The following is a 57,671-nucleotide window of genomic DNA, read 5'->3' as shown; positions in this document are numbered from 1 at the left end:
CATTCGACGACTAAGTTCAGGTTGGGTCAAATTTGCACTTTCTCTAAGGTTTTTCAAGGTTATGGTTTCTTGATCTTTAGCTTCCATCAATTATAGCAGTTAATTGCTAGCAAAATAGTGCTTGACAAAATTGAAATCTGGCACTAAACTGCTAGTAGATAGGCAAAACAAAGGCAACCGGGCGAGCCTCCAAGGTCAAAATGCAGGTTTGAAGAACTGCCTTATTTGTAGCGTCTATCAATTGTGCTTGCATACCCAAGCGTATTTTCGGGGGTTGGGCGCATACCTCAAGCCCCTTTTTTCTCAACGCCGAGGAGGTGGTGCTATGTAAAAGGTCGATCGACCTCACAAGACAGCCCAACTCAAAATTGTATCAGCAGTAATAATTTTTTAACTGTTGGTTTAATTTAATTGCTAATTCGGCCCAAAGCTCTCTGGAAGTTCATCGATTTTTTCTATTTTTAGTTCTCGGCAAATAGCTTTCAACTGAAAGAGAGAAAATTTTGGTTCTGTGGCTCCAGATATCCATCTATGATACGTGGCCCGGGGAATCCCGCATCTAAAAGCAAACTCATCTTGTGATAAGTCTGTTTTGTTGATTCTTAGGGCTTCCAATGGTGAATTGCCCTCCTGTCTTCGTTCTTTTCTTGATGACATTGTAACATAAATCTCAAATTGAGATGTCATACTTGACAAATCTAAATCGACATCTCATAATGAGACACAAGTGACAGAACAAAAGCTGGTCGGTCAGGCCGAACAGCCAAAACCTGCAGTTTTGAATAACCGCCTTGAGGTGATGCCATGTAAAAGGTCGATCGACCTCACAAGACAGCCCAACTCAAAATTGTATCAAAGATATAGACCAAAACTTCTCCTTTGCGATCGCACAACTTCCGTGCTATCGTGCCCTTTCTCGAACCATTCCAGATCATGTCCACATCAATTGACAACTTCTACCTAGGCGATGTCGCCTCCAACTTTCACTTTGCAGGCCCGCTGCTAGACTTTGAAGAAGAAATCCAGAATCAATCTCCCTTTCACGATTTAGACTATCTGACAGGCGAAATTAAAAGGGGATTTCTCGACTACGTGCGTCAAGGAATCATGCTGGACGCGATCCGAAAGCTGCGATTGTACAAAGACAAGTTCAAAACTTTTAAAAGTTACTGCGAACAAGCATTAGGTCGGCAATATTTTTACTGCACACAAATTATCAAAGCTGCGAGTATTTGCCTGCGCTTAATTAAAGCAGGATTTGAGATTTTGCCTAGCTGCGTTGCTCAAGTTGTCCCTTTGTTCAAACACGCAATTACCGACCAATATGGCGACTGTCGTTTACAGGAAAAGTGGCAAGAAGTTGTCGATGTCATACCAAAAGAAAGGATTACCGCAGTAACTATTGCCGAAACCGTTGACAACAATCCCAACCTCCGGCTCAAACAAATTCGCATAAAAACCGACACCTACGCCCTTTTAACGAAAAAAGCAGCCGCAGCCGGACTGTCAATTTCGGAATTTTTGGCAAGGTTGGTTGGCGAATACAATCCCAGCAATTTAGAGCAGCCAGCGGAACATACTCCCGAACAAGAGGAGATTTTAGACCAATTAGACGCGGAGTTTAAGAAGCCGGCCACGGAACAGACTTCAACTTCTGCCCCAGGAAAAGTTAAGTCTAAAGGTTTTGGAGTCAAAGTTGAGCCTAAAGGTGGTAAAAGGGAAGTGAAGGCGAAAACTTCGGAAAGGGAAGTTAAGGCAAAAACTTCGGAAGGTGAAGTTAAGTTCAAAAATCGGCAAACTGAAATCCAAGCCGAGAAACAGTCGAATTCATTTAATGAGAAAAATCATGAAGTCATCTGCCCAAAATCCAATCATGCGTCAACTGAAATTAATGGAGGCTCAACTGAACGAAATTCAGTGCCACCTTATTAAAGCCAGTGTGTTGAATTGGTGGCAAATAGTTTTGCCTGACGGACAGAAAATTGCGATCGAGCACGCGGGCGGCGGACACTGGGTTTTTCGGGCGAACGGGCTTGAGAAATCTCATCCAGAAGTGCGGCTAGCGGTGTTGAAGGCGATCGCCCAAGGCTGTCACAGGTAAGTTACGGCTAAGGACACGGCGCAGTGCCGTGTCCTTAGATCGACTGGCGATCGGATTTGATATGATTTGGAGATGTAGGAGCAGATAAACACAGATTAATGCAGATGAATTATATTAATCACGGATGGTGCAAGCGAAATTAATATTACTCGATGTGATGAAGCAATAGCTCAATTGTCTCCACTAACGTTTCAGGATCGACAGGCTTGGGAAGATGCCTTTGAAATCCGGCTGCTAGTGCTTGCTGTTGATTTGTCTCACCTGCATACGCTGTCAGGGCGATCGCGGGAATCTCTCCTCCCTCCTGTGTGGATAGTTGTCTGACTTGACTAATCAACATATAGCCATCAATTTGTGGCATCCCAATATCAGCAATCAAAACATCTGGCTTCAATTCATTGAGCTTTTGTAGCGCATCTTTTGCTGAAGATACAGAGATCACTGTGGCTCCCGCTTGCTCCAAAATACATTGAACTAACTCTAAATTGTCTACTTCGTCATCGACGGCCAGGATACATAATCTAGCCAAGGGTGAAGTGTGAGCTTTGAGTGATAGATTATCGTTGTGGTCACTGTTTACGTCATTGCTTCTGGCTAATAAGGGAAGTGTGACAGTAAATGTTGCTCCCTGTCCTTCTCCAAAACTTTCGGCTTTGACAATTCCACCATGTAGCTCAACGACGTGACGCACGATCGCTAATCCCAGCCCTAACCCACCAAAGGTTCTCGTAATACTGCTATCAGCTTGTCGAAATGTGTCAAAGACATAGGGAATAAATTCTGGCTTAATCCCTTTTCCTGTATCCCTGACTTGAATTTGAGCATAGGAATCAATCGTTTTTAGCTCAACTTCAACTCTACCTCCAGTTGGGGTGAACTTAATGGCATTCGTGAGCAAATTCCAGACAACCTGTTGCAATCGGGTAGCATCTCCTAACACATCGCCGACATTGGGTTCTAGCTGAGTTTGAATTTGAAGGTTTTTCGCTTCGGCGGCTAAACTAACTGTTTCGATCGCGGCTTTAAGAGTTGTTTTCAAATTAATAGGAGAAGAGTTCAAACTCAGCTTCCCTTGCAGAATCCGAGAAATATCCAGCAAATCCTCAATCAGTTGAACTTGCAACTGGGTATTGCGTTCAATGGTTTCGAGAGCTACCGCCGTCTTGCCAGAATCCAGGGTTCCCCTTCGCAGCAGTCGAGTCCAACCCAAAATTGGATTCAACGGAGTTCGCAATTCGTGCGACAAGACAGCTAAGAACTCATCTTTAATTCGGTTAGCTGCTTCTGCTTGTGTCCGTGCTTGCGATTCTGACTCGTAGAGCCGTGCTCGGTCGATCGACTGCGCCGACTGCTGTGCCAATGCCAAAACGAAAGCCCGATCGCTCTCGGAGAGCTGGGGAACGGTCGAAAAACCGAGCGAGAGCCCACCAACGGCTTGTCCTTCAATCAACAATGGCACGGAAATCCAGGCTTCTGAACCAGCCTTGGCATAAGCTTCAGCTAAATGAGGATAACGGGCAATTCGGTTTTCAATAGTTTCTACCCAAACAGGTTGCCCACTTCGCACAGCTTCTGCCAGAGGATAGGGTGCATGAATTGAAAAACTGCGCTGAAATTCTCCTATATGCTCATACCCGATCGCTTGAATAATCTCCAGTTCGCTCGCATCCTGGTTTAATACGGCAACCAAACCAGAACTTGCTCCGAGTGCGGACATTCCCTGTTCAATAATCACCTGAGCCACTTGAGCCGAGGTTAGCGATTCAGACAAAGCTGTCATCACCGCCAGCAGTCGAGCCGTCCGGTTAGCAGCGAGTTCGGCGGCTAATTTCGCTTGTTGTGTTTCATTATAGAGACGAGCATTATCAATGGCGATCGCTGCTCGCTGAGCCAAATCTTCAGCCAAAGGAATGTCTTCCAGGCGATAGCGGCGATCGGATTCCGTAAACACAAAGGTAATGCTACCCAACACGCGCCCGCGTGCCTGTAGCGGTGCAATGATGCAGGACTTTAACCCAACTCCACGTAAGATTTCCAGGTATTCAGCATTCGGCACTGTGGCAACTAACTGTTCATCTGTAATCTCAATCCCAATTTCAATCTGTCCTGTTTGCATGACTTTAGCAATGCCATACGCATCATCGAGATGTCTGGGAAAGCGTTGAGCCAACTCCCAGCCAAACTTCACTTTTTCGGGATCTGAATGAGCAACTGCAACCCGACCAATTGTGCGATCGTCATTCAGCAGATCGACACTACACCAATCTGCAAAATAAGGAACTGCCAGCTTTGCAACGCTTTGGAGAGTTTGTTCATACTCTAGCGAAGAGGAAAGGACAGCACTCACTTGGGCTAAAAATGCTGATTGTTGTTGAGAAACCTCTGCTAAAGCACGGGCTGCCTGTTCTTGAACAAGCTGTACTCGTTCGTCTTCGGTTTGCTTGCGTTCAGTAATGTCGCTGAAAGCAGCAATGATATTGATAATTTGTCCCTCTGCGTCAAACAAAGGGGAAGCATTGATCGAGAGAATCCTGCGAGTTCCATCGGCATGGCTAATCGCATGTTCAATACCATAAACAGGCTTGCCTGTTTGCATAACCCTCGCAAACGGCAGTTCATCTTCTGGGAAAGGATGACCCTCCACTGTTGTAATGAACCAGGATGGATCTTTATAGCCTCGCTCCACAATGTCGCTGCGAGTCAATCTTAAAATCCTCTCTGCTGCCCTATTTGCGGCAATAATCTTTCCGGTAGAATCTAAAATAGTGATGCCATCAGGAATAGTTTGGAAGATGCTGGATAATTGCGCTTCACCCTCACGCAGAGCAGTTTCTGCCTGCTTGCGTTGTGTAATGTCGTGCATCACAACAACTGCACCCTGTTTTTCGCCGTTTGGAGCTATAATCGCCTGTCCAGTTACTAACAGCATTCGCGCCGTTCCCTGCTGCGGAATAATCATCATTTCCACATCACGAACGTTCTGTCCTTGCAATGCCTGGAACAGGGGAATATCCTCTGTATTCATGGGTGTTTTGCCGTCGGGCAAATACAAGTTATAATACTCTGCCCATTGAGCCGGTGGAACTGGCTGCTGAGGTAATCCATGAAAATCTTTAGCTGCTTGGTTAAATACCGTCAATATGCCATCGGCATCGCAAGCCACAATGCCAGCTTGAACGTTGTTTAGGATGGCCTTCAAAAACTCCTGTTCTTTCTGAAGATTGGCTTCCACCTGCTGCGAATTGGCGATTTCGGCTTTCAATTGTCGATCGAGTTGAGATGTTTCAGTAGTGTCTTGGAAGTAAATAAGTAACCCATCTTCACTCTTGATGAGGCGAATTCTCAACCATTTGTTGAGTGAGGGGTAATGTTCTTCAAACTCGATCGCCGTTGGCGTTGCGATCGCTCGATGACAATACTTATATAGCTCAGAGGTAAGATCGACCGAAAATATAGTCCATATATTTTTGCCGATCAGGAGTTGCCGCTTCCTGTTTAAAAGCTGCTCTGCTTTATGGTTGACATAGGTGCAGTGCCACTCTGAATTAATAGAAATAAAGGCCTCAGCCATGTGATCGACTATCACCGCAAATCGTCTTGCTTCGAGTGCTTGGCAGTCCGTACATAGCTCTTGAGGAAAATTTACAGTAAGCTCTTCTCGATCGTTCAAGGAGTGTGTACGTTCTACATTCATTGCGGTTAGTCCTGCCTATTTACCTATTATGCCAGCTATTGTTAGGGAATCAAGATATAACCCACATTCCGCAGATGTGGGTCGGATTTTTTTATCAGTTGTGAAAACTTGGAAGCGAAACGCTTTTGGGATGAAATTATGCAGTTTTAGCATTACAGAAGCTTGTCAAATTTACCTAAACTAAGTTAGTTAAAATAATTGATTTTTTCTCATATATTCATGTTGCTATTTTATCCTGGTCACTCATATTTTGAAGCAAAAAAACTTATGCCCAGAGCAAATTGTCTTGACTAATTAATGAAAATTATTCACAAATATCTACACCTCGATCTCAATCGTTATTCACTTGAAAATATTAAATAGTATTGACAGCAATACTCTCCTAAATGCCGCAAGATATCTTGACGCTCTTGGGTTAAATTACTGACTTGCTTCGCTCCATTTATCGTCACTAAATGTACCGCCTGAAACATCTGAAATATCCAGCGCATTGTCGGCTTATTGGTCAACTTCTTTACCTGATTTTTCACTCGTTCGTTGGTAGCTGATAATTGTTGTCTCAATTTCCTTTGCGCCAGGTTATATACTAACAAACACAGTCCCATTATCATTCCGATTGCTTCAACTCGCTCCGGCTTTTTCACGAATACGCTGGAAGTAAAAAATAACGGATCTTTGATAAATCTAAATCCTCTCTCATTACTTTGCTGCGCTTTATATTCCGATAATACCTGTGGATTAGTTACTGCTTCAGCATCTAAGATATTTGTGGCTAATATGAATCTCCCGGCTTTGACTTTTTCCGCTTCAATCGCTGAATTTCTGGGTTCTATTTCACCCGTAATTTGATAAACTTTTGTCTGTGTCCGAGCGAGTTTTTTCAGATTGGTTTTTGTTCCTTTAACTGTTTTTTCTTGGGATTTAATTTCTGTTATTTGGTGATATTTCCATAATTGTGACAACTTTTTTATGGCAGCTTCCGCATCGGAAATACAAGCAAATTTTTGCCTGGACAGCTTACGCAGTTTGGCTTTGGCTGATTCTAATTGTTTCTCTACTTGCTTTACTATTTTTTTGAGATCTGCTTGCTTTCTGATTTCACTTTCTATTACTAGCCATCTTTGCTTGATGCCAGCATACTCACTCGTTTGGGCTGCTATTTTATAGCCTTTTATTTGAGAGTCTTCCCAGTCACTATCTTCAATGTTGCAGATTTTATTTTGAGCTGATTTGATGCTTAATGGTACTCTTGTTATCCATTTCATTCCTGCCATTGCTGACAAATTTTCTGCTGTGTACAAGGCACTGTCTGCTACACAGATTCCGTCAAATGTCCACTGGTTTTTAAATTCTTTTAATCTCTCTACAAAGACACTTTTATCATCGGCATTTCCGTCATCTATTTTGAGATATAATGGTACGTCTCCATCTCCACTTACGATCGTATCAATGATAAATTGTTTGAGGTCCGGTCTTCGATCTCTTGAATAGCCATGAACGATTTTTATGGTTTTCATGGAAGATTCTGTATCTTCAGATTCTGCCTCAACTTCCTGGCTTTTTTCCTGACAGTTTTTGTATGCTCCTTCTACTGATATTGAACTGCTATCTAGGTGAACGCTTTTCATTGATACTTGAAATTTCATCGCTGCTTTCAGGGCAATTGCCGTGAATAATTTTGTGGTTCCAGCTTGATGATATTTGTCTAAAGCTCTCCCGATTCTGTCATCATTTAATTGTTCGGGTGTCACTCCTTCTCCAATTAGATGTTCTGTTGCTTTTCCCACAAAAAATGTGTCAAATAGGTAGGGTTTGCTGAATAATCGATCGCCACCCAAGAGCAGGAGCTCACGATATCTGAAAGCTCAGTTAAAGATAAGTTTTTTCTGGAGCGAGTCCCCCCAATTATAATTGGGGATTATCTTCAACCTAAAAACAGGTGTTCTGTTTCCAAATAGACAGAAAAACACACAAAAAACCCGGCGCCACCAGGTAGCAAGGTTCATTACCAAAAAAGTAATTGCAATAACTGTACCAGAGGTATTATCAAGTTTAGCCATAACTCTATTGAGACCGAATCTTCTTTTCCCTTGCCCAAACTTTCCCTCGATTGCATTTCTAATTCTTTCATCTTCTAAAGCTTGCTTCTTTTTTGCTTTACTCACATTTGCTGGGGGTCTTCCTAGAGGTGGCCCACTAATTCTAATGCCTCTTTCTTTACACCATGCTCGGTTTTCTCTTGTACGGTAAATGCGATCTGCATGAACTGATTCTGGATAATATCCTGTGAACCTATGATATGCTTCTACTTGGGCTTTTAAGTCTCCTGATTCGTTAAAATTATCCCAGCTCATCCTGTTTAAAAATATATATCCTTCAAAGCAACTGGCTGATAGTTTGGCTCCAAACTCTACGCTTTTTCCGGCTTTTCCTCTGACTATCGGACGGATGTGGGGTTGGCTTAAACTTACTATTCTATCCTCAATACTCTGTTTATTGTTGTCAAATAACCATTGCTGTTGGCGAGCTACTTCTGTGAGGACTAGCAAGGTTTTATATTGCTTTTTATTCAGACACCCTAGGCTCGCACCTGAATCGATTAACTGTTCAATATGAGCTAGGTTTCTTTGTGATGTATTGAAGTTGTTTTTTAATTGCCTGTCTTCTTTTGTTGCGAGTGGGTCGTCTTTGTTTCGCTACTGCTAAGTAGTCTTTTATTGCTAAATTACGGTAGGTTCTTGGTTTTTTATGGATTTTTTCTTTGATTTGTTTATACAGGATGTCTAGGATTTTTTCTGTATGAACTCTGGCTCTGTTTAATAGTCCTAAGTCGGTCGGATAACTAATATCGGCTGGGGCACAGGTTGCATCTATGATTAATTTTCCGCGATGGGCTGACTCATTTTTTTCGTCCGAATCCTTTTTTTTTTCGGGTGGGACTGGCGTGATTTCTCGCATTTTTTCTACCATGCGTTCGTTCACTTTATTAATTAGGTTGGGACTAATTCTTTGGCGAAAGTGTACTAATAAAGATGGGTCAAATGGTAGTTCATTGCTGTAGCTTGATTGACCGATGAAGTATTGGAGATAGGGGTTTTCCCGGATCTGTTCTACTGTTTCGCGATCACTGATTCCCAGTTTTTCTTTGATAATTAATGCCCCCAATGCCATCCGAAAGGATTTGGCAGGTGCACCATGCGCTGCGGGGAAGTTGGCCGCATATTCTGATTCAAATTCAGACCACGGGACTATTTGGGCCATTTTTACCCAACGGTTGAGGGCTGACAATTTAGACCCGTTGGCTAGTTCAAAGTCTAAGGGTTGGAGGGGAGCAAGCTCAGCTTTTCTGTACACGTTCGCAGGTGGTGATGCACGGCTTTTGACCTATTTTACCTGTTTTTCACGGCGATGACTCTCGATCGCACGCTCTCTTAACCCAGCCCACGTAATATGCGATCGATATATTCAGCAAGCCCTAGGTAGATTGGGGCGCTCAAAAATCCCAATCCGTTCAAAATCATTGCTTTCATTACTTGTCCTGGACTGAGGGTTTCTTTAATTTTTATTCCCACTTTTTTGTTGACTTCTTCTACCAATTCCATTTCATCTATGATCCCCGCTACTATTCCCAAATGGTCTAAATTTACGATATTTATAGCTTCAGAGGGCTTTTTCATAGTTTTGAAGGTTGCTATACTGGCACAAATTATTATACCTTAAAAAAACCTCAAATGATTGCATAGCAATCATTTGAGGTTTTGGCAATTCTGAATTTCTTTGAAATTAAATCTGCGTGAATATCTGCGGAATGTGGGATATAATATGCCCAAAACCTAAGTCATTCAGTATTTAAGCACAGGGGCGATCGCCACTCATGGGACAGCACCGCTAAAAATTCGTCTTGAATCCGGTTAGCGGCTTCTGCTTGTTACCGTGCAAGGCGATCGCGTTCTCACAGTGGTTCTCTTTCTTGTTCTGCTTGCTTGCGCTTTGTTCACGGATGGGGATGGTGCCGACGAGAATCGGGCTAGCGTTTCTTTAACACCTAACTCCTGCAAACTACGCAACTACTCAGCAACAGCCTCGACAAAACGTGGCAACTATACTAAATCTCTGGCCTAGACATATTCTGTCATTCCTAATTGAGAATGCCAAATCTATCAGTTTGGTTGTAGAAACAACAAAACCCGCTTTGTGGGCGGGTTTTAGGTATGGAAAGAAATGCACTCGAACCGCTGACCCCTACAATGGCATTGTAGTGCTCTAACCAACTGAGCTATGCGATCGCCTCAGCACTTATCCACCGTTAAAAATTTGCTTAGCGGTCAACTTTAACTCTGGAAACACCGCTGATTCAATTCTTTCATCTCCCCGAAACAGCTTAATTTGATACTCACCATCTACTAACTGATAAACCGATAAAGTCGGCTGTTTGGGATAACCAATATAACGGCTACCCCCTAAGCCCAAATAATCTACAATCCAATATTCAGGAATGCTTAATGCTTCATAATCAATCATTTTATGTGCATAATCATCACGCCAATTTGTGCTGACTACTTCAATAACTAATTGAACCGAATTTCCCTGAGTAATAACTGATTCTCTTTCCCATCAAGACTCATTGGCTTCAACGGCTTGTTTATCTAATACAATCACATCGAGATCGTAGCCAGAGTTATCGTTAAATTTAATTGTACATTTCTTGGGAATAAAGGAAGTTGTAATCGCCTGATTTCTAAACCCAATTCTATCGATTGAAAACCCGCGCTGGATGAATGCTTACCAGTTGGATTTGGCATTTAAACCATAAATCCGTTATGTAATTCATAACGTCCGTTTTCTGGTTTTCCTTCCAGAAATTCATCAAAACTCCTGAACTTAGATATCGCTTCAGTCATGGTAAAGTCTCCCATCCTCTAATATCATTTGATTGTGATTCAGTAGGGTGCGTCAGATTTTTAAATTCATGATCTAACTAATAGGTTAATTGTCGAGCGAAAGACAAAACTCTCGGTAGGAGGGCAAACCTAAAACCCTTGATTTATAAATGAATGAAATTTATGGACACAACTGGACTCGAACCAGTGACCCCTACGATGTCAACGTAGTGCTCTAACCAACTGAGCTATGCGTCCTCACGAATTCCTAATGTAGCAGAACATTCGATCGCCTGTCAAGCATAAATATAAGATTTTTTAGACGGACACTCTTGACATCGCCCCTAATGCCCAATCCCCCGCCAAATCTTCACAGTTCGATCGCCCGCACCACTAGCCAAACTTCCCCCATCAGCACTAAACGCCACCGACAAAACCTCCCCCCCGTGGCCCGTCAGAATTTCCAACAAACCCCCCGTACCCGCATCCCACAAATAAATCGTGCCATCCCGACTCCCAGTCGCCAAAACCCGACCATCGGGACTCAACGCCAGACACAAAACATCCCCAGAATTGTCCCTCATACTTCGCAACAGCGTCCCTCGCCCCTGTGCATCCACGCGCCACAGCTTCGCCGTACCGTCCCGACTCCCCGTCGCCAAAATCAATCCTTCTCCTACTCCCCCCCTTACCAAGGGGGGGCTCGCAAAAACGATCGCCCGCACCCAATCCCCGTGCTCCGCCAGAGTACAAATCGATCGACCATTTTGCCAATCCCACAACTGCACAGTCTTGTCCCGGCTGCCGCTAGCCAAAAACTCCCCGCCAGAACTAAAAGCCACCGCCTCCACCCCGCCAGCGTGACCAGTCAAAGCCGACATCCGCCTTCCCTTATTCAAATTCCACAACTGCACAGTTTTGTCCCGACTACCGCTAGCCAAAACCTGACCATCCCGACTAAACGCCACAGCATAAACCCTGTCAGAATGACCCGTGAGAGTGTACCACCACTTACCCTTATTCAAATCCCAAATTTGAATTGTTTTATCACGGCCGCCACTAGCCAAAGTAGCGCCATCAGGACTAAACGCCACACAAGTCACCCAGTCAGAATGACCCGTGAGAGTGTACCACCGCTTACCCGCATCCAACTTCCACATCTCAATGGTCTTGTCCTCACTGCCGCTAGCTAAAGTCGCGCCATCAGGACTGAAAGCTACCGACGTGACAGCATTAGAATGCCCTACCAGAGTATGAACACACCTCCAAGTAGGGCCGCGTGCGGGTACAACCCGCTGCATCGGCGGCACAGGTAAAATGGTGCCTGCAACCGTTGGCGGCACTGTATTCTGCACCACAGGCGTTCTCTGCGGCATGGGAATTTTAGGCGCTGCTAGGGGCGGGGGCATCGTGCCCGCCCCCGCCGACTGCTGTGGCTGCAAATCTTTCAATACCTCAGCTACAGATTTGTAGCGCCGACTGAGACTCGATTCGATCATTTTGTCGAGGATGCGACTTAATTTCGGATCAATTGGAACCTTCAAAAAGTCTCGCCAAACCCAAGCATCTTGATTGATATCGAACAAATCAAAAGGAGATATTTGAGTCAGCAAATAAATGCAAGTTACCCCCAAACTGTACAAATCACTGGCATAAACCGCTTGACCTCTAATTTGTTCCGGTGCCACGAATTCGGGAGAACCGATGACTGTACCGGTTTGTCTCAAACCCTCCACAACTTTTGCAGCGCCAAAATCAACTAAAACTAATTCCCCGGTTAATGTGGGGTAAGTATAAATGATGGGAGTTTGAGAAATGCGACGGCGGATAATATTGGGAGGTTTAATATCTCGGTGAATTACACTGCGATCGTGCACGAACTGCAATACTGGCAATAAATCCTTCAGCAGACTGAGAATTTTACTTTCGCTGAAAGGCCCAGTCCGCGCCAACTCTTCCTGTAAATTCTGACCTTCTATAAATTCCTGTACCAAATACTGATAGCGTTCCTGCTGAAAGTGCGCCAGCAGTTCGGGAATTTGCGGGTGTTTCCCCAACTCGTCCAGCCGCACCGCTTCTCGGTTGAATAATTCTGCTGCTTTTTCGCTGCTGCTGGTACCTTGGGATAGCGGGAAAAACTGTTTAATTGCACAGCGCGGTTTTGAGGGTTTGTCTTGGTCTATTGCTAAAAAAGTGCGGCCGAAACCGCCGCGCCCAAGGGGTTTGATGGCGCGGTAACGCTCTCTGAGCAACAGTTTGGAGCCGCAATTCAGGCAGAATTGGGTACGATCGGCATTTTGCGGGTTTTGACAGGCGGGGTTTAGGCAATAACTCATAACTGAACCGAGAAGGAATCAGCAGCACATTTCTATGATACTGAGGCCGGGGGGCGATCGACTCTCGCGTTACAATTAAAAACCACAGGACTTTAGTCCTCAGAATTTAAGATGTGGCTTTTACTTTCAGAGCATACTCTTTAAACCTTTCCAAATCAGCCTGAATTGTCGATTCAACCACGCGGCCCAGAAATAGGTTATCCATCAATTTTCCCAGCCAGCCGGGAATTCCGTAAGCCACTGTCAGCTTGACGATACTGCTGTCTTTGCGATCGTAAAATCTTACCGCACCTCGATTTGGCAAACCGTCTACCGATTCCCACTGAATTATCTGATTCGGCACTAATTTGAGAATCCGAGAAAGCCAGCTAAATTCTAACCCGCCAGTTGCGAGTTTCCAGCGAGACAATTCTGGATCTTCTTCGAGAACATGAACAGATTCTATCCACTTCATCCAGCGCGGCATTTGCTCTAAATCTGACCAGAGTTGCCACGCTAATTCGATGGGAATTGCTACTTCTACTTGAACACTGTGTTCTAACCAATCAGTCATGGGATTTTAGATTTTAGATTGAAGAATTGTTTGTTTCTTGTTACCAGGCTATGCCTGGTAACGCAGATCCAGAGGCTCCGCCTCGCTTTTCCTCTCGAATACTGGAGGCATAGCCTCCTGATCGGCATTCCCAGGCCGAGCCTGGGAACGAGAGAAAACGAGAGAGGACCAATGACTAATGACTGTAAGCTTCGAGAATTGCCTTAGCGGCTTGATGGCCTGAAAGTGTCGCTCCTTCCATGCTATCAATGTAGTCTTGCTGAGTGTAACTTCCTGCTAGAAAGAAATTGGCGATCGGAGTTTTTTGAGCAGGGCGGAAAACATCCATTCCTGGTGCTTCGCGATACAAAGATTGAGCGAGCTTAACTACACTGTACCAAGTCATGTTTAATTCCCGCGCAGACGGGAATAAATCCTGAACTTGCTTAAGTACGTGTTGGGCGATCGCCTCATTGCTTTGTTTAATAAACGGATCTCCCGGTGTCAGCACCAATTGCAACAGCGAACCTTTTCCTTCTTGATAATAATCCTTGGGACTTGTCAGCGCCAAATCTGCAAAACAAGAAAAATCTGCATCTGCTGAATATAGCAAATTATCGATCCCTACAGCGTGGCTCAACTGTTTGCGCTTGGCTTCGTCTTCGAGTTCCGTTACCCAACCGTCGAACCGCAATTGTACTGTAGCCACCGGCACAGCATCTAATTTATAAATGTTGTCAAATTCCGACCATTTGCGCCAAGCTGGGGGCAATATTTTCTGAATTCCGGGCACGTCACAGGCGAAAACGTAAGCGTCTGCGGTAATATTTTCTTCGGTTTCGCCGTTAGCTACTACCAAGCCTGTTACGCGGGTTTCTTCGCCTTCTTCAAACTGAATTTCTCTTACTCTGCGCCGCGTGTAAATTTTTGCTCCTTTCTTTTCCAAATATTCCACAATTGGTTTGTGCAAATATTCGTTGGGAGAACCAGCTAGCATCCGCATGACAGAGGCTTCGGTTTTTGATGCAAAGAATTGAAATATTGTCAACATACACCGGGCTGAAATATTTTCAGTGTCGATAAAACCCAGTGCGTAGGCGATCGGATTCCACATTCTTTTGAGCGAGTTTTGGTTGCCACCTTGACTGCGGAACCAGTCAGCGAAGCTAATTTTATCCAAATCGCGGATAGTTTTCATTGCTCCTTCAAAGTCTATCAAACCCCGGACGATCGGGCTAGTTCCCAGGGCGATCGCATTTTGAATTTTGTCTTGTACGGATAGCTGAGATGTCGTGAAAAATGCCTTCAATCCGTGCAAAGGAGCACCCACCGGAAAGCGAAAATCTAAAGAACCGGTTTCGCCGCCTCGATTGATAAAAGTGTGGACGTGTTCTTTGAGGAGCAAATCGTCAAAAGCTCCCACTTTTTTCATCAGAGCAAATAAGTTATAATAGCAGCCGAAGAAGACGTGCAAACCCATTTCAACGTGATTGCCGTCGGGATCTACCCAACTTCCGACTTTGCCGCCGACAAAGGGGCGGGATTCAAAAATTTCTACTTCGTGGCCGGCCTCCACTAAATCGACTGCTGTGGTCATTCCAGCCAGTCCCGCACCTGCGATCGCAACCCGCATTTTACCTATCCTTTACAGTATTTTTACAAATTGTAACAAAATTTAGAATATCAGAAATATTATTAAAGTTCGTAAATGCCGATCGACACTTGTATAGCCCTCTGAATTCTTGCTAGGACATCGGCACTAAGTTGACCATAAGGGCCTTGTTCCAGATAAGTCTTTTGGACAGCTAGAATTTGGTCGCAGACAGCCAGCGAGTCAGATTCTAACCCTCCTTCACCAGCAGAAATCAAAACCCTAGTCGGAGTTTCGCCCCCTCTCAAATTGCTAGTAAAAGGGACAATCAGTACAGTAGGGCTCAATTCATTCCGGCTATCTATGGAAACGACAGCAACAGGACGCTTTTTGCTATCTCCGATCGTTCGCAAAGCTCTAACAAGATAAACTTCGCCTTGTCGCGGATAAGTTTCTGTCATTGTCTCAAAGACCTTCCTCTATTAAAATTTCTTCCATTTGTTCCTGAGCAAATGTTGCCCATTCTTCCTCAAACTCAATATTTTCTTGGCTGCGGTTTTGATAAAACTTCCGCAACTTATCTTCTATTTGCTTAGCGTACCAGAGACGGAGAGCCTGCTCGATCGCCTCCGTCCAATTATCAGTAAATTGGTCTATTTTATCAGCTAATTCAGCATCAAGGGCGACTAACACTTCTCGCTTTTGAGTAGAATTTGACATAATCATTCTCCTTAATAATTTAAAAACGAGGGTGCGCTGTGGCGCACCTTACAAATTACTTTTACCTCTTTCTTCTCACCACAGTCAACAGTCAACAGTCAACAGTCAACAGTCAACTAACTTCAAAACATCGGCATCAACTGAAGTGGCCCAATTCCCAAGTCTTTAGCAGAAACCCAGCGCACCTCAAGCAAAGCGATCATATCCTTAAACTGAGGCTGACCGCGAGAAGCACCCATCAACCCTTTAGCAATAATCAAACCGCACCAACCGTTGGTTAATTTACAGCGGCGATCCCACTTCTTGCGAGCTTCCTTATGCACCGGATCGTCTTCATTAAATTCTCCAAACAAATACAGCTCCCCATTTTTTGTTTGCAAAATACCCAAGTCGTATTGCTCATCCTGAAAAGGATTTTCGCCCGGATTAAAACCAATCCCCTTCACGCCTCCAGCTTCTTTCAAATCCTGAATCATAGTTTTTGCCTTCGGATGAGAAGTTTGGATCATCACCACCGGCAAACCATCTCCGGCGGTATTAATATCAATTTCTGCACCTTGGTGAAACTGGACACTTTGGCGCAGGAACTCTACCGTTTCCCAAGGTACGGCGCCGAGACTCAAAAATGAATTTTGCGGTACTAAATCGTCCCGTAGCAGTGGCTTGTCAAATTCATCATCGTCATCATCGTCATCATCGTCATCATCGTCATCACCGAGCATCTGTAATAATTCGTCTGACACTTCGGGCATTGTGGAAACTTTAACTGATACCTGTTGAATTTCTCCGTCAGCCTGCGGCACTGGGATGCGGTAGCGGCTGCTAAGACTGGGAAAAGTGTCTGAGCCCAATTTCCGGCGACCGTTGCGGAAAAAGCGGTGAAATGCTTCGAGAGCAACTAACATCGTGAGGGCTTCTTCTTCGTAAAGAATCGATCGCAATCCTTCTAAAGGATGTAGGTTGCCGAAATTTGGTTCAATTTCCGATGGAGGCAAATCGGCTAAATCAATTTCGTCGTCGTCGTCGTCCTCATCAATATCTGCTGCACTTTCAAAGGTCAGAAACAAACAGTCTTGCCCTAAAAAAGCCTGTTCTAAATCTTCAAAAGATTCATCATTGACGACTCGTTCTCGAAACCGCTTCAAGGATTCTAGAGAACGGTACAGTAAAACTCCGTAATCCATTCTGCCTTGCCCCAATACGGACACGTAGAGGCTGGCGACATCCCACTGATTGATTTCAATAGATATTATTTGGTGTTCGCTCAAAGTCCGCCACGGAGCATCTTGCCAAATTTGAGCAGCTTTTTCCATTAAAACTTCAGCATACTGAGGAGGCAACTCAGGAGGTCTGTTGATCGCGACCTCTTCCATGCCGCGAAATATTTCATCAATTAGGGGCAATTCCGGCACGTAGTCAATGGAAATGCCTAAATCTTGAAGTACGCCCCGCAGATAAAATTGAATTTCTCGGTTTTTGACTACTATTTTTTGGGGCCGGACTGCGGGAGCCGGACTTTGGGGATGTTCCATTGCCCGTAGCAGTGCCCGGACGATCGCCTCTGGGCCGGCATCTGGGCCTACCATGTCCATAGCCCTCACGACTCCCTCGGAGCCATCGACCCAGAGAATGCACTCGCCACCACCTTCTAGAATGTCATCGTCATCTAGCATCATGTGCGAGTCAGCATTAGATAAGGGTCGGCGATCGCCCTCCCACACGCTGGGAATTTGAGGTAAGTTTTGTAGCCGACGAAGAGTAGTGCGATTCAGCGCTGCCATAGAGTAAGCCCGTTGGGTGAAGCATTGTTGCGGTGCCGGTAGCCGGTCAACCGCTGCTTATCAATCATAAACCCTATAGGGGGAGAGGGCATCGAGCTTGGGAACGAGGCCCCGCAAGAATTAAAAATTAGAAGCTAAAAATTCTGCCTTCAGCATCTAACCGAATGCCTTCTGGCGAATGCCTGTACAATGGAGCAATAAGATTAAACTCTTTGCATTAGACAGTCTCAGGAGTTCGGCAAATTATGACTCAAGCCATTTCTGAAAAGCGCGGCATTCAAATGACGGACTCTGCTGTCCGTCAAGTTTTAGCCCTGAGAGAAAAACAAGGTAAAGACCTCTGCTTGCGGGTAGGGGTGCGCCAGGGCGGATGCTCTGGAATGTCCTACGTGATGGATTTCGCAGATCCAAGCACCGTGAAATCCGACGATGAAGTGTTCGACTACGACGGTTTTCAGGTAGTTTGCGATCGCAAGAGCATTCTTTATCTCTACGGTTTAGTTCTCGACTTCAGCGATGCTATGATCGGGGGCGGCTTTCAGTTTACTAACCCCAACGCAACTCAAACTTGCGGTTGTGGCAGTTCTTTTTCTACATAAATCGGAAAAGAGGGCATGGGGCAGAAAGTTGTTAACTGCCCCATGCCCTTTTCCGTGCAACATCCCAAATCTAAAATCTGAAATCGAATGACCCCTGAAGAATTGTTTAAAGACGGTTTCGATCGCTACCAAGCTGGCGAAGCCCCGGCTAATCTGATCCCCGTGTTTAAAGAAGTGTGCGAAAAAGCTCCCAAAAATGGCAATGCCTGGGCTAGCCTCGCGTGGCTCTACCTGTTGGAAAATAAACCTGCACCGGCTCAAAAGGCAGCGAAAACAGCCGTTAAATTGAACCCTCATGACCCCCAAGCTCGCATCAACCTAGCAGTAGCGATCCTCGATCTCAAAGACAAAGGAGTGCGCCCCCACGTCGAAGTGGCTCAGCAACTTCTCATGGCTTCGGAAGAGTTGCTCGACGAAGTTAAAAAAAATTTTGAAGAAGGATTAAAGAGAAAACCCGACTGGAAGAGTCTCGCCCGCGTTAAACAGTGGCTTCTGGAGCCGTAACCACGCAAACAAGTCGATTTTTGGGCGGGGATCGACGAAATCGGTTTTGCGGTTTATTACGATATCGTAATAAATCAATAAATAACTTTATGGAAAACTCAGGAAGTCAGTGCTAGTATTTGAAAACTTAGACGATTGCCAAATCCGCTCAGCGGTTTTCAGATTTTATTAGGATAATACTAGGAGTTGTAAAAACATGAGCACTGACAGCCACGTTAACATCAAACCAGCAACCCGCAACCACAAAGGTTTCTTTATTCAGCCAGCTTCTTACAAGTTGATGAGCATCGATAAATCCGGCTGGGCCTTGATTTGCATGGACAAAGCAGTTTGTCACTACGTAGATCCGGATGATTTGCAATTGCCGAATAAATCAGGAATGTCTGAAGGTTAATTCTGAAGTTGTGAGAGACTTTAAGATGCTTTATTTGAGTAGCTGCCCTCCATTGAGGGCAGCATCTTTTTTTTGTCAGAAAAAACTCCGGCCACGAAGTCGTGTACGGGATTTATATCAATTCCGGTTGCACTCCTCCGGAATTGTTGACTGTTGACTGTTGACTGTTGACTGTTGACGGGCAGGTCGAAAAACTGAATGGTTGAGTGTTAACTGTTGACTCGATGTGATTATTCCGATGCAACCGGAAAGGATATTAAGGGATAGAAGAATAGGAGGAAAAATTACCGGTTAGATTTCAAGGCAAAAAGCATCTCCAACTCAGCAGTTGTTGGTTGTGTAGAAGCTGTGGCTACGCTAACTCCTCGGAGAGAATTCAGCAATTCAGCGACGGGCGGTGAAACTAAATTTGGCTGTACTGCAAGCAAATATTGGTTAGCCCAAGACATGGTTTTTTCCATATCTATGTAAAAGTAACCTTGGTTTGCCCGCGGTAAAGAAGTAGCGATCGCCTGAAAACTCGGACTGCTGCTTAACGGCTGGGGTGGCGTCGAAGTAATCACATCAACTAAAGGCCCGCCGAAAGCTACAAATACAGAATTTTCATTCAGCCAACCGTGCCCGAATAAAGTTCCTTGCTGGGGTATTTGCCACTCCGTAACTTCTTTGCCTTGAACTTGTCTAGGGGCGACACTGACTGTAGGATTGCTTTTGGCGATCGCATCGAGTTTTTTCAGAGTTGCTTCGGCAGCAGGGCGATCGCTAGTTTCAAAAATCATCGCCGCCCCCATCCCCAACTGAGACAAAATCCCTTGATTGGAACCGATCGCCCCGATCGCAAATTCCCCATTCATCCAACCAAAAACCTCTCGATCCGCATCCAAATCCAACCGCTTAAAACTATTCCTCACCTGCTGAACTCCCCTGTCAACTTCCGGGCTATCTTGTGCCTCAGCGGTTGCTTGCGACCAAATTTGATCGATTCCCTTGCCGCCGACTAAAGCAAGAGTTTCACCAGGAAATCTGGGCAATAATTTCGAGGCGAATTGTGGAGTTTGCTGCACGAATTTAGGGTCTAACTGAGCAATAGTTTTTACCCTCAATCCCGCACTATCCGCCCCAATTCCCGCAACCAAAGACTTGACCTGTTTGAACTGCGAAAACACTGTCCAAGGCAACTGGATATCTGCGGGCAAATTAGCTTTCAATTGCTCAATTGCCGCCGGATAGTCAGCAATATAAACAGTTGCGATCGGATTCTTAACACCAGCACTCTCTGCAAAAAACTTAGTTGTGCTCTGCTGCGTAGCGAGGGAGGGTTCTCCTTTAAAAGTATCGATCGCCAATTCCACAGGCTTTTTCAAAGGAGCCATCACTAATTGGTCGTTCAGCAAAGCCACACTGTAGCGCTTGCCAGTTGGCTCTGCAATCTCAAAAATTTTAACTCCTTTATACTCGGTTTCTTGAGTAGTTGCACCGGGCTGAGATTTTAATTTATTAGCAAAATTCCAAGCGCTAATTTTATTTTTTACGCTGACTACTACCAGCAGTTTTGGAGGCTCTGTATTCGTCGCAGCATCAGGGGGCAGCAAAGCGACCATCACCCCCCCTAACCAAGGCTTTAAGTCCCTGTCAAAGTCGATTTGAGTGCCTGCCAAGCTTTGTTCTTGAAAGCCCTTCAAACCCTGACCGATCAACTTTTGAGCTCCTGGCGTGCCAAATCGCTGCAACTGGGCCAACGCTTGGGGATTGGGGGAGATAAACGCGGCCATCATTGCTTCGTCGGGCACAACTTTGGCGCTGTCTTGAGGGTTGGATACTTGTTGGCTCAAACCCTGGAAGTAAAAGTAGACCGCAGCGCTACCTGCTGCGGCGATGGAGGCAGCAATTAGAAGCTTTGATTTTTTTGCAGGCATGGTTTGTTTTCCTCGCGTCCCATATCAGTTTAATCAAAATACAGAAAGCTTGTGGGGAGGCGATCGAGGCTGCTGTTTATTTTTGTATAATTCAAAACAAGTTTGGACGATCGTCTAAACTGCTAGAACTGTGCATTATTGGTAAAAGATGAAAGTAGCGATCGCGGGAGCAACGGGATTTGTAGGTAGCCGGCTGGTGGAGAAGCTGCAAGCTGCGGGACATCAAGTGGTGGTTTTGAGCAGGGATGCGGCGAAGGCTAGCCGAGTTTTTCCCGCTTCAGCTTATCCGAATTTGGAAGTTGTCGCCTACACTCCTGCGGAGTCTGGTGATTGGCAAAAGTCGATCCCGGGCTGCGATGGTGTTGTAAATTTAGCTGGGGTTCCGATTGCTGAGGAAAGGTGGACGGAGGCGCGCCAGCAAGAAATTCTCGACAGTCGCAAACTGACGACGGCAAAATTGGTGGAAGCGATCGTCAATGCTAATCCTAGACCATCTGTGTTTGTTAGCGCATCGGCGATCGGCTATTACGGAACCAGCGAAACCGCTGAATTTGACGAAACGAGCCTCGCGGGAAACGATTTTTTAGCAGCAGTTTGCAAAGACTGGGAAGCAGCAGCCCAACCTGCAAAAAATGCGGGAACGCGGCTAGCAATTTTGCGGCTGGGGATAGTTTTGGGAATGGGAGGCGCGTTGGCAAAAATGCTGCCACCTTTTAAACTATTTGCAGGCGGCCCGATTGGGACAGGAAAACAGTGGTTTTCTTGGGTTCATCGCGAGGATGTGGTTGATTTAATTTTGTACGCTTTGCAAAATCCGCAAGTTGAAGGCGTTTTGAATGCGACAGCACCTAATCCGGTGCGGATGAATGAATTGTGTCAAACTTTAGGGGAAGTTTTGCAGCGGCCTTCTTGGTTGCCGGTGCCTGGTTTTGCTTTAGAAATGCTGTTGGGAGACGGGGCAAAACTTGTTTTGGAAGGGCAGAAAGTGTTGCCGAAACAAACTTTAGCTAGCGGTTTTCAATATCAATATCCGACGCTGAAATTAGCACTCGAAGAAATTTTATCGGGAAGTTAGAAGTCACATCCTCCTTGTCCAAGAAACCAGGTTTCTGCGATAATTCTGGCATCTTCACGCCCGATTTTGGTAAGAAACCCGGTTTCAGATGCCCACGCAGATAATCCAAGCGGGTTTCTGCGATAATTCTGGCATCCTAATCAAGATTAAGTTAAGAAACCCGGTTTCTGAGCCCTGCGCGATCGTGAGCTTTGAGCAAAGTCGCCGGATCGGGTCCAGCGGGGATAATGCAGCCGGGATTCAGCGGGAACAAATTGCCGTAATAATCGCGCTTCACAGCCTCCAAATCGCAAGTGCCCGCAACTCCCGGTAACTGGTACAAATCGCGCAGATAAGCTCCCAAATGCTCGTAATCTTGAATGCGGCGCACATTGCATTTAAACAAGCTGTAGTAAACGGCATCAAAACGGAATAGAGTAGTAAAAAGCCGCACGTCTGCTAAAGTCACCCGATGGCCACACAGGTAACGACTCCTCAAGAGCGATCGATCGATCTCGTCTAAAACAGCAAACAATTCACTGCAAGCCGAGTCATAAGCAGCTTGAGATTGCGCGAAACCGCAGCGATAAACGCCGTTATTCACCGATTGGTAGATCTTCTCATTCCACTCGTCAATTTGCGATCGCAAATCCAGAGGATAAAGATCCATTTGAGGATTGCTAGCAAACTCGTTAAACTCCGAGTTTAGCATCACAATAATTTCCGAACTCTCGTTATTGACGATCGCCTTTTTCGAGTCATCCCACAGCACCGGCACCGTACACCGCCCCTGATAGCCCGGTAAAGCCAACTGGTAAAGTTCGGGCATCGTGTTGCAGCCAAAAGTCTGCGACTCCATCACCCACATTCCCCCTTCAGAGGGATAGACAAGAGACACAGATATCGCATCTTCAAGCCCTTTGAGCGCCCTCGTCACCAGAGTGCGGTGCGCCCAAGGGCATCCCGTACCCACGAAGAGGCGATACCGTCCCGCAGCGGGCCCGTGAGGGTTGTCTGGTGCAGTGCTGACAAAGTTGCGGAAACTGCTGGTGGGGCGAATGTATGCTCCGGTGCGATCGGGCGGCGCTAGTTTGGACATCATTAATTGCCACATTGATGTCCAGACAAATTTGCCTAGCTTGACTGTTACGGATGAAGGAAGTGATTTGTTTTTCACAATGCGATTAAAAGAGGTTTGCTAAACATAATCTGCTTATTTTAACTCACAGCCGAAGGAAGAAGGAAGAAGGAAGAAGGAAGAAGGCAAACTAAGCAATGGTTTCAGCAATTAATAATGCACTCCCGCCTTCAGGGCGGGCTAGGAGCAACGGCCCACAATAAAATTTAATTTTTGTGGAACAGGCATCTTGCCTGTTCTTGAGAATGATGAGCGACGAGTTTTCTAGGATCTGCCAGAGGCTATTTCAGCATAAGCTCGATCGATCAATCGGCGAGCAACCGTCTGAATTCCCGTATGTTCGTAATAATTGGTAGTCATGTCTAAAAACGCGGCCACATAATCCAATTTGTCATCGGTAACATCAACGTATTGCTTGAGATTGCCTAAAACTATGGCGGGAGTTAAGCCGCGAGACTGTACTAAATTGTTCATCCAACCTTGCGCTGAGGCGAAAGTTGTTGTCACAAATCCGAACTTTTGTGAATTATTTGCGCCGGGAATTAGGTTGCTGATATTTTGGAATGTTGAGTTGTGCTGCAAAGTTGAAGGATTCAATCCGCCTAGGGTATTTTGTGCTACTCGAATGAAGTCCGGGCCAAGGGGAATTAAACCGTCAGCGCAAACTAATGCAGCCATCCGCATCAGAGATTCGCCTTTGTAATGGGATAAATAATTACCAAAGCTTCCCACATTGTCAAGGGAAATATTGTTAAGTTTGCAGAAGGCAATTAGCTCGATCGCCACTTTGACGCACAAGTCGATCGTTTGAGTTGTGTCAGCTTTGGGAGTGAGGCGGTTGAGAAAGGAAAGAAAGCCGATGTTTTCGCCGATTTTATTCGCCATAGCCGTTGCACCTAACGCACTGTCGGCGCTGTCTGCTAACTGGTAAAGCCTGACTACGCCTTGATAGGGTTCGTTGGGGTTGGCGTAAAGCTCGATCGCGCGATCGCGAATTTTATCAACTAATTTGCGCTTTGTTTCCCCTGTCACCGCTTGAATAGTATTCTCAAAACCAGTTAGATTATGCCACTCCCCCGGAACCACAAAATCGAGGGATTTGAGCATCATCACAGTGACGCCACCAGACGGCAAATTGTCAACCAATTCCACAATAGATTTGCTCATCACAAACTCCTGAATAGCCCGATTTAAAGTGTTCTTCCAAATACTCCAACTTCGGCAAATCCGATTCCAGATTCCCGATGAATTCCCCAGAAGGAAGTAGGTAAGCACAAATAAATATTATACCACCCGATCCACTTTTGCCCTACTCTGATCTTTTCTCTCTTCTCTAACTCTGCGTTCTCAGCGCCCTCTGCGGTTCATTAAAAAAAGTCTTTTTCACCAAACATTTGCATTTCACTCGCCAGCATAAAGTTAAATTTCATTATATTAACCGACTCAAAATCGCCTAAGCGTGTTAAAATAAGTGGCGCAAAATAGAAAAACATAAAACATGACGGTTGCAGTTAAGAAAACTCCGGGATTAGCCTCGCGCTTAGTAAATGGCGTCCTTTCCATCAAGCCTTTGGCTAATCTAGCCAAGCACCAAGCGCGGGAAATGATGATAAAAAGAGGAGAAAAAATCGGAGTGCATTGGCGACAAGAATCCCAAGCACTTTTGTCCCGGAATTGGGATGCAGAATTGCTCAGCGTTCAAAATCCCGATCTTGTTTACCCGAAATATTATCTAACATCATTCCACGCTTATGAAAAAGGTAATATGAGTTGGGAAGCTGCTACAGAAGTTGAAGTGGCCGCCCGTACAGTTCACGCCACAATTTGGCCGGAAGCAGGTGCAGAAGGCGATGCTAAACTCCGCGCCAGCTATCACGAAGTCATCAAATCTAAAATTGCTTCTTCACCGCAGGATATTGTTGATTTGGGATGCAGCGTGGGCCTGAGTACCTTTGCCCTTCAGGATATTTACCCGCAAGCGAAGATGACTGGGGTAGAGTTGTCGCCTTATTTTTTAGCAGTTGCTAAATACCGTTCCCAACAGCGAGAATCTGAATCTTTAAATCACAAATCTCCCACTTGGGTGCACGCTGCTGCTGAATCTACTGGTTTGCCTGCGGCTGCTTTTGATTTAGTTTCTATTTGTTTAGTTTGTCACGAATTGCCACAGAAAGCTACGAGAGAAATTTTCCGGGAAGCGAGGCGTTTGCTACGTGTTGGCGGACATTTGACAATTATGGATATGAATCCTCAGTCGGAAGTGTATGCCAAAATGCCTCCTTATATTTTGACTTTGCTCAAGAGTACGGAGCCTTATTTGGATCAGTATTTTGGGTTGGATATTGAGCAAGCTTTGGTAGATTCCGGTTTTGCACAGCCGACAATTACTTGCAATACAGTCCGACACCGCACTGTTGTTGCTGAGGCAATAGAGCGATTTTCAGTATAGTGAAGTACAGATATCGGGTAGGACACGGCAGTGCCGTGTCTAACGCTGTCTTTATTTAATTCGATTGAAAACTGCTATAAATGGTAAAGTTGCATAGATATTATTCAATCCTTGGGGCGGTGGGTGAGTGTAAATAGTCTAATCTGTGGATTTTAAAATTTCTGCGCTCGCACCCCCTACTGATAAATAATGGCGATGCTACCGGATTTGATATTAGACAGCCGTAGAAGCTATTCACAGCGCCATTTGTTAGACATTTTGATAGAACCCTAAAAGAAGGACATGAGCATGAACCCGACCGACCCCTCTCAAAACGTCATCGATTGTTTGCAGGTTATCTTGGATGCGACAGCATCGAAAAATTACCAGCTTTTTACTACAGTCGGTGATGCAGGCTACAAAGCGAGCATTACACAAAAAATGTTTGACGATGTTAGCGAGCAGCTTGCTTCCCGCCTGCAAAAGGGATACTCAATTAATTATTTTGGTGAAATAAAACAAGGTAATTTTCCGATTTATTTGTGGAAGCTGAGTTTTGAAGATGGTGGAGATGAATTTGTGGCACACATGACTATGAATGGAGACAAAGTTGCTGGGATTTTCATCGAATAACCTATCTTGGTGATAGTGATTCCGGTTGCACGAATGAGATGATTGTTGAATGTTGAGTAAAATTATGATTTCCTGACAACTGACTGTTGGGATATTTGAACAATACTGATGCAACCGGAAACAATATGATTAGAAAGCTAGCGAAACCCACTATTTTTAGTGTAGATTGACCTTGACCATAAAATTTATTTTCGGTCTATCGACATAGGGTAGAAACCGGGTTTCTGAGCGTAAGTCACACCAGAACTATGAATGGACAAAACATCTGTTGGTAGAAATGTTTGCACCCATATCTCGAAAGTGGCGAGAGGAATGCTTAACTCAAGGACTTGATGTTTGTAAACGAGCCTTGATTTACTGAATAGAGATAATTTCAGTTTAACTAAAGTTAATGGGGGCATCTCAATTTAGCGGTTGGGCGCTCCTATCTACATTAGTTAAATGTCTTTTGTTTATCTTTTTTATAAATACACAATATTATGAGCAATTGTCATCAAAGCCTGATTACTCATATCTCTTGGGGACGTATTAAAGTAACCACTGACGGCCAAACTTGTCAATTCAAAGATTGTAAAGTATGGCCTGGAGGTTCTAAGGAATGGGATTGGAGACTCACAGGTACTCGTCACCAACCAGGTATTCAACCTGCTGATATCGAAGAAATTTTAGAGCAAGGTATAGAATTTATGGTTTTGACACGTGGTATGGAACTCATGCTACATACCTGTCCCGAAACTGAAGAACTGCTGAATCAAAGAGGTATTGAGTATTATATTGGGCCTACCAAATTGGCTGTAGACCTTTTCAACAATTTAATGCAACAAGGGAAGAAGGTCGGGGAATATTTCACTCAACTTGCTAACGCGGTACCGATGCAGCCAGGAAATTCTATCGAACATTCGCTGAAAATAATCTGCAAGAACTAGGTAACAAAATAGATGAAAGCCCAAAAGCCTCTTTTTATCAAGTTAGCTTCTGGTATCTCAGCATTTCTAGTGGTTGGCTATTTCGGCATCTCCGCTTATGCAGGACATACTCTTTCAAAGCCAAACAGATGCTTTGACCCTCTTAAAGCATCTGTTTTTGCTGTTCCTCCTGAAAATGTAACATTTCGTACACCTGATGGCGTGGAGATTGCTGGTTGGTTTATTCCAGAACAAGCAACAGACAAGGTATTAATTTTAGTGCATGGATTGAATTCCAGTCGGACTTGTGAGCTTGCTGGAAAGTTTGCCGAGTTTGGTTCAGCTATGAATCAAAAAGGCTTTTCGATACTTATGATCGATCTGCGAGGACATGGGCAAAGTGCTGATTCTCGTTTCACCTTTGGAATTACAGAAAGGCGAGATGTTATTGCAGCAGTGGATTGGCTTAAAATCAGGGGCTTTAAGCCAAAAAAGATTGGGGTTTTAGGTTTTTCAATGGGTTCTGCTACTGTAATTGGAGCAGCAGCAGATGACTCTGACATCGGAGCAGTGGTCACTGACAGTGGTTACGCTGAGGTTTATCCAATTATTCAGAAGCATTGGCAGTCAGCTTCAGGATTACCTGGGATATTTCTTCTTTCTACCATGATGTTTGGACATTTGTTGACTGGATATGATCTAACTTCTTCTACGCCAGTGCAGGAGATAGGTCGTATTTCCCCTAGACCAGTTTTGATTATTCATAGTGCGATCGATCCTTATACTCCTATAGAAAACTCCCGTCAACTTAGAGGAGCATATCCTTCAGCCGAATACTGGGAAACCAATGCGAAGAAACATCCAGAAAGCTACAATACCAACCCCAAGATTTACGTTGACAAAGTTGCTGATTTCTACAATCGGAGTCTCAAGTAGGGCTGCATAATCGGGTCGAGAAGGGTATTTAGCTCTTCCCTCCTAAACCACCGGGCGTGCGGGTCTGCACCGGGCGGTTCATAATTGCCACGCCAACAAACCAAAAGGATAATCAATCGCAAATTGTATGACTAGCTTCCCAACCTAACATGACTGTTTTACGCTCTACTCCCCAGCCATACCCACCGAGTTCTCCAGATTCTCGAATGACACGGTGACACGGAATTAGATAGCCGATAGGATTGTTACCGATCGCATTTCCTACAGCTCTAGCAGCAGTTGGGCGTGCTACCATTTGAGCTATAGTCTGATAAGTTGCGATCGCCCCAAATGGCAATTGCAAAAGTGCTCGCCAAACTTGAATCTGAAAGTTAGTGCCTTTTACCAAGAGCGTTAGTGATTTTTGCTCGCTGAGAGTTTCTGAAGTGAAAATCAGGTCACGCAATGATTGAGTGGCTTGCTCATCACGAATGATTTCAGCTTTTTTCCAGGTCAACTGCAGTCTTTGTTCGGCGGTTTGTTCGTCTGTTGTATCCAAGAAATAAAGATTACAAATACCGCGGGCAGTTGTCGCGATTACAGATTTGCCAAAGGGGGTATCATGAATGCCATAGCGAATTTGCAAACCTGCTCCGCCTGCTTTGAACTCCCCTGGTGACATTGCTTCTAAGTTCACAAATAAATCGTGTAATCGTCCGGGACTTGATAGTCTCACGTCCAATGTTAGGTCTAGAAAGCTTTTAGTCTGAGTGATTTTTGACTTGGCATATTCAACTGTCAGATATTGCAAAAACCGCTTGGGACTAATGCCGGCCCATTGAGTAAATAGCCGTTGAAAATGATATTCACTTAGTCCTATGTGTTGGGCCACAGTTGCCAGATTCGGCTGGTTTAGGTGGTGTTGTCGCATAAAGGCGATCGCCCGAGCAATCCGGTGATAATCTTCGCTAGCATAGACACTGGCATTCTGCATCGAAATCATCTAGTCTAAGTCAGGGGAATTTTGATGTTTCCTTACTTTAGCCATATACTAGGCTCAAAGCCACCCGTTTCTTGCGGTGAATGCAGTCAGTCGATTTTAGATTTTAGATTTTAGATTGAAGAGATTGAAGAGATTGAACAAAGCGACCTCACCGATCAAACCGGGGGCTTGCGATGAGGATTAAAAGCTTTTTTCTCACTCCACGGATGCCTCGGACGATTTGTAACCAAATTGCTTGATTGTCAATAAATTAACCGAACTTTCGCTCTCATCCTCCGCGCAACTGCGTCACCAAGTGAACTAATTCCGGTAAAATTAGCTTTTCCACAGCTAGTTTCACGCCATTGCTAGAGCCCGGAAGAGAAAAGACTAACTTGCCTTGATAGACGCCTGCAACTGCGCGAGAGGCGATCGCCCTCGAACCAATTTCTTGATAGCTCAAAAACCGAAATATTTCCCCAAATCCTGGTAAAATCCTGTCAAGCAAACTCTCCATCACATCATAGGTCGTATCTCGGGGAGCGATGCCCGTGCCGCCGTTAAAAATGATTGCATCTACATCTTCACGCTGGGAAAAAGCCTGCATTTGCAATACAATTTTGGCTGCATCATCTTTAACAACAGTGTAAGCTACCACAGAGTGACCCGCATCTTTTAGCAGCTTCTTAGTTAACAAGCCGCTATTGTCTGTTTCCGCCGAGCGGGTGTCGCTAACAGTAATGATAGCGCAGTTTACGGTTATTTTAGATAAGTCGGGGTGAGGAATTTGCGTCATATAACAGATGTTGAAGGAAGAAGGAAGAAGCAAGAAGGAAGAGGGAAGAGGGAAGAGGGAAAAGCGAAGAAGTCATTAGTTAGTTGTTATTTCTTCGTTGTTAGTTATTCATTATCAAATAACTAACAACCAATAACCAATGCCACATACCCCATGCCCCATACCCCATGCCCTATTCCCCATCAATTATGCCTTGCTAAATCCTAAGCCGTTTGATTCCGAGTAGCGTTCCATAAAACGCATAAATCGATCCCATTCTTCGGGACTTCTCATTAGATAAAGAGCTTCCAAACCAGCAGGCTGACCGTTGATGAACTTAGCCTTAACCTCGCGAGTGAGGAGTTCGCCTTCTTCGTCGATCATGTACATTCCAGTAATGTCTTCGGTACTGGTGCTGCTGAGAGCTTTGGGATTTTCAAAGATAAACGTGGCAGTGCCTTGAGCTCCCGTTTTAGAACGGGTTAGGCGCACTTCGGGCACAGCATCTTCGTCTATACCCCGAGAAAATTGAATTTTAGCCATAATTTGACAGTCGAACCTTAAGGATTGCTTACTTAATTTCTTAATGTTTAATCATAAAACGATTCGGGTACTCGCAAATCAAGACTTGGGAGAGTGGAAGCGGGTGAGAGTGCGTGAGAGTGAGGCAATCAAAGGCAAGGGCGAGGGGATATGGGTTGGTTCTTCTGAGATATTGCACCATTCTCAATAATCCTTTCAGGGCGGGTTCTCCGGCCCACTCCACAAGATAATCTAACCTGAGTTCGGGTTAAGCATAAGGGAGAAAAAAAGCATCGATATTGAGAGAAGGCTTCTTAAGATGAAGGAAATAGAGCGCACTTTCGCCTAGCTGGGTCGCAACCGGCCTCTGAGCAAAGATTATGAGGCGGTGCCGCCTAGCTCAGAAGCCTTCGTATATGTGTCCACGATCCGCCTCATGCTCAAGCGCCTCACCAAGCCAAAGCTGGCGAAACGCCAATTTCACGCCCTATGAAACACGCACTTATAGGGGTCGCCACAGAAAACCCAGAAAAAAAGTGAATTATAGGTATCGAACTATTATGTAGTGTGCTATATAATAGTTGTTGACTAGATTTTTAAATGGATAACAACTCGAACATCAACCAACGGCGACAGGTGGGGAGGCAGCTTTCGTTTGCCCTCTATAGTGCGTCGAACCGCGTCATTCGGCTTCATCGGCCCTTTCTTGAGCCTTTGGGGCTGACCTATCCTCAGTTTCTGGTCATGCTCGCTCTCTACGAGGGAACCCCGCGCACTGTTGGGGAAGTAGGGCAAGAGCTCGGTATGGAGAACGGAACCTTGACGCCCCTCTTAAAGCGCCTTGAGAGCGCGAAGTTGGTAACGCGCACCCGTGACCAGCAGGACGAACGCCGCGTTCTTATCGAGCTGACAGAAGCGGGCGAGGCACTCCGCGAGGCAGCGTGCTCGATCCCTGAAAAGATCGAGACGGCCTGCCGTCTCTCCGATGAAGACCTTGCCGAGCTTCGCGACACCTTGAACGGGCTAGGTCATCCCCGTTCGGCCAAGGCTCTCGACCACGAACCACCTTCCAACTGACACCATCTTTTGAGGTTTCACGATGTCAAACGCAACACACCTTTCAAACGGTCTCATTGAATTAGAAAATGAACCATCACAAACGCTCTCTTTTGAAGAGACAGTTCGAGCGCGCCGCTCATTCCGCTCATTTTTACCAACACCCGTCCCTAACGCTCAAATAAAGCAAGTCTTGGAAGATGCACAATATTCTCCATCGAATTGCAACACGCAGCCGTGGAACACACACATCGTTTCGGGCGAAAAGATCAAAGAATTGGGCCGCATTCTAACCGAGCAAAACGAAGCGGAGAATTTCACGCCGGATTTTAGCTTCGATATGGAGTGCTTTTATGGCGCCTATAGTGAACGCCGAATTGAACACGGCAAAACCTTTTATGAGGCGATGGGTGTGGCGCGGGGCGACAAGATCGCGCGTCATAAAGCCGCTGCAAAAAATTACACCTTCTACGGTGCACCTCATGTCGCTCTGCTCTTCATGCCTTCCTTTGGAGATAATGTGCGCGTTGGCGGTGACATTGGAATGTATGGCCAGACGTTTTTGTTGTCTCTGACGGCGCGCGGTTTAGGAGGTATTCCGCAGACCGCCATTGGCTTTTTTGCACAGACCATCCGCGAATATTTGGGTATCTCCGATGAACTCAAGCTGATGTTTGCCATTGCGTTTGGCTATCCAGACTTCACAGCACCAGTCAACAGTGTTCGGATGGGGCGCGTTCCCGTCTCAGAAAGCGTGACCTTTCACCATTAAAAAATGTTCTTCCTCAGATGATTGGTCATTTAACAGACGTAACCCACAGACCAGAAGTAAAAGCCGCGCTTGTGTCCTACAATCCGGCACTTGGCTGACTAAAGCATACAATCCGGCACTTGGCTGACTAAAGCAACCCCACTTAAAAGGATTACGCGCATCATTATCGATAGCGCCACAGGAGGAAAAGTCAACATGAACATCGGAATCTTAGGCACTGGCAATATTGGGAAGACTTTGGCACGCAAACTCAGTGCTGCTGGACATGACGTGAAGGTAGCCAACTCTCGCGGCCCAGAGACAATCGACATCGACATCCTCAAGAACGGTGCCCGTGCGGTCACCTCCGCGGAGGCGGTCACACGGGTTGATGTGGTGATCATGTCCACGCCGCTTGGCGCCATCCCCCGGATCGCACCACTGTTCGCAGACGTGCCCGCCGAAACGGTGGTCATCGACACGTCCAACTATTATCCCAAGCGTGACGGCGAAATTGTGGCGATCGAAGGCGGGCAGGCCGAGAGCGAGTGGGTCGCCGAGCAGATCGGTCGCCCAATTGCCAAGGCATGGAACGCGATCACGTCCGCATCCTTCGCCGACAAGGGCGCGCCTGCAGGGGCAGCGGGTCGCATCGCAATCCCCGTCGCCGCCGATGGCGACCGGGAGCGCGACGTGGCGATGACGCTGGTCGACGAAACCGGTCTCGACGCGGTCTATTCAGGCACGCTTGCCGAGTCCTGGCGCCAGCAGCCCGGCTCGCCCTGTTACTGCACAGACCTCAGCCGCGAGGAGATGCCTGCCGCGCTCGCCTCGGCGGAACGTGAGCGCTTGCCCAGGCGCCGCGAGCTTGCGATCGAGGCGATCGTGGAGCGGGTGGGTGATAGCACTACCAACCCTGATTCTGACTATGCCGTGCGCCTGACCCGCGCGCTGTTCATGTGAAGGCGGTCATGGGCTGGAGAACAACTTCCCCGCCCGTCACGCCGATCGTCCAGACCGACCACAACAGTGAGACGTGACATGGCTCGTCACACGATCGTCGAGCCGCGCCACGCCTCTTCCCGTTCGACATCCACACAAACAAGCGGAGAGCAATCATGGCGACCGACAACAGCCCACTCATCTTCCTTATGGGCGTCACCGGCCAGACCGGCCGCTTCATTTTGGAGGATTTCGACCGAAACCCGAGCGACGCACGCATCCGTATCGGGGTGCGCAAGCAGGAGGATTTGGAGCGGTTTCGCAATGAAGGTCGCGACGCGGTGCTGTTCGACCTCGACGATCCGCGCACCTTTGGGCCCGCGCTCTGCGGTGTCGATCGACTCAATATCCTGACCGGCTACACGATCGCCATGACGCACCAGACCAAGACGCTGGTCGACGCCGCCAAGAAGGCGGGGGTGAAGCACATCGTCAATCAGGGCGTCTTTGCCAACGACGACTGCACCGACTCGAAATTCTCCTGGTTCGCGCTGGTCGAGTGCTACATCGAGGCCAGTGGCATACCCTGGACGCATCTGCACCCCAATATGTTCATGGATGGAATGTTGAACGTGTCGCCGCCGACGGGCGGTTCGTTCCCGGTGTTCTGGGGAGAGCAGCGGGTCGGCTACATCGCCGTTACAGATATTGCGGCGGTCACGGCCAAGGTCTTGCGCGACGGACCCGAGAACCACGCCTCGAAGAACTATTATCTCAGCACCGAGACGATGACGGGGCCCGAACTCGCCATCATGTTGAGCGAGGTCATGGGCCGCACGATCACCTGCGACGTGCGCCATCCAGCGGACATGGAAGCCTTGTTCAAGGCGGGCGGGTTGAAGGTCGAGGACTGGTACGCCAAGAGCTCGATAGAATTCTGCACACAACTGGCCGACGGGCGGCTGGGCTATTTCGGCACGGTGCGCGACGACATCCCATATCTGCTGGGTCGGCCCGGAACCAGTTTCCGTGCTTGGGCGACAGCACACCGGGCCGAACTGCTCGATCTGGTCGATCGGCGCGCCGACGAAACTCCCACGGAATAACCCTCTTTTATCACTAGCGCGGGAGTATAATTCACTCCGGGTAAGACCGGCCCAAATGATGTACAGCAGTGGAATGAGACTCTTACTCAGTACAAGGAAATCGTTTTATGAAGATAGGCATTCTTGGCACTGGCCATATCGGGAAGACTTTGGCACGCAAACTCAGTGCAGCCGGACATGACGTGAAGGTGGCCAACTCTCGCGGCCCTGAGACGATCGAGGCCGATGTGCTGGCTTTGGGCGCACGCGCGGTCTCGACGGCCCAAGCGGTGGAGGACGTTGAAGTGGTGATCCTCTCGATCCCTCTTAACCGCATTCCCACAATCGCGCCGCTAATCGCCAACCTACCAGCCGAGACAGTCGTCATTGACACGTCGAATTACTATCCCCACCGCGACGACAAGATCGATGCTATCGAGGCCGGGCAGGTTGAGAGCCTTTGGGTGGCCCAACAGCTAGGCCGACCGATCGCCAAGGCGTGGAATGCGATCGGGTCTGGCTGCTTCGCCACCAAGGGCAAGCCTGCTGGAAGCCCTGACCGTATAGCCATCCCTGTGGCTGCTGACCGCCAGAACGATCGCTCCGTGGCGATGGCCCTCGTCGAAGACACCGGGCTTGATGCTTTCGACGCGGGCACGCTCGCCGATTCGTGGCGTCAGCAACCAGGCACGCCCTGCTATTGCACGGATCTCACGCGCGAACAGATGGCGGCAGCACTGGCATCTGCCGACGCATCACGATCGCCAAAGCGCCGGGACTTAACAGTTGCAGTGATACAAGAGCGACTTGGTGACACTACGACAAATCCGGATGCCGATTTCCTGGTTCGCCTGAACCGTGTGATTTATATGTAAAAGCCACAAATTGCGGTGAGACCAAAAGGGAAAGTGAAGGGCATATATGCCATTTCCCTTTTCATTGTGCGACCTGACCACACAACAGTGTTACCGACCTAGAACGCTTGACTGAAAAAGGAAACGTGATGACGAAGCTTTCGGTATTAGACCTTGTGCGGATCAAGCAGGGCGGAGATGCCCGCTCCGCCCTCGACGACACGCGAGACCTTGCGGCCCACCTAGAGCGGTGGAATTACGGGCGCATCTGGATCTCGGAGCACCACAACGCCTCCGGGATCGCGAGCGCCGCGACCGCGCTCGTGCTTGCACACATCGGCGCGGGGACGAGCACGATCCGCCTCGCCGCGGGCGGCATTATGCTTCCCAATCACGCTCCCTACGTGATCGCGGAGCAGTTCGGGACGCTCGCCCAACTCTTTCCAGGCCGCGTCGATCTAGGGCTCGGCCGCGCGCCCGGCACCGACCAAATGGCAGTCCGTGCGCTGAGACGGCCGCCCCAAGCCTCCGACTCGTTTCCCCAGGACGTGATCGAGCTTCAGGCGTACTTTGAACCTTCGTCGCCCGGACAACGGCTCGTGGCGGCTCCCGCCGATGGGACGGAAGTCCCTTTGATCATCCTGGGTTCGAGCCTGTTCGGCGCGGCGCTGGCAGGAGATCTCGGCCTGCCCTACGCCTTCGCCTCGCACTTCGCTCCCGACCTTCTCCTGGACGCGCTGAGGATCTACCGCGAGCGGTTCAAGCCTTCCAAGCAGATGGCTCGCCCTTACGCGATGGTCGGCGTGAACGTTGTGGCCGCTGACACCGACTATGAGGCGCGCCGCCTCGCGACCTCGCAGCAGAAGTCGTTCGCCGACCTTTTGCAACACGGCACGTCCGGTCCCCTGGAGCCGCCAATCAACAACATCGACGACTACTGGTCGCCCCGAGCAAAGGCGCAGGCGGGGCGCCTGCTCGCACGCTCGGTGGTCGGTGGGCTGACCATCGTCAAGGAGGGACTGGAAGCACTGCTACAGGAGACCTCCGCGGACGAGCTTATCCTCGTGTCCGATGTCTACGAACGTGCAGCCCGGCTTCGGTCGTTCGAGATCGTGGCATCGGTCATGGGTTTGACGACACCTTAGAGCTAGAAATTAGTCGCTCCTCAGTAACGATGGCGCTCGTCGAAGACACTGGGCTTGATGCTTTCGACGCCGGCACGCTCGCCGATTCGTGGCGTCAGCAACCAGGCACGCCCTGCTATTGCACCGATCTCACGCGCGAACAGATGGCGGCAGCGCTGGCAGTTGCCGACGCATCACGATCGCCAAAGCGCCGGGACTTAGCAGTTGCAGTGATACAAGAGCGACTTGGTGACGCTACGACAAATCCGGATGCCGATTTCGGGGTTCGTCTGAGCCGTGCGATTTATATGTAACGTGAGTTCGGGATAAGAAAGGGACAAGCAAGTAAGTTAAAAGTCATCAAACCAAAGCTTTACAGGCTCGTCCCATGATTAGTTTAGAAGAACTATTTTGCGCTGTCGATGATTTCTGCCAAGTTTTTGAACCCAGATTGGGATTCAACTGATTACAAAGCCAAAGCGCAATATGAAAAATAAGCTGATGCCACGGATGGATAAGCTGCTAACGCGCAAACGCTCCATCATTGAGACGATTATCGACCAACTAAAAAACATCTCTCAGATTGAGCATTCTCACCCGTCGCAGTCCGGTCAATTTCTTAGTCAACTTGATCTGTGGATTGATTGCCTATTGCCTTCATCCTAAAAAGCCTTCTCTCAATATCGATGCCTTTTTTCTCCCTTCTGCTTAACCCGAACTCAGGTTAATCTACTCTTTGTCGAACAGGCCGGAAAGCCTGTTGAGCGAGAAAGGTGGAAGATGTGAGTTCTTTGTACCCCAAGTTCTCCTCTCCCTTGTCTCCCAGTTCCCTTAGACGATGTAAAGAGAGTTAATGGGCTCGGCCCGCTTTGTGGCTACCAGAGTTTGGTAGATGAGGGCGGATATCTCGCCACGGGTGATGTCGTGGGCGGGGGCAAGCTTTTCGCGCGCGGGATAGTTGACCACGATTTTGCGCTCTGTGGCGGTTGCTATCTCGTCGGTGGCAAAACTGGGAATCTGAGCTCGATCGACATAAACGCTCAAAGAATTGGGGTTGCCGCCCGCCAACTGCAAGCCGTTTACCAAAGATACGATCGCCTGAGTTCTAGTCAAATTCTGCTCCGGGCGAAACGTGCTGTCTGGATATCCAGCCAAAAAGCCAGCTCGATTAGCTTGGTCGATCGCTCCCTTGGCCCAAAAATCCGCCGCCACATCCTTAAAAACAGTCGCATCACGGCGCGGCACCAATTCAAACGCCTTCGCCAACATAGCCGCATACTGAGCTCTAGTTACAATCTCGTAAGGTTGAAAAGTGCCATTGGGAAACCCGCTAACAATATTCATCTTTGCCAAGCGATCGATAAAATCCTTAGCCCAGTGCGTGCTGATGTCGCTAAACTTTAGCCCGCCAGGAGTCGGAGTTGGCGTCACATTGCCCAAATCAAATAAACCTTTCACCCGCGAAGAATTGAGCTGATTTCCCCCCGCAAAAATCTTAACCCCAGTCGCATTTTGCAAGTCAAATTCGCCGTTATTCTGAAAGATATTGCCGCCTAAATCTTGAGCATTACCCATATCTGGCAGCGACTTCCCCACCGCAGTCAAACCGTCTTCCGTATTTTTTTCGATGCGATTATTGCGTAAAATCGGCTGAGATTCCCCCGCTAAAACTATACCGGAGCGATTTTCCAAAATTTGGTTATCAGCAATCAAAGGAGCCGACTTAGCTTCCAGAGAAATGCCGAAACCCGTCTTTTGAAAAATATTGCGCCGTATTACTCCCTTAGCAGTTCCCGCCATCATCACCCCAGCCGCAGAGTTTGCCACAAATATGTTGTCGAGAATCGCAGGATTAGCGCTGCCCGTGGCAAAAACGCCTTCGCGCTTACAAAGTGTGAAAGTGCAGTTAGCTACGGTCGGAGAAGTTGACTCAATCCAGACTCCCGTGCCACGACTATCGAGATTGGTGACAGTTACTCCGCGCAATTCCGAATTAGTTGCTAGCTGTATCGTGATATTTTGGCTTGCAGCGGTGGGACTGAGAAATTTGCCGCTGCCTTGAATCAGAATCCCTCTACCTTTGTTAGCTTCATTGCCAATAAGTTTTACTCCCGAAGGAATTTCCAAGGGGAATTTTTCGCCACTAGCAGCGCTGTAAGTTCCCGCTGCTAACTGAATCGTAGTTCCCGATGCAGCGCGGGCGATGATTGCACGGGCTATAGTTTTGAATGGAGCCGATTGGGTGCCGGCTGCGGAATCACTGCCTGTTTGCGGGTTGACGTAAAGTGTTGCCATGTTTTTGTTAAAGAAATAATTGGCGAGCGAGCTTTTGTGCAATTTTCATTGTCTGCGAACTTGACCCCGGATCTATATTCACCTTTGATTGCGGAGATTATTTAATTGCAGGATATCCACAACATTACCCATTAGAAGTTGCAACCGCAGGGGGATTCCCCCTACAAAAGACTGTATTTATCGTTCCCAGCAACAGCAGAACCCGACTTATTTAAGAAGTCCGGGATCTGGGGATGCTATTTTTTCCAGATGTTGCCAAAACCGCTAAAATTTCGATCGCCCATGAGGAAAATCGAACGTTTTGCTGTCATGTACGATCGATCGAGATTCCCTGCCCAAAAACCTTAACCGCTTCAGCCAAATCAGTTTCACCCATTAAAATGCAGCGTCTTAGCAAATCGATATCCAGCGTTTCCAATCCTGACAGTTGACTCTTAATTACTTGCTCGTAGCCATCTTCCCGGAGATGATACAGCCGCAGCGTTCCATCTTCCCAAAACCAGATTTCAGGCACGCCCAAAGCCCGATATTTTGGCAATTTGCTCAGTCCACCGCTAGTATAAACTACCTCGATCGACAAATCGGGAATCAACTTAGCTTCTCCCAAACAAAACGATTTGTCTGCTTGAGTAGAAGCTTCTGGCGTCTTCTCCTGCGTCATTGAACCAGAAGGGTAAAACTTAATACCTTGTTGCAGCAGAAAAGTAGTCACCAAGTAACCAATGATTTCAGAAAAATTTTCGTGTTGGAATCCCGGCATCAGAATCTCGATCGCCCCTGCAAAAAAAGACAACTTTATGCCAGGGGAATTTTCCGAAACCTTCTGGATTAACTTGAATTGCTCCCAAGTGCCGTTGAGCACCACTCGCCCATCGAGAATTTCCCGATCGAGAATCTGTGTCATTGACTCGCACCATTATCTCTTATGGGCATTATAACGCATTGTGCGATCGCTCCTACAGAAGATCCGTGCAGCAATTTTAGTTTCAGAATCCGAACAGTTCTTCTTAGTTCCCAGGCTCTTCCTGAGAACGCATATCCCAAGGCTCTGCCTCGCCTTAATTCCCGGTCAATTTCACAATACAAGAAGCATCTAAAACCACTAGAATTTCATTTTTAAAAACAGCACAACTTGTCATTGCTGAAGCTAAGGCGGGAATTTTCCCTTGTTCTAGAGAAAGCGTCGCCTCCGGTGTAGAATCAAATTGATTTAGCCAGCCATCATCCTTTATATACTCAAGAGTAAAAGCATTGCGATCGAGCATCCAAAAATCAACTCCATATTGATTAATAAAATTTTGCAATACAGCTCGATTGGGAGTGTATTGAGCGCGAATTAAATCGTTAAGTCGCTGTTGATATTTGCTGTAGTAGCCTTTCTGATAAGGCACTGCATATTCCTTGGCCACCAGAACAGAACGCTGACTAAATGTTGGCAAGTGGTCAGTCTCTCCCGCTATTGAAGCAATCAAGATATCTTTAGGTTGTTGCTCAAAAAATTTGTACAAACCCGATATTTTACCTTCTACATACCCGACGGTAGGAAATTTTTCGGTCAAGCAGGGATAAAGGACAACGGCGATAGCGATAATCGCTGTCGTAATTAGTGCAACTAGGTTTTTTACATCAAATGTTGTTGTGGTTTTTGAAGCCCAAAGACCTACTCCATCGATAATTAAAGTTAGGGCAATTGCAGTTATTAAAACAACAATAAATCGCAAGGTATAGGCTGTATACCGACCGGGTTGATATAGCTTGAAAATGGTGGCGTGAGCCGCAAAAAACATCGCCGAGGATGCTAGAAATAGCTGAAGCAAAAGCCAGATTTTGCTTTGAATTTGATTTGCTAAGGGAAAAGCCGATCGCAAAAATAGCAGCAGCGGAAATAACAGCGCGACACAGTGAGTTACAGGCGTAAACAGCGACTTGGGAAACATCCCGCTACCCCGCCCTGTCAACCAATAATCTTTGGGATTTGGGCGAAAAAAAGCATTTCTTCCACCTGGTGCAAATTCGGCCATTTGCTTCGCTTCTGCTGCGGTATAAGTTGGGCCAAATTCAGAGTTATCTAAGGCATAGGGCAGCATTACTAAAAATATTAATCCCAAACCTGTAGTGCAAAATAGGTAATTAGTTCGATCGCCCGACAAGCACAAACCGCCGTTTTTCCAGCATAGCAGGCGCAAAACTAATATTGCGGCAGCAACCAAGGCGTAAGGAGGATAGAATAGTCCGATAAGTGCGATCGCCCCTAAACAAGGCAGCAACGAACTGCGCGACAAATAATATAAAAAAGCCAGAAATATCGGATATATAAAAGCTCTTGGCGTTGTGGAAGCCAAATCATCAGTCATCCACATATGCTGATTTAACAGCAAAGATGCAATAAACCCAGTCATCGGCACTGGCAGCATTTCTAGGCAAAGCCCAAAACAGTAATAAGTCGAGATTAAGCCGAGAAATAGCGGCAATATTTTGTGAAGAAATAGCGGGTGAATACCAACTGTTGCGGCTAATTTGTAGAGCGTGCTGTATCCTGCGGGGGCGACAGATTGAAAGTAATTAACAATGAAATCGTTGGGGAATAATTCAGGATCTACAAATCGCATCATCCAGAAAACGTGCTGCCTCGCATCGTCTTGCACGATATACTCACCGCTAAAGGCTTGCTTCAAGCCTAAAATAGCATAGAGGGCGGCAAATGTCAGGCTCAGAGTTAACCAAAATATTGTGTGCGATCGGGATTTGCGATCGACTGTAGCAGTTAGAAATTTGTGCAACCGAGCTATTAATACCATGTGAGATTGGAGATTTGAGATTAAAGAATCGGGAAGGACTGATTCTCAAACCTAGGATTATATCATGCCCGGTCAATTACCCCTAATAAAAACCAGTTTACTTTCAACTCTGCCCAATTTTAGATTATTTTCCAGGCTGCACGCCCGCAATTTTAAGGCGAATCCGATACAGACTTGTACTTCCCGTAATATAAAGCGTTTTGCGATCGCTGTCTCCCCAAGCCAAATTAGTCGCCGTCTCAGGCACAGAAATCTTCCCCAAAAGCTTGCCATCCGGCGAAAAAATCCACACTCCCCCCGGCCCGGTGCTGTAAACATTCCCCTCTACATCAACCTTTAAACCGTCGGGAACTCCGCCTTGACTAGCGTCTTTTAACTCCGCAAAAAGCTGCTGGTTGGTAACAGTTCCGTCCGGTTTTACATCGAAAACTGCAATGTATCCCGCTTCCGAATTGTTGACATAAAGTTTTTGCTCGTCTGGTGAAAAAGCGATGCCATTGGGCAGCACCAAATCCTTAACCTGCAGAGTTAATTTTCCGTCTGGTGCCAGTCGATAAACACCGTAAAAGCCCAATTCTTCCTGATCTTTACTAACACCGTAGGACGGATCGGTAAAATAAATGCTGCCATCAGATTTAACCACCAAATCGTTCGGACTGTTGAGCCGCTTGCCCTCGTATCTATCCGCCAAGGTGATAACTTGGCCGTCCTTTTCTGTGCGGGATACGCGGCGATTTTCGTGTTCGCCAGTAAGTAGGCGGTTTTCTTTGTCTAAAGTATTACCGTTGGCTTTTCCCGAAGGGCTGCGAAATACCTCAACTTGCTGATTTGAGCCGAATTTATAGATAATATTGGCGGGAATATCGCTGAACAGCAAAAAGCCGTCTGGATGCCAAATCGGGCCTTCTATAAATTGGAAATCGCCAGCTAGTTTTTCTAATTTTGCACTGTCATCGAGAATACGTTGCATGGTATTTTTTTTGTCCTGGTTTTCCGTTTGGGCGGTCAAGATTGTCAAATCAGATGTTAATTGGTTGGACAAATTGCTGTCAGTGAAAGGTTTTAACAGATGATTTTTGAAAAGCGTGTTGCTGAATGCTAGAGTCAAAACTATAAACAAGAGGCTGATGGTAGCAATTTTGGCGATCATGTTGGCCTTGTTAATTGCATTGAGTGAGAGTCGTAGTAAAAGCGATCATACCGCACCTATATTACATTTATATTAAGAATACAAAATTGTGGCTTCAAACAGACCGCCGCGCGGATAACATAGTATAGCAATGTCATTTCAATTAGCGATCGCCACCTGCTGACATTCCTGAAGTTGACACGCCGGAGCATGGATTAAAATCACAAATAATATCTAGCTATATGCTTTCTATGTTAGATATCAAACTACTAGGCGGATTCTGCCTTTCCTGTGCAGACCAGCCCGTTGTCGGTGTCACAACAGAGCGCCCGCAAGCTTTGTTGGCTTACCTGGTACTGCATCGCGATATCCCCCAAACCCGTCAGCGGCTTGCCTTTCAATTCTGGGCCGATTCCACCGAGGCCCAAGCTCGCACCAACTTGCGCCGGGAATTGCATCACCTGCGTCAGGGACTCCCCGATGCCGATCGCTACCTGCTGGCGGATGCCAAAACCCTGCAATGGAATCCCCATGCCTCTTTCGTGCTGGATGTGGCTGAGTTTGAACGGGCATTCGCCGCAGCAGAAGCAGCAGAACGAGCCGCAGATGTTAACGGTGCTAGAACAGCCTGGGAGCAAGCGATCGCACTTTACGGCGGTGATTTGCTGCCGAGTTGTGAGGATGAGTGGATTTTTCCAGAGCGCGAACACCTGCGACAGAAATTGCTCCATGCGCTCGAATCTCTGACTCGCCTGTCGGAAGCTCAGGGTGATTATCGGGCTGCAATCCGCTGTGCACAGCGCTTACTGGAGATCGATCCGTTGCACGAAACCAGCTACGCAGCTTTGATGCGATCGCACCATTTGAACGGCGATCGCGCCAATGCACTCCAAGTCTACCACCGCTGCATGACTTTGCTGCGCGAGGAACTAGGAGTTGACCCTAGTGCGATCACTCGCAAGCTCTACGAGCAACTGTTGCTGGAAGACGAAGCGCCCGACATTCAACCCTCGTCTCACTCCGCCGGGCCACCTCAAACGAATTTGTTTCCCTCACCTTTGGCTTTGTCGCCTCTAGTGGGACGCGATCGCGAATGGGCATCGATTCAGCAGTGGGCAAAGCCGATACTGCTTGCAAACTGCGGCGCAAACGCCACCGCTGAGACATCGCCAGTGCTCTTGCTCGCGGGCGAACCCGGAATCGGCAAAACTCGCTTGCTGGAGGAGCTACGAGTCACGGCACATGCGGTTCAAGTGCTGTGGGGACGCGGATTTGCCGCCGAGATGGTGCGACCCTACGGTATCTGGATTGATGTTTTGCGATCGCTCGTTATTCCCCCCGCCCTCAACATTCCGCCAAAGCTAGGTTTCTTACTCCCAGAGCTCGCTCAACCTGGGAAAGCTCCGCCCGATATGCCTCCGGCACCCTTGCGCGAACGCAGTCATCTATTTGATGCGGTGGTGCAACTGCTGGCTGAATGTGCCAGTGAGGCTGCGTTAATCGTCATTCTAGATGACATTCAGTGGATCGATGAAGCCTCATCGGCATTGCTACATTACGCCATCCGCTTGCTGAGTCATAAGCCGATTTTATTCGCCTGCACCGGGCGTTCCAGGGAACTAGAGGAGAATGCGGGCATCTCGCGGGTGGTGCAGGCACTCAGACGAGAGCGACGGCTGCTAACGCTGGAATTGCAGCCTTTCGATCGACAACAAACGGCTGAATTGATTCGCAGACAGCAAGCGGTTAATCCGTTAGAGCTATCTCCAGAAGCGGTGGAGCGCGTATTTATCGATAGTGGCGGGAATCCCCTGTTTGCGCTGGAAGTTGCCCGGGCATTGTCCCAGGATCGCTCTACTCATGCTGATAATTTAGAGGCTTTGATCCGCGATCGTCTCCACCAATTAGATGACATGGCTCGCGAATTTTTGCCTTGGGCAGCAGCATTGGGGCGCAGCTTTAAACCGACAGCGGTGGCTCATGTGGCAGACTATCCGCTGCCGAAATTGCTGATGGCGATCGAACAGCTCGAACAACAAACTATTATCCGTCCCAGCGCCTCTGTCGGTGACGAAATCGGCTATGACTTTGCTCACGATATTGTGCGTCAGGCTGTCTACCGGCAGTTGTCACAACCGCGCCGCCATTTGATTCATTTGCAAATTGCTCATAAGTTGCATCAACTCTCCACACCAGACAACGCCTGGGCTGGCGATATTGCTCGTCACGCCGCCATCGGGGGCGATCGAGAATTAGCCGCTTCTAGCGCCTTCTGTGCAGCCGAACGTTGCTTGAAATTGTTTGCCTACGCGGAAGCATCAGAATTGGCTCAGCTTGGGATTGAGCAGTGTCAAGGACTTGACGATCGCACTCGCATTCAATTGCATTTAAAATTGCTGCGGGTTAGCGCGATCGCAGGCGTTACTGGCGATCGAGTTTCTCAACTCGACAGGGAGGTGCACCGCTTAATCGATGAAGCAAATGCTCTCGGTTTAGAAGAAGCAGAAGCCACGGGACTTGAGGCATTGGTGATCTTGCATTTCGATCGCAGCAACTTCGCCAACGTTCACCAACACTCGCTGCGGGCAGCAGAGGTAAGTCGGGCATCGAGTCCAGCTACTGCCGTGCGATTGCTGGCCTATGGCGGGTCTTGCTTGGCGGAAATTGGACGGGAAATGGCGCGGGCAGAAGCATTGTTGCTAGAGGCGCAGTCCCTGGCTGAGAGAGTTGGTTTGAAGAACATCGGAATTGACCAAGGGTTGGGTGCCGTACAGCGCCATCACGGGAACTATGCCCAAGCGCGAGTTTTGTGGCAACAGGCGTGGCGATCGGCCGCGGCCCAGCAGGATCACTGGTGCGAGTTTTATAACCTCAGCTATTTGGCGATGACGGAACTGGAAGCGGGCGATCCGGCTGCGGCCTTGCCTTATTGTCAGGAGATGGCGATCGTCTCCGCCAAAATTAAAGGCGAAGGTAGTGAAGGTGCGGTGGCCAATGCGCTTTTAGCTTTAGCAAACTATCAGCTTCAGCAAATTGGTGGGGATGCTGCTTTGGAGCGGGCGATCGCGACTTTGCAGCAGGTGGATGCGAAACGGATGCTGTCTTATGTGCTGATTGGGGCCGCCCAAGTCGATTTAGAGTGCGATCGACCCCTTTTGGCAACAGCCCGCGCTGAAGCTGCTTTAGAAGCCGCTCAGACGGTCGATCATCCCAGCGAGATTGCTCTGGCTTGGGCAATTTTGATTGAGGGTGCTTTAGGTTTGGGCGATCGAGAAGGGGCGATCGCGCGGTTTGAATCGCTGCGCGATCGCATAGATCGCCCTGCGCTGAGTTTCCGTGCGCGCACTGCTGTCGATCGGGCGATCGAACAGATGCAGAAAATTCCTGCAAAAAACGCTTAAATTATCTTACAGAGGTCATTATGTCTCTCATCAAAGTTGAAACAACGACCGATCAACCAATAACCGCAGAAATGTTAGCTGATACGCGAGTTTTGGATTGTCTTGGGGCAAGAAATGCCACGTGGCACTACTCTTTACTATCAGCCGATCGCGATCGCATGATTTGCACCTTTGAGGCACCAGATGCAGAGTCTGTGCGACAAGCTTATCGCCAAGCCGATGTTGGGTTTAGCAAGGTTTGGACAGCCCAAGTTATTGAACCTGAAGGTGTGCTACCTGTATGGAACGAACCCATCCTCAAGGTGTGGGAGGGAAGCTATCCGAAGGGCTTTACCGATGAAGAGTGGAAGGAAGCCCAGCGATTAATTTTAGCGTGCTATGAGGAACGGGGTATTGAATGGGTGCGTTCCTATGCGTCGCTGGATAAAACTCGCGTGGTGTGCGAACTTAACGCGCCCGATGCGGAAGTGATTCGAGAAGCCCACGGTAAAGCTGGAATTCCCTTCGATCGCGTTTGGTGTGCCGAAGTTCTCAAACCTTAAATTCGCGCGGACGATCGGGGTTGGATGCTTTGGGAACGCTTCGAGAACGCTTTCGGAACGGTTTCGGAACGATCGCCTCGTTAGATTGATATCAAGTTAATCAAACAACCAGCAAATTAACTCATCCCTTTACACTTTAAGGAGAAATAAAATGGCTGAATTTGACCTTGGTACCTTGCCATCTAATAGTGCCGTAGTAGTTCCGCGCCGCACTATCAGTAATCTCAACAGCAAAGACACCTACAGTTTCCGTCTGGATAGCGATAAAAATATCAACCTTGGGCTGGTTGGTATGACCGACGATCTCAATGTTCAACTATTTCGCGACTTCAATGGCAATGGCTTAGTTGATGGTAACGATAAGCAAATTGCTATTTCCGATCGATTGCGTTTGGATGAAGTAATCAACTTGTCCTCAGCAGTTGCTGACGTTGATGCAGGCAATTACGTGGTGCAAGTCAATCGGAACCGTGCGTTCAACGATACTCCCTACAATTTGAGAGTATCGGCTGACGCGATCGGAACACCCAGCAAAGTCCTCGCCATAGAAGATGATTTCGGTGCCGTCTTTTCCAACGACAAACCAAGAACTCATCAAGGTTCTGTGGGTAACACCGACACCACCGATACTATCCATCTCGCTGTCAATACCCAGGGATTTTATCACTTTGGTCTCAATAATCTCAGCGCTGATGCCGATCTCCGATTGATTCAAGACAAAAACAACAATCGCGCCGTCGATGCAGGTGAGGTAATTGGAAGTGTGGTTAAGCGAGGCACTATTTCCGAAGGATTTGTCCAAAACTTGGCTCCGGCAACTAACTACTATCTTCAAGCCTCTCAATTCACAGGTAACACTAATTACTCTGTTACCTTGACTCCCATTCCCAACTAGAAAGTCCTGGGTAAAAACTCTATCTGTAGGGTGCACACTGTGCACCTTACCCTATCAATTGTTCGTTCAAATGGCTTTAATTGAAGCCAGACAGCTATGACCGCAGTTTTATTACAAATCCGCAATCGCACCATCTCTGGGGAGGAGATAGTTCCTCGACTTGCCAGCTACCAAATGCTGCCCCAATTATACCGCGAAAGCATCATTGATGAAGCGATCGCCCCCATCGATTGCACCGCTGAAGAAATCGTGAATGCCAGCCAGCAGTTCTACGAACAAAATCAACTGCTGGACGAAACCACACAGCAGATTTGGCTAAAACAGCACGGAATGAGTCGGGAATTTTTAGAGAATGTTTTCATTCCGCGACTGCTCAAAATTGAGAAATTCAAACACCAAAATTGGCATCACAAACTAGAGTCCTATTTTCTGCAACGCAAGCGATCGCTAGATCGAGTCATCTATTCTTTGATTCGGGTTAAAGACGCAGAAATTGCGCGAGAACTGTATTTTCGGATTCAAGAAAAAGAGCAATCCTTTGCCGAACTGGCGCGCGAGTATTCCCAAGGCCCAGAAGCTCAAGTCAATGGAATCCTTGGCCCGGCGGAACTCGGCACAATCCACCCGAACTTGGCGCATCTGTTGGCGATCAGCCTGCCCGGTCAGCTTTGGCATCCTATCCCTGTAGAAGGATGGCTGGTGATCGTCAGATTAGAAACATTGATTCCGGCTCAGTTTGATTTAGCGATGCGTCAACGTTTGCTGCGCGAATTGTTTGAAATTTGGGTGCAAGAACAGATAGGTGAAATGTTGAATTGACGGGCAGGAATCTGACTATCGTACCCCTGCATAAATCTTATCTTCCAAATAGAAACTTTTGAATACCATCACGCTTAAATTATGATGACACAAACATTCGATCAAACCAAAGCAGAAGCATTCGCCGGACGGATGCTGGACATTCTCAACAGTGGCGCACTCTCCGTCATGATTTCGATCGGGCATCGCACCGAACTGTTCGACACAATGGCAGAATTGCCGCCCTCTACCAGTCAACAAATTGCCGATGCTGCCGGATTGAACGAACGCTACGTGAGGGAATGGCTCGGTGCAATGGTAACGGGTCGGTTGGTGGATTATAATTCGATCGACAAAACCTACACTTTGCCGACAGAATATGCAGCATTCCTGACACGGGCTGCGGCTTCTGACAACATTGCCCCCTTTGCTCAATTCATTCCGGTGTTGGCATCGGTGGAAGACCGGATTATCGATTGTTTCTACAAAGGCGGCGGTGTACCCTACTCCGAGTTCAAACGTTTTCATGCCGTGATGGCAGAAGATAGCGGTCAAACCGTGGTATCTGCTCTATTTGACCACATTCTGCCACTGATTCCCGGACTTACCGAAGCGTTGCAACGGGGTATTGAGGTGCTAGATGTCGGCTGCGGCTGCGGGCGAGCACTCAACAAGCTGGCGGTCGCCTTTCCGAATAGCCGATTCACAGGCTATGATTTTTCGGGAGAAGCCATTGCCCATGCCAACACCGAAGCCCAACTGCGGCAATTAAGCAATATCCAGTTTGAGGTCAAGGATGCCGCCACCTTGGATGAGTGCGATCGCTACCATTGGATCACCACATTTGATGCAATTCACGATCAAGCCAGACCCGATATTGTACTCCAAAACATCTACAAAGCGTTGTGTCCCGATGGCGTTTACCTGATGCAAGATATCCGCGCCACAACGGATGTCGGCGGTAATCTAGAGCATCCCATTGCGCCCTTACTCTACACCATTTCTTGTATGCACTGCATGACTGTTTCTTTAGCCTACGGCGGCATGGGATTGGGCACGATGTGGGGTCAAGAAAAAGCGCTGCAAATGTTGAGTGAAGCTGGGTTTAGCAGCGTTGAAATCAAGCAACTAGCCCATGATTTCCAGAACGACTATTATATCATCAAAAAGAGCTAAAATCATGTGCAAAATTTGTGCGATCGGTCAACAATTGCATAAGAAAAAACAGCTTAAATGCGGGTTTTTGGATACCAGCCAATTTTCGGTATTTATCAATCTGAAGCAATTGTCTTCCACACCGGAATTCAAATCATCTCAACCACTTAACAGTTCTCAATCATAAGTTAAGCCCCTGGTTTAACACCCAGGAATCATAATCACAAAGAGGTTAATTTTTCAACTGTTTAAGTGGACACGAATGCTCAAGTTATTAACCCTGACTTAAGAGGAATAAAGCCTTTACTATGAAACTGTTTGTAGTAAGGACTTTATTCCTTTCAACTCTCAAGCAGCAAATGATATAAATAGCGAGGCAATACCGATCGCGATCGCACCGATACCCATCACAAAAGACCAGAAGCGGTGATAACTCTTAACCGTCGTACCGCTATCGCTTTCAAGCTGAATCAAATCCATCCAAGGTGCAACACCCCGGCGGAACCAACCCAATGCGCTAACATCCATTCCAATCAAACTTTCAACCCGTTTCATGCCAAACAGGAAATTACCAAGTGGCCCAAAACGAGAAGCATATCGCAGATAAATCATTCCCGTTCTGTCTTGCAATTTCAAATCTGAACCGAAGGCATAACCCGCATCGCCGCGACCAATTAATTCGCCTTGTAGTTGCGCCGGCTGACCCCGTAAAGGGCTTGCGTAAGGGTCAGACATTAAGGTTAAAACATCAAAATGTTCTGCTTGTTGGTAATTCGGGAACATCACCAGAGTCTTGAGCAAAATTCCCGTACCCAAACCGATTAAAGGACAAGCAACCATCATCATCGGGTTTACAGCATACAGGGAAATGCCGATCGCAAAACCCACCGCTAAGCCCAGAGTTTCTGCACTGTACAGCAGCACATCGAACACAAAATTGCCGTACAATCTCCGTTTGCTCAAATCGTTGCCTTCGGCGACAATTCGACCCATATCAAACTCAATATCCAAGCCTAATTGTTCGGCATAAGTGCTCAAAGCGCGAACTCGTTTACCAGTCAGCGGGTGAGTCGAGTTCAACTCCATCCACCAACCCCACGGATTAAACATATCCCACAAAAACACTCGTCCAATCTTTTCTGGTTCCGAAGAAATCCGGTAAGCGGTACCGGTAGAGGTGGCAGCTTTGGCATCGTAAATGCCTAAAGCGCGAGTTCCTTCTAACAAAATGCTGGGTTCCGTTGCTCTTTGTCCTTCTTCCAAAATACCGTAAGCAATTTTTACCAAAGCGCGAGACAAAGCATTGGGGTTGCCAGTAGTTTCGGCAGCAAAATGGTCGGCAAAATATTCTCGCGTCCGCGACAAATACAGTAATAAATAAGTGCCAGCGATGTAAAACAAATAAGCAACAGCAGCTACAGTAGCCGCCGCATCTTTAGCTTTTTCGCCACCACTTCGACCCATTCTTTGAGTTGTAGTGTAAATTAAATAAGTAATCTGCACCAAAGTCGAAGCTAAAGTCATTACTGCAAAGTCCCAGTGGACGATGTGACCGAGTTCGTGGGCGTAAACAGTGGCAATTTCCTCGTCGTCTAAATAGGTAAAAAGACCTTGACTGACGACTAAACGAGCGCTGTTGGGAAATGAACCGTAAGTGAAAGCAGTAGGGTTTTGGTCGTCGATAATTCCTAAACGCGGAGAAGAGAGTTTTTTCTGCTTGCAAACCTTCTGAATAACTTTCGCTGTTTCGGGACTGAGGCCTTCAATTTCTGCTAGGGAAACCCAGCGGGTATTGTAGAGCCAATTTTGGCTTAAGTCCATCAAGTAAGGCGATAGGAAAAAAGCAGCGATGTTAAAAATCAGAGTTATGGGAAGTGCGATCGCCAATCCGGTAACTGGATCGGGACTACTGAGAATCAAAACTGAGGCTAAAGATAGCGCTAACACCATACCAAACAGCAGGCTGAGGGTGACGCCGGAAGCTAAAACGAGATTTCCGCCAGTTTTCTGTATCAGTTTAACGCCTGCTTTGGTGGCTCGCCCTGCCTTGCGTAAAGGGGCATGAGATGACATAATAATCTCCAAAGGTTATTGACAAATGGAAATGACCGTGGGATTTTATCTATACTTCCCTGTTTTAACCTGTTAATGCGGATTGCTGTCAGGGGTCTCAACAAAAATATAGAATTTCCTCTAAAATTGTTAAGACTGAAAACCGCCCCGAAATTTATTTGTGCGGATTCAATTCACAACTCAAAATTCAAAACCAACAATCAAAACTATTTAAAACTTACTGCCATGTCTATTATTGAAATTGCCCAAAAAACGCGCGTATCTGCTAGAAAGTTGGCAGTTTTGTCGACTGATGCCAAAAATCAAGCTATTGAGGCTATTGCGAAAGCTTTAGAATCTGCTGCGCCGGATATTGTGGCGGCGAATGCGGCTGACTGCAAGGCGGCCCAGACTGATGGAATAGCGAAACCGCTGTATGATCGCCTCAAGTTGGATGAGAGCAAGTTGAAAAGTGCGATCGCGGGCGTGCGCGACGTTGCGAAACTCCCAGATCCCGTAGGTGTCGTGCAAATTCACCGTGAATTGGATACAGGATTAATTCTGAAGCGCATCACCTGTCCTTTGGGCGTTTTAGGCATTATTTTTGAAGCGCGCCCAGAAGCTTTAATTCAGATAGTATCCTTGGCAATAAAATCAGGAAACGGCGTCATTCTCAAAGGCGGCAAAGAAGCAGTCCATTCCTGCGAAATCTTGACAAAAGTGATACATCAAGCATTAGCAGAAACTCCTGTTAATCCAGAAGTCGTGCAGTTGCTGACCACGCGGGAAGAAACAATCGAACTGCTAAAAATGGATGAATATGTAGATTTGATTATTCCCAGAGGTTCTAATTCCTTCGTGCGGTTCGTGCAGGAAAATACTAGAATTCCAGTCTTGGGACACGCCGACGGCATTTGTCATTTGTACGCAGACAAAGCGGCGGATATTCAGAAAGCAGTAGAGATTTCTGTCGATGCAAAAACTCAGTACCCAGCCGCCTGCAATGCCATTGAAACTTTGTTAGTCCATAGTGCGATCGCCCCCGTTTTCTTGCCCGCAGTTGCCGAAGCTTTGCAGCATAAAGAAGTCGAACTGCGGGGAGACGAAAAAACTCGCGCTATCCTCGAAAATATTGCCGAAGCGACAGAAACCGATTGGTCTACAGAATACAGCGATTTGATTTTGTCAATCAAAATAGTAGATTCTGTGGAAGAGGCAGTTAACCATATCAATACTTACGGTTCCAGACATACAGATGTCATTGTTACCGAAGACAGCGAAGCCGCCGAAACTTTTTTAAATGGAGTCGATGCGGCCGGAGTTTATCACAATTGCTCGACTCGATTTGCCGACGGTTTCCGCTACGGTTTCGGTGCAGAAGTGGGGATTAGCACGCAGCAAATGCCGCCTCGCGGCCCTGTCGGTTTAGAGGGGTTAATTACCTATAAGTATCGAGTTGTTGGAGATGGCCATGTTGCCGCGAGTTATGTAGGGAAAGATGCTAAGGGGTTTACGCATCGAGATTTGTAAATCCTCCATAGCCGATCAAACCAGACAATAAAAAAGTCGGTAGATACTGAATCTTAAGTAAAGTGTCTCTTCTCCTTCATCCATCCCAAAAAAAGCGATCGCCCTCCCCGGTAAACAAACTTAGCTACAATAAGCTATACTGTGCTCGACGACTCCCCAAATCGAACAATTTGCCGTGGTTTATGTCTAACTCCTCCCTCCTCACCCCTGGTTCGACTCTCGAAAAACGCTACCGCATTCTCCGCGAATTGGGCCGCGGTGGCTTCGGGCGGACTTATCTCGCCGAAGACATCAACCGCTACAACGAACATTGCGTCCTCAAAGAGTTTTCTCCGGTGGTTCACAGCCCGAAAGCGGCCGAATTGTTCGATCGCGAAGCGAGTATGCTTTACCACCTCCAACACCCGCAAATTCCAAAATTTCGAGAACTCCTGCGAACGGATTTGGGCGGGAATCCATCTTTATTTTTAGTGCAAGATTATATCAAAGGTCAAACCTACGAAGAAATATTGATATCGCGCCAGCAGCAAGGTAAAAATTTTACCGAAGCCGAAGTTACTCAACTGCTATTTCAGCTTTTACCAGTTTTAGAATACATCCACTCGAAAAATTTAATTCACCGCGATATTTCCCCGGATAATATTATTCAGCATGATGCTGACAAACTACCATTTTTAATTGATTTCGGTTCTGTTAAGCAAATCGCAGCCAATGCCGTACTTCAGTTTAACGGACAATCGGATACGGCTATCGGCAAACAGGGTTATTCGCCAGCGGAACAAATGCGGCTGGGTAAAGTTTCTGCTGCTAGCGATTTGTACGCTTTAGCCGTCACGGCTTTGGTACTGTTAAGCGGCAAAAAGCCTCAAAAATTGTACGATATCAATAATAAAACTTGGGATTGGCGATCGCACGTCAGTGTCAGCCCAAATTTAGCCAGCGTATTGGATCGGATGTTAGCAGAACAACCGGGCGATCGCTACCAATCTGCAAAAGCAGTCCGCGAAGCACTCAAAGATCCAAAACTCTCTCACATTGGCAGTATAATTTCCCAAATGGTGACAATGAACTTTGTTGGTCGCCCTTTCAAAAACACCACTCAAACTGCTACCAGCAATCATACTCCTGTTCACCAAAATCCTCAAATTGTTAATAACAACCCCACATTCAAGTTAATTCCTTGGAAAACCCTAGGCAGTTTAAGTGTGATTTTGGTGCCCGGAATTTTAGCTTTTAGTGTAGTCAAATCTGGTTTCACGTTGCCAAAGTTGCCGGATTTACCTAAATTTTCGTCGCGCCAGCAACCTCCCAATACATCCTTAGAGGAAGCCGAAATAGTTCGTCAAGAAAAGATTGGTAAACGACGTAAAAATCTCAACATTAATCAAGATATATTCTATCAAAAAGTGGATGAATTATATTACAATAAATATCCAGAATTCCAAGGTCGTACCTTGACAGAAAAGCCTGAAGATGCTGAAATTAGGCGGAAATGGTATGAAGTTGCTGAGGATTTACTGGACAAGTTGGAGAAAGGAGGAGAGTTGTGAAATTTAAGATAGAATAAGAGTGATTGAACCACAGAGAGCGCAAAGAGCGCAGAGGCAGAAGGAAAAGGGCGAAAAAAGAGAGGGAAGGGAAAGAGAACTTTATCTGGTTTAATACAAATTGGTATAGACAACGCACTTTTAGTTTATTGCAAAATGGATTCTATTCAACTTACAGGAATTCGCTGCTACGGATATACGGGCTATCTGCCGGAAGAGCAAGTTTTGGGGCAGTGGTTTGAAGTGGATGTTACTCTCTGGCTGGATTTATCGCAAGCTGGAAAAAGTGATGATATTCAACATACTCTTGATTACCGCAGCGCAATTACTCTGATTCAAAAGCTAGTCAAAGAGTCGAAATTTTTATTAATCGAACGCCTAGCAGATACTATTGCTCAAGCGCTTTTAGAACTACCGTTAGTCGAAAAAGTTAAACTACAACTCTCGAAACCTGCTGCCCCCATCCCTGATTTCGGAGGTAGAATTACTCTAGAAATTACTAGAAGTCATTAGTCATTAGTTCTTAGTCCTTAGTCCTTAGTCATCAGTCTTTAATCTGCATTAGTTTGTCGCTAATGACTGATGACTATTGACTGATGACTATTGATGAATTACCACTTCAGCAAGTTAAATTCTTCCATGTCTACCGTATTGCGGTTGCGATAAATCGCCAAAACAATTGCCAAACCCACCGCAGCCTCAGCCGCCGCTACCGTAACTACAAACACGGTAAATACTTGGCCCTTAATTTGTACAGGGTCGAGATAATTGGAGAAACCCATCAAATTGAGATTGACAGCATTCAGCATCAACTCGATCGACATCAACACGCGCACTGCATTTCTGCTGGTAATCAAACCGTAAATACCAATACAGAAAAGTGCGGCGGCTAATAACAGGAAATACTGGAGTTGCAGTTGCATAAATTTTGCGATTTTGTCTCAATCTAAAGTTACTACAAAACTAACACTATGGTGCGCTAGGCGCACCATAATATTACTTAGATTCTGGCGAAGACACATCTCCGGCAGAAACTAATTCGCGAGGTCTTTCCGGCAAACTCAAAGCAGGTGTTTCGGATAGCTTCTTTGACAGTTCATCCGGGAAGAAATCGCGGCGCGCCAACACAATTGCTCCTACCATTGCCATCAACAAAAACACTGATGCTAACTCGAAAGGCAGCAAAAAGTCGGTGAAGAAATGTTTGGCGATTGTGACGATCGAACTTTCGGCCGGTGCTCCTGTCGTCGCGACAATAGCCCAAGGAGTAGAAACCACCATCGTACCCAAAAGCGCAAATAAACCAGCACAAACCAGTGCAGTTGCTACTTGACGCACCCAAGCGTTGGGAATTGTGCGGAAATCTTCTCGCTTGTTCACCAACATAATCGCAAACAAAATCAAGACGTTAACAGCGCCAACATAAATCAATACCTGCGCTGCTGCTACAAAGTCGGCATTCAGCAACAGGTACAAGCCGGCAATGCTGGTAAATACGCCGCACAGCAAAAATGCTGAGTAAACGATATTTGAGAACAGCACTACTCCTAGTGCTCCTGCAATCATCATTACCGACAGTATGCCAAATGAAACAATTTGAACCCCTTCAGCTAGATTCACAATTTTTTATCCTCAATTATTAGTTTTCTATTGTTCGTTTTTACTCATTAGTTAGCAGTCATTAATAATTGGTTATTTCACTAATGACTGATGACTGCTGACTAATGACTAATTACTTACTTTTCGATAATTTCCTCTGGACGCAGACCGGCGCGGCGATCGGTGTAGGAAACTTCATGGGGGTCGATCGCACCTTTCGGCAAATAAGCGAATTCCCGCATCGGTGTCACCATCGGATCGTCTGTAACCTTGTAGGGTAAACGTCCGAGGGCCACGTTGTCAAAATTCAATTCATGACGTTCGTAGGTGGCTAACTCATACTCTTCTGTCATCGACAAACAATTAGTCGGACAATATTCTACGCAGTTGCCGCAGAAGATACACACTCCGAAATCGATACTGTAGTGCTTGAGTTGCTTCTTCTTAGTTTCTTTGTTAAATTCCCAATCCACTACAGGTAAGTTGATCGGACACACCCGAACACATACTTCGCAGGAGATGCACTTGTCAAATTCAAAGTGAATTCGACCCCGGAAACGTTCCGAAGGAATTAGTTTCTCGTAAGGATACTGCACCGTAATCGGCCGGCGTCTCATGTGGTCAAAAGTAACAGATAGCCCTTGACCGATATACTTAGCAGCTTGAAGAGTCTCTTTGGCGTATTCGCCTACTTGATTGAGGAATTTTAGCATGGTGTTCTCTCTCTGTACTTGAGTTTTTGGTAATTGATAATTAATAATAGGTAATTGGTTAACAGCTATTTTTGTTTAGCTGTTGCCCTTTACCTATTATTAATTAACCGCCAAAAGCAAAGGGAAAGGCAAGTTTCAAAGCTGCGGTCAATAGCAAATTAACTAGAGCAACGGGAAGTAAAAACTTCCATCCCAAATTTAGCAATTGGTCGATCCGCACTCGCGGCAGAGTCCAGCGGAGCAGAACTGCCAGAAACAGGAAAAAGTAGGCTTTCAACATGGTCATTGTAATGCCCAGCAAGCCAGTAATTACCTGTAACCAAGGAGTCGTCTCGCTCAATCCCAGGGCATTTGTCAGCACTCCGACAGGAATCGGGCATTCCCAGCCGCCGAGGTACAAAACTGCTACTAGCAGGCAAGAAAGGACGAGGTTAACGTAGGAAGCGATATAGTACAAGGCAAATTTCATGCCTGTATACTCAGTCTGATATCCTGCTACCAATTCTTCTTCTGCTTCTGGAAGGTCAAAGGGTAAACGTTCGCATTCTGCTAGTGCTGCGATCCAGAAAATCAGGAAACCTGCAGGTTGCCGCCAAACGTTCCAGCCGACAATCCCGTAGCCTGCTTGCTGCTGTACGATGTCGATCGTACTGAGGCTGTTGGACATCATCACAACTGCCAATACTGCCAAAGCTAGGGGAATTTCGTAGCTGAGGGATTGAGCCGCGGCTCTGAGTCCTCCGAGGAGGGCGTATTTGTTGTTGGAAGCATAGCCGGACATCAGCAAGCCGATCGGCTGAATGCTAGACAGGGCAATCCACAGAAATATCGCTGTCCCCATATCGGCGATCAGCATATGCTCTCCGAACGGCACGATTAAGTAGGAGAGAAAAACTGGAATCACCACAATTACCGGGCCTAGGGTAAATAGTAGCGCGTCAGCTTTTGCCGGTACAATGTCTTCTTTGAATACCAACTTCAGACCGTCAGCAACGGGTGCTAAAA

At 46.9% G+C, this 57,671-nt stretch carries 50 protein-coding genes, 2 tRNA genes and 4 pseudogenes (2 of these 56 cut by a window edge); 26 read left to right on the top strand and 30 right to left on the bottom strand.

Features of this window, described 5'->3' with window-relative positions; genetic code table 11:
• Together QUA07_RS13885 and QUA07_RS13880 are read right to left on the bottom strand one after the other, a co-directional pair.
• Positions 1 to 87, bottom strand: partial view of a helix-turn-helix transcriptional regulator gene (locus QUA07_RS13885; RefSeq protein WP_333084219.1) — the beginning only. It extends 504 nt beyond the left edge of the window; only the first 87 of its 591 coding nucleotides appear in the window; its start codon is at positions 85 to 87; its stop codon lies beyond the left edge, outside the window.
• A 327-nt stretch (positions 88 to 414) separates the two neighbouring features.
• Complete coding sequence (locus tag QUA07_RS13880; RefSeq protein WP_293176868.1) at positions 415 to 657, bottom strand: helix-turn-helix domain-containing protein; 243 nt, start codon at positions 655 to 657, stop codon at positions 415 to 417.
• Positions 658 to 933: 276 nt separating this feature from the next.
• Here QUA07_RS13880 and QUA07_RS13875 point away from each other — a divergent pair, with 276 nt between their 5' ends.
• The gene (locus tag QUA07_RS13875; protein ID WP_333084218.1) at positions 934 to 1,932 is read left to right on the top strand and encodes a hypothetical protein; all 999 of its coding nucleotides are present in this window, start codon (positions 934 to 936) and stop codon (positions 1,930 to 1,932) included.
• Between the two features lie 7 nt (positions 1,933 to 1,939).
• The gene (locus QUA07_RS13870) at positions 1,940 to 2,101 is read left to right on the top strand and encodes a hypothetical protein (protein ID WP_333084216.1); all 162 of its coding nucleotides are present in this window, start codon (positions 1,940 to 1,942) and stop codon (positions 2,099 to 2,101) included.
• A 145-nt stretch (positions 2,102 to 2,246) separates the two neighbouring features.
• On the opposite strand, the gene QUA07_RS13865 is transcribed toward QUA07_RS13870, so the two are convergent.
• The 13 genes and pseudogenes from QUA07_RS13865 to QUA07_RS13805 form a co-directional block, all read right to left on the bottom strand.
• Positions 2,247 to 5,795 (bottom strand): PAS domain S-box protein, encoded by a 3,549-nt coding sequence (locus tag QUA07_RS13865; RefSeq protein ID WP_333326025.1) that lies wholly within the window; start codon positions 5,793 to 5,795, stop codon positions 2,247 to 2,249.
• 338 nt (positions 5,796 to 6,133) lie between these two features.
• A pseudogene (locus QUA07_RS13860) lies at positions 6,134 to 7,612 on the bottom strand (IS1634 family transposase); the annotation flags it as partial.
• A 48-nt stretch (positions 7,613 to 7,660) separates the two neighbouring features.
• Positions 7,661 to 9,149, bottom strand: a protein-coding gene (locus tag QUA07_RS13855; RefSeq protein ID WP_333326022.1) for an IS5 family transposase whose coding sequence is annotated in 2 segments (ribosomal slippage) — positions 7,661 to 8,425 and positions 8,427 to 9,149 — 1,488 coding nt in all. Because the reading frame shifts where the segments join, the coding sequence is not laid out codon by codon here.
• Positions 9,150 to 9,271: 122 nt separating this feature from the next.
• Positions 9,272 to 9,472: pseudogene (locus tag QUA07_RS13850) on the bottom strand (DUF4277 domain-containing protein); the annotation flags it as partial.
• 535 nt (positions 9,473 to 10,007) lie between these two features.
• Positions 10,008 to 10,075, bottom strand: a tRNA-Gly gene (locus QUA07_RS13845).
• A 16-nt stretch (positions 10,076 to 10,091) separates the two neighbouring features.
• Positions 10,092 to 10,696, bottom strand: a pseudogene (locus QUA07_RS13840) (Uma2 family endonuclease).
• Between the two features lie 163 nt (positions 10,697 to 10,859).
• Positions 10,860 to 10,933: transfer RNA gene (locus QUA07_RS13835), tRNA-Val, on the bottom strand.
• An 86-nt stretch (positions 10,934 to 11,019) separates the two neighbouring features.
• Positions 11,020 to 13,011 (bottom strand): serine/threonine-protein kinase, encoded by a 1,992-nt coding sequence (locus QUA07_RS13830; protein WP_333326020.1) that lies wholly within the window; start codon positions 13,009 to 13,011, stop codon positions 11,020 to 11,022.
• Positions 13,012 to 13,117: 106 nt separating this feature from the next.
• Complete coding sequence (locus tag QUA07_RS13825; protein WP_015175311.1) at positions 13,118 to 13,564, bottom strand: SRPBCC family protein; 447 nt, start codon at positions 13,562 to 13,564, stop codon at positions 13,118 to 13,120.
• 175 nt (positions 13,565 to 13,739) lie between these two features.
• On the bottom strand, positions 13,740 to 15,176 hold the full coding sequence (zds, locus tag QUA07_RS13820) for a 9,9'-di-cis-zeta-carotene desaturase (protein ID WP_333326018.1): 1,437 nt from the start codon (positions 15,174 to 15,176) through the stop codon (positions 13,740 to 13,742).
• Positions 15,177 to 15,238: 62 nt separating this feature from the next.
• Positions 15,239 to 15,595, bottom strand: coding sequence for a type II toxin-antitoxin system PemK/MazF family toxin (locus QUA07_RS13815; protein WP_333326016.1), 357 nt, complete (start codon positions 15,593 to 15,595; stop codon positions 15,239 to 15,241).
• Positions 15,596 to 15,599: 4 nt separating this feature from the next.
• On the bottom strand, positions 15,600 to 15,854 hold the full coding sequence (locus QUA07_RS13810; RefSeq protein WP_333326014.1) for a hypothetical protein: 255 nt from the start codon (positions 15,852 to 15,854) through the stop codon (positions 15,600 to 15,602).
• A gap of 122 nt (positions 15,855 to 15,976) precedes the next feature.
• Positions 15,977 to 17,635, bottom strand: a complete 1,659-nt coding sequence (locus tag QUA07_RS13805) for a DUF6930 domain-containing protein (protein ID WP_333326012.1) — start codon at positions 17,633 to 17,635, stop codon at positions 15,977 to 15,979.
• Between the two features lie 245 nt (positions 17,636 to 17,880).
• Here QUA07_RS13805 and QUA07_RS13800 point away from each other — a divergent pair, with 245 nt between their 5' ends.
• From QUA07_RS13800 to QUA07_RS13790, 3 genes are all read left to right on the top strand, one after another.
• The gene (locus QUA07_RS13800) at positions 17,881 to 18,234 is read left to right on the top strand and encodes a HesB/IscA family protein (RefSeq protein WP_006632680.1); all 354 of its coding nucleotides are present in this window, start codon (positions 17,881 to 17,883) and stop codon (positions 18,232 to 18,234) included.
• Between the two features lie 87 nt (positions 18,235 to 18,321).
• Entirely contained in the window at positions 18,322 to 18,738 is a 417-nt protein-coding gene (locus QUA07_RS13795; protein ID WP_333041347.1) for a tetratricopeptide repeat protein, read from the top strand.
• Between the two features lie 196 nt (positions 18,739 to 18,934).
• Complete coding sequence (locus QUA07_RS13790; protein ID WP_006632682.1) at positions 18,935 to 19,132, top strand: hypothetical protein; 198 nt, start codon at positions 18,935 to 18,937, stop codon at positions 19,130 to 19,132.
• 284 nt (positions 19,133 to 19,416) lie between these two features.
• Here the strand turns inward: QUA07_RS13790 and QUA07_RS13785 are convergent, their stop codons facing one another.
• On the bottom strand, positions 19,417 to 21,048 hold the full coding sequence (locus QUA07_RS13785) for a DUF3352 domain-containing protein (RefSeq protein ID WP_333326009.1): 1,632 nt from the start codon (positions 21,046 to 21,048) through the stop codon (positions 19,417 to 19,419).
• A 148-nt stretch (positions 21,049 to 21,196) separates the two neighbouring features.
• Between QUA07_RS13785 and thyD the strand changes: the two genes are divergently transcribed.
• The gene (gene thyD, locus QUA07_RS13780; RefSeq protein ID WP_333326007.1) at positions 21,197 to 22,123 is read left to right on the top strand and encodes a thylakoid membrane protein ThyD; all 927 of its coding nucleotides are present in this window, start codon (positions 21,197 to 21,199) and stop codon (positions 22,121 to 22,123) included.
• Between the two features lie 151 nt (positions 22,124 to 22,274).
• Here thyD and QUA07_RS13775 read toward each other — a convergent pair whose 3' ends face one another.
• Positions 22,275 to 23,216: a glutathione S-transferase C-terminal domain-containing protein gene (locus QUA07_RS13775; RefSeq protein WP_333326038.1), complete on the bottom strand. Its 942-nt coding sequence runs from the start codon at positions 23,214 to 23,216 to the stop codon at positions 22,275 to 22,277.
• A 288-nt stretch (positions 23,217 to 23,504) separates the two neighbouring features.
• A complete protein-coding gene (locus QUA07_RS13770) occupies positions 23,505 to 24,407 on the bottom strand; it encodes a hypothetical protein (RefSeq protein WP_333326006.1) in 903 nt (300 codons plus the stop codon).
• A 331-nt stretch (positions 24,408 to 24,738) separates the two neighbouring features.
• Between QUA07_RS13770 and QUA07_RS13765 the strand changes: the two genes are divergently transcribed.
• The 4 genes from QUA07_RS13765 to QUA07_RS13750 all read left to right on the top strand — a co-directional run bounded on the left by QUA07_RS13765 (position 24,739) and on the right by QUA07_RS13750 (position 28,142).
• Positions 24,739 to 25,689, top strand: coding sequence for a class I SAM-dependent methyltransferase (locus QUA07_RS13765; protein ID WP_333326004.1), 951 nt, complete (start codon positions 24,739 to 24,741; stop codon positions 25,687 to 25,689).
• A 288-nt stretch (positions 25,690 to 25,977) separates the two neighbouring features.
• Positions 25,978 to 26,301, top strand: coding sequence for a hypothetical protein (locus QUA07_RS13760; RefSeq protein WP_333326002.1), 324 nt, complete (start codon positions 25,978 to 25,980; stop codon positions 26,299 to 26,301).
• A gap of 479 nt (positions 26,302 to 26,780) precedes the next feature.
• Complete coding sequence (locus tag QUA07_RS13755) at positions 26,781 to 27,227, top strand: Mth938-like domain-containing protein (protein ID WP_333326000.1); 447 nt, start codon at positions 26,781 to 26,783, stop codon at positions 27,225 to 27,227.
• Positions 27,228 to 27,239: 12 nt separating this feature from the next.
• On the top strand, positions 27,240 to 28,142 hold the full coding sequence (locus QUA07_RS13750; RefSeq protein ID WP_333325998.1) for an alpha/beta fold hydrolase: 903 nt from the start codon (positions 27,240 to 27,242) through the stop codon (positions 28,140 to 28,142).
• 112 nt (positions 28,143 to 28,254) lie between these two features.
• Here the strand turns inward: QUA07_RS13750 and QUA07_RS13745 are convergent, their stop codons facing one another.
• The 3 genes from QUA07_RS13745 to psb28 all read right to left on the bottom strand — a co-directional run bounded on the left by QUA07_RS13745 (position 28,255) and on the right by psb28 (position 30,421).
• The gene (locus QUA07_RS13745) at positions 28,255 to 29,115 is read right to left on the bottom strand and encodes a methylated-DNA--[protein]-cysteine S-methyltransferase (RefSeq protein WP_333325996.1); all 861 of its coding nucleotides are present in this window, start codon (positions 29,113 to 29,115) and stop codon (positions 28,255 to 28,257) included.
• A gap of 277 nt (positions 29,116 to 29,392) precedes the next feature.
• Entirely contained in the window at positions 29,393 to 29,899 is a 507-nt protein-coding gene (locus QUA07_RS13740) for a MogA/MoaB family molybdenum cofactor biosynthesis protein (RefSeq protein ID WP_006632696.1), read from the bottom strand.
• 186 nt (positions 29,900 to 30,085) lie between these two features.
• Positions 30,086 to 30,421, bottom strand: coding sequence for a photosystem II reaction center protein Psb28 (gene psb28 / locus QUA07_RS13735; protein ID WP_333057059.1), 336 nt, complete (start codon positions 30,419 to 30,421; stop codon positions 30,086 to 30,088).
• Between the two features lie 579 nt (positions 30,422 to 31,000).
• On the opposite strand from psb28, the gene QUA07_RS13730 reads away from it, so the two are divergent.
• From QUA07_RS13730 to QUA07_RS13695, 8 genes and pseudogenes are all read left to right on the top strand, one after another.
• Entirely contained in the window at positions 31,001 to 31,477 is a 477-nt protein-coding gene (locus QUA07_RS13730) for a MarR family transcriptional regulator (RefSeq protein ID WP_333325994.1), read from the top strand.
• A 22-nt stretch (positions 31,478 to 31,499) separates the two neighbouring features.
• Complete coding sequence (locus QUA07_RS13725) at positions 31,500 to 32,228, top strand: nitroreductase (protein ID WP_190663286.1); 729 nt, start codon at positions 31,500 to 31,502, stop codon at positions 32,226 to 32,228.
• Positions 32,229 to 32,423: 195 nt separating this feature from the next.
• Positions 32,424 to 33,170, top strand: coding sequence for an NAD(P)-binding domain-containing protein (locus QUA07_RS13720; protein WP_333325992.1), 747 nt, complete (start codon positions 32,424 to 32,426; stop codon positions 33,168 to 33,170).
• 155 nt (positions 33,171 to 33,325) lie between these two features.
• Positions 33,326 to 34,255, top strand: coding sequence for an NmrA family NAD(P)-binding protein (locus QUA07_RS13715; protein ID WP_333325990.1), 930 nt, complete (start codon positions 33,326 to 33,328; stop codon positions 34,253 to 34,255).
• Between the two features lie 107 nt (positions 34,256 to 34,362).
• A complete protein-coding gene (locus QUA07_RS13710) occupies positions 34,363 to 35,109 on the top strand; it encodes an NAD(P)-binding domain-containing protein (protein WP_333325988.1) in 747 nt (248 codons plus the stop codon).
• A gap of 128 nt (positions 35,110 to 35,237) precedes the next feature.
• The gene (locus tag QUA07_RS13705) at positions 35,238 to 36,233 is read left to right on the top strand and encodes an LLM class flavin-dependent oxidoreductase (protein WP_333325986.1); all 996 of its coding nucleotides are present in this window, start codon (positions 35,238 to 35,240) and stop codon (positions 36,231 to 36,233) included.
• Between the two features lie 29 nt (positions 36,234 to 36,262).
• Complete coding sequence (locus QUA07_RS13700; RefSeq protein WP_333325984.1) at positions 36,263 to 36,526, top strand: hypothetical protein; 264 nt, start codon at positions 36,263 to 36,265, stop codon at positions 36,524 to 36,526.
• A 139-nt stretch (positions 36,527 to 36,665) separates the two neighbouring features.
• Positions 36,666 to 36,924, top strand: a pseudogene (locus tag QUA07_RS13695) (transposase); the annotation flags it as partial.
• A 119-nt stretch (positions 36,925 to 37,043) separates the two neighbouring features.
• On the opposite strand, the gene QUA07_RS13690 reads toward QUA07_RS13695, so the two are convergent.
• The 4 genes from QUA07_RS13690 to QUA07_RS13675 form a co-directional block, all read right to left on the bottom strand.
• Positions 37,044 to 38,507: a DUF1565 domain-containing protein gene (locus QUA07_RS13690; RefSeq protein WP_333325983.1), complete on the bottom strand. Its 1,464-nt coding sequence runs from the start codon at positions 38,505 to 38,507 to the stop codon at positions 37,044 to 37,046.
• A 307-nt stretch (positions 38,508 to 38,814) separates the two neighbouring features.
• Positions 38,815 to 39,411 carry a Uma2 family endonuclease gene (locus tag QUA07_RS13685; RefSeq protein ID WP_333325981.1) on the bottom strand — a complete coding sequence of 199 codons (597 nt, stop codon included), beginning with the start codon at positions 39,409 to 39,411 and terminating at the stop codon, positions 38,815 to 38,817.
• Positions 39,412 to 39,565: 154 nt separating this feature from the next.
• Complete coding sequence (locus QUA07_RS13680) at positions 39,566 to 41,305, bottom strand: hypothetical protein (RefSeq protein ID WP_333325979.1); 1,740 nt, start codon at positions 41,303 to 41,305, stop codon at positions 39,566 to 39,568.
• Between the two features lie 124 nt (positions 41,306 to 41,429).
• Positions 41,430 to 42,275: an SMP-30/gluconolactonase/LRE family protein gene (locus QUA07_RS13675; RefSeq protein ID WP_333325976.1), complete on the bottom strand. Its 846-nt coding sequence runs from the start codon at positions 42,273 to 42,275 to the stop codon at positions 41,430 to 41,432.
• A gap of 401 nt (positions 42,276 to 42,676) precedes the next feature.
• Here QUA07_RS13675 and QUA07_RS13670 point away from each other — a divergent pair, with 401 nt between their 5' ends.
• The 5 genes from QUA07_RS13670 to QUA07_RS13650 all read left to right on the top strand — a co-directional run bounded on the left by QUA07_RS13670 (position 42,677) and on the right by QUA07_RS13650 (position 49,246).
• Positions 42,677 to 45,835 carry a BTAD domain-containing putative transcriptional regulator gene (locus tag QUA07_RS13670; protein WP_333325974.1) on the top strand — a complete coding sequence of 1,053 codons (3,159 nt, stop codon included), beginning with the start codon at positions 42,677 to 42,679 and terminating at the stop codon, positions 45,833 to 45,835.
• Positions 45,836 to 45,855: 20 nt separating this feature from the next.
• Positions 45,856 to 46,377 (top strand): DUF4242 domain-containing protein, encoded by a 522-nt coding sequence (locus QUA07_RS13665; RefSeq protein ID WP_333325973.1) that lies wholly within the window; start codon positions 45,856 to 45,858, stop codon positions 46,375 to 46,377.
• Between the two features lie 151 nt (positions 46,378 to 46,528).
• A complete protein-coding gene (locus tag QUA07_RS13660; RefSeq protein ID WP_333325970.1) occupies positions 46,529 to 47,272 on the top strand; it encodes a hypothetical protein in 744 nt (247 codons plus the stop codon).
• A gap of 96 nt (positions 47,273 to 47,368) precedes the next feature.
• Entirely contained in the window at positions 47,369 to 48,091 is a 723-nt protein-coding gene (locus tag QUA07_RS13655; RefSeq protein WP_333325967.1) for a peptidylprolyl isomerase, read from the top strand.
• A gap of 81 nt (positions 48,092 to 48,172) precedes the next feature.
• A complete protein-coding gene (locus QUA07_RS13650; protein ID WP_333325964.1) occupies positions 48,173 to 49,246 on the top strand; it encodes a class I SAM-dependent methyltransferase in 1,074 nt (357 codons plus the stop codon).
• 327 nt (positions 49,247 to 49,573) lie between these two features.
• Here QUA07_RS13650 and QUA07_RS13645 read toward each other — a convergent pair whose 3' ends face one another.
• The gene (locus QUA07_RS13645; protein WP_333325961.1) at positions 49,574 to 51,298 is read right to left on the bottom strand and encodes a M48 family metalloprotease; all 1,725 of its coding nucleotides are present in this window, start codon (positions 51,296 to 51,298) and stop codon (positions 49,574 to 49,576) included.
• A gap of 225 nt (positions 51,299 to 51,523) precedes the next feature.
• On the opposite strand from QUA07_RS13645, the gene QUA07_RS13640 reads away from it, so the two are divergent.
• The 3 genes from QUA07_RS13640 to folB all read left to right on the top strand — a co-directional run bounded on the left by QUA07_RS13640 (position 51,524) and on the right by folB (position 54,867).
• Positions 51,524 to 52,807: a glutamate-5-semialdehyde dehydrogenase gene (locus QUA07_RS13640; protein ID WP_333325958.1), complete on the top strand. Its 1,284-nt coding sequence runs from the start codon at positions 51,524 to 51,526 to the stop codon at positions 52,805 to 52,807.
• A 182-nt stretch (positions 52,808 to 52,989) separates the two neighbouring features.
• Positions 52,990 to 54,357 (top strand): serine/threonine-protein kinase, encoded by a 1,368-nt coding sequence (locus tag QUA07_RS13635; protein ID WP_333325955.1) that lies wholly within the window; start codon positions 52,990 to 52,992, stop codon positions 54,355 to 54,357.
• A 153-nt stretch (positions 54,358 to 54,510) separates the two neighbouring features.
• Entirely contained in the window at positions 54,511 to 54,867 is a 357-nt protein-coding gene (gene folB, locus QUA07_RS13630) for a dihydroneopterin aldolase (protein ID WP_333082878.1), read from the top strand.
• Positions 54,868 to 54,965: 98 nt separating this feature from the next.
• On the opposite strand, the gene nuoK is transcribed toward folB, so the two are convergent.
• From nuoK to nuoH, 4 genes are all read right to left on the bottom strand, one after another.
• Entirely contained in the window at positions 54,966 to 55,271 is a 306-nt protein-coding gene (gene nuoK, locus QUA07_RS13625) for an NADH-quinone oxidoreductase subunit NuoK (protein ID WP_228042566.1), read from the bottom strand.
• Between the two features lie 79 nt (positions 55,272 to 55,350).
• Positions 55,351 to 55,974 (bottom strand): NADH-quinone oxidoreductase subunit J, encoded by a 624-nt coding sequence (locus QUA07_RS13620; protein ID WP_333230560.1) that lies wholly within the window; start codon positions 55,972 to 55,974, stop codon positions 55,351 to 55,353.
• A 116-nt stretch (positions 55,975 to 56,090) separates the two neighbouring features.
• Complete coding sequence (gene ndhI, locus QUA07_RS13615) at positions 56,091 to 56,666, bottom strand: NAD(P)H-quinone oxidoreductase subunit I (protein ID WP_333042046.1); 576 nt, start codon at positions 56,664 to 56,666, stop codon at positions 56,091 to 56,093.
• A 103-nt stretch (positions 56,667 to 56,769) separates the two neighbouring features.
• Positions 56,770 to 57,671, bottom strand: the 3' portion of a protein-coding gene (gene nuoH, locus QUA07_RS13610; protein ID WP_333325951.1) for an NADH-quinone oxidoreductase subunit NuoH. Its footprint extends 217 nt past the window's final position; 902 of the gene's 1,119 nt are visible here — the last part of the coding sequence; the start codon falls outside the window, past its right edge — the gene reads right to left on this strand; it ends in the stop codon at positions 56,770 to 56,772.

Source organism: Microcoleus sp. T3_A4 (genome assembly GCF_036700465.1).
Taxonomy (GTDB): Bacteria; Cyanobacteriota; Cyanobacteriia; order Cyanobacteriales; family Microcoleaceae; genus Microcoleus.
This window is presented reverse-complemented; position numbering and strand designations above follow the sequence as displayed.

Coding starts and splice junctions, on each gene's coding strand:
- QUA07_RS13880 (WP_293176868.1), bottom strand. CDS start 657: ATGTCATCAAGAAAAGAACGAAGACAGGAGGGCAATTCACCATTGGAA.
- QUA07_RS13875 (WP_333084218.1), top strand. CDS start 934: ATGTCCACATCAATTGACAACTTCTACCTAGGCGATGTCGCCTCCAAC.
- QUA07_RS13865 (WP_333326025.1), bottom strand. CDS start 5,795: ATGAATGTAGAACGTACACACTCCTTGAACGATCGAGAAGAGCTTACT.
- QUA07_RS13830 (WP_333326020.1), bottom strand. CDS start 13,011: ATGAGTTATTGCCTAAACCCCGCCTGTCAAAACCCGCAAAATGCCGAT.
- QUA07_RS13825 (WP_015175311.1), bottom strand. CDS start 13,564: ATGACTGATTGGTTAGAACACAGTGTTCAAGTAGAAGTAGCAATTCCC.
- zds (WP_333326018.1), bottom strand. CDS start 15,176: ATGCGGGTTGCGATCGCAGGTGCGGGACTGGCTGGAATGACCACAGCA.
- QUA07_RS13815 (WP_333326016.1), bottom strand. CDS start 15,595: ATGACAGAAACTTATCCGCGACAAGGCGAAGTTTATCTTGTTAGAGCT.
- QUA07_RS13810 (WP_333326014.1), bottom strand. CDS start 15,854: ATGTCAAATTCTACTCAAAAGCGAGAAGTGTTAGTCGCCCTTGATGCT.
- QUA07_RS13805 (WP_333326012.1), bottom strand. CDS start 17,635: ATGGCAGCGCTGAATCGCACTACTCTTCGTCGGCTACAAAACTTACCT.
- QUA07_RS13800 (WP_006632680.1), top strand. CDS start 17,881: ATGACTCAAGCCATTTCTGAAAAGCGCGGCATTCAAATGACGGACTCT.
- QUA07_RS13795 (WP_333041347.1), top strand. CDS start 18,322: ATGACCCCTGAAGAATTGTTTAAAGACGGTTTCGATCGCTACCAAGCT.
- QUA07_RS13790 (WP_006632682.1), top strand. CDS start 18,935: ATGAGCACTGACAGCCACGTTAACATCAAACCAGCAACCCGCAACCAC.
- QUA07_RS13785 (WP_333326009.1), bottom strand. CDS start 21,048: ATGCCTGCAAAAAAATCAAAGCTTCTAATTGCTGCCTCCATCGCCGCA.
- thyD (WP_333326007.1), top strand. CDS start 21,197: ATGAAAGTAGCGATCGCGGGAGCAACGGGATTTGTAGGTAGCCGGCTG.
- QUA07_RS13775 (WP_333326038.1), bottom strand. CDS start 23,216: ATGTGGCAATTAATGATGTCCAAACTAGCGCCGCCCGATCGCACCGGA.
- QUA07_RS13770 (WP_333326006.1), bottom strand. CDS start 24,407: ATGAGCAAATCTATTGTGGAATTGGTTGACAATTTGCCGTCTGGTGGC.
- QUA07_RS13765 (WP_333326004.1), top strand. CDS start 24,739: ATGACGGTTGCAGTTAAGAAAACTCCGGGATTAGCCTCGCGCTTAGTA.
- QUA07_RS13760 (WP_333326002.1), top strand. CDS start 25,978: ATGAACCCGACCGACCCCTCTCAAAACGTCATCGATTGTTTGCAGGTT.
- QUA07_RS13755 (WP_333326000.1), top strand. CDS start 26,781: ATGAGCAATTGTCATCAAAGCCTGATTACTCATATCTCTTGGGGACGT.
- QUA07_RS13750 (WP_333325998.1), top strand. CDS start 27,240: ATGAAAGCCCAAAAGCCTCTTTTTATCAAGTTAGCTTCTGGTATCTCA.
- QUA07_RS13745 (WP_333325996.1), bottom strand. CDS start 29,115: ATGCAGAATGCCAGTGTCTATGCTAGCGAAGATTATCACCGGATTGCT.
- QUA07_RS13740 (WP_006632696.1), bottom strand. CDS start 29,899: ATGACGCAAATTCCTCACCCCGACTTATCTAAAATAACCGTAAACTGC.
- psb28 (WP_333057059.1), bottom strand. CDS start 30,421: ATGGCTAAAATTCAATTTTCTCGGGGTATAGACGAAGATGCTGTGCCC.
- QUA07_RS13730 (WP_333325994.1), top strand. CDS start 31,001: ATGGATAACAACTCGAACATCAACCAACGGCGACAGGTGGGGAGGCAG.
- QUA07_RS13725 (WP_190663286.1), top strand. CDS start 31,500: ATGTCAAACGCAACACACCTTTCAAACGGTCTCATTGAATTAGAAAAT.
- QUA07_RS13720 (WP_333325992.1), top strand. CDS start 32,424: ATGAACATCGGAATCTTAGGCACTGGCAATATTGGGAAGACTTTGGCA.
- QUA07_RS13715 (WP_333325990.1), top strand. CDS start 33,326: ATGGCGACCGACAACAGCCCACTCATCTTCCTTATGGGCGTCACCGGC.
- QUA07_RS13710 (WP_333325988.1), top strand. CDS start 34,363: ATGAAGATAGGCATTCTTGGCACTGGCCATATCGGGAAGACTTTGGCA.
- QUA07_RS13705 (WP_333325986.1), top strand. CDS start 35,238: ATGACGAAGCTTTCGGTATTAGACCTTGTGCGGATCAAGCAGGGCGGA.
- QUA07_RS13700 (WP_333325984.1), top strand. CDS start 36,263: ATGGCGCTCGTCGAAGACACTGGGCTTGATGCTTTCGACGCCGGCACG.
- QUA07_RS13690 (WP_333325983.1), bottom strand. CDS start 38,507: ATGGCAACACTTTACGTCAACCCGCAAACAGGCAGTGATTCCGCAGCC.
- QUA07_RS13685 (WP_333325981.1), bottom strand. CDS start 39,411: ATGACACAGATTCTCGATCGGGAAATTCTCGATGGGCGAGTGGTGCTC.
- QUA07_RS13680 (WP_333325979.1), bottom strand. CDS start 41,305: ATGGTATTAATAGCTCGGTTGCACAAATTTCTAACTGCTACAGTCGAT.
- QUA07_RS13675 (WP_333325976.1), bottom strand. CDS start 42,275: ATGCAACGTATTCTCGATGACAGTGCAAAATTAGAAAAACTAGCTGGC.
- QUA07_RS13670 (WP_333325974.1), top strand. CDS start 42,677: ATGCTTTCTATGTTAGATATCAAACTACTAGGCGGATTCTGCCTTTCC.
- QUA07_RS13665 (WP_333325973.1), top strand. CDS start 45,856: ATGTCTCTCATCAAAGTTGAAACAACGACCGATCAACCAATAACCGCA.
- QUA07_RS13660 (WP_333325970.1), top strand. CDS start 46,529: ATGGCTGAATTTGACCTTGGTACCTTGCCATCTAATAGTGCCGTAGTA.
- QUA07_RS13655 (WP_333325967.1), top strand. CDS start 47,369: ATGACCGCAGTTTTATTACAAATCCGCAATCGCACCATCTCTGGGGAG.
- QUA07_RS13650 (WP_333325964.1), top strand. CDS start 48,173: ATGATGACACAAACATTCGATCAAACCAAAGCAGAAGCATTCGCCGGA.
- QUA07_RS13645 (WP_333325961.1), bottom strand. CDS start 51,298: ATGTCATCTCATGCCCCTTTACGCAAGGCAGGGCGAGCCACCAAAGCA.
- QUA07_RS13640 (WP_333325958.1), top strand. CDS start 51,524: ATGTCTATTATTGAAATTGCCCAAAAAACGCGCGTATCTGCTAGAAAG.
- QUA07_RS13635 (WP_333325955.1), top strand. CDS start 52,990: ATGTCTAACTCCTCCCTCCTCACCCCTGGTTCGACTCTCGAAAAACGC.
- folB (WP_333082878.1), top strand. CDS start 54,511: ATGGATTCTATTCAACTTACAGGAATTCGCTGCTACGGATATACGGGC.
- ndhI (WP_333042046.1), bottom strand. CDS start 56,666: ATGCTAAAATTCCTCAATCAAGTAGGCGAATACGCCAAAGAGACTCTT.